Origin of the sequence: Thermus thalpophilus (assembly GCF_022760915.1) — a bacterium.
Lineage (GTDB): Bacteria > Deinococcota > Deinococci > Deinococcales > Thermaceae > Thermus > Thermus thalpophilus.
On the sequence record NZ_JAKTNS010000012.1, the window covers coordinates 1 to 53761 of the forward strand.

Annotated in this window: 57 protein-coding genes and 1 tRNA gene (1 of these 58 cut by a window edge); 28 read left to right on the forward strand and 30 right to left on the reverse strand. The window is 68.2% G+C overall.

All coding sequences use genetic code 11. The features are described from left to right. Window positions 1–220 precede the first annotated feature (220 nt). From purB to purF, 7 genes are read left to right on the forward strand one after another with little or no spacing between them, the layout of a single operon-like run. Window positions 221–1531 carry an adenylosuccinate lyase gene (gene purB, locus L0D17_RS05770; RefSeq protein ID WP_243094406.1) on the forward strand — a complete coding sequence of 437 codons (1311 nt, stop codon included), beginning with the start codon at window positions 221–223 and terminating at the stop codon, window positions 1529–1531. A 36-nt stretch (window positions 1532–1567) separates the two neighbouring features. Next, the gene (gene purC, locus L0D17_RS05775) at window positions 1568–2263 is read left to right on the forward strand and encodes a phosphoribosylaminoimidazolesuccinocarboxamide synthase (RefSeq protein WP_243094407.1); all 696 of its coding nucleotides are present in this window, start codon (window positions 1568–1570) and stop codon (window positions 2261–2263) included. Continuing rightward, on the forward strand, window positions 2264–2515 hold the full coding sequence (purS, locus tag L0D17_RS05780; protein WP_039458269.1) for a phosphoribosylformylglycinamidine synthase subunit PurS: 252 nt from the start codon (window positions 2264–2266) through the stop codon (window positions 2513–2515). Further along, a complete protein-coding gene (gene purQ / locus L0D17_RS05785) occupies window positions 2512–3204 on the forward strand; it encodes a phosphoribosylformylglycinamidine synthase subunit PurQ (protein WP_039458265.1) in 693 nt (230 codons plus the stop codon). The genes purS and purQ overlap by 4 nt, the downstream gene beginning before the upstream one ends. After that, window positions 3201–3914 carry an HAD family hydrolase gene (locus tag L0D17_RS05790; RefSeq protein WP_243094408.1) on the forward strand — a complete coding sequence of 238 codons (714 nt, stop codon included), beginning with the start codon at window positions 3201–3203 and terminating at the stop codon, window positions 3912–3914. Before purQ ends, L0D17_RS05790 begins: the two co-directional genes overlap by 4 nt. Beyond that, on the forward strand, window positions 3914–6091 hold the full coding sequence (gene purL / locus L0D17_RS05795) for a phosphoribosylformylglycinamidine synthase subunit PurL (RefSeq protein WP_243094409.1): 2178 nt from the start codon (window positions 3914–3916) through the stop codon (window positions 6089–6091). The genes L0D17_RS05790 and purL overlap by 1 nt, the downstream gene beginning before the upstream one ends. Continuing rightward, a complete protein-coding gene (gene purF / locus L0D17_RS05800) occupies window positions 6084–7475 on the forward strand; it encodes an amidophosphoribosyltransferase (protein WP_243094410.1) in 1392 nt (463 codons plus the stop codon). Before purL ends, purF begins: the two co-directional genes overlap by 8 nt. Here purF and L0D17_RS05805 read toward each other — a convergent pair. Continuing rightward, on the reverse strand, window positions 7472–7732 hold the full coding sequence (locus tag L0D17_RS05805; protein WP_039458257.1) for a hypothetical protein: 261 nt from the start codon (window positions 7730–7732) through the stop codon (window positions 7472–7474). The genes purF and L0D17_RS05805 overlap by 4 nt on opposite strands. Before the next feature lie 40 nt (window positions 7733–7772). On the opposite strand from L0D17_RS05805, the gene glyA reads away from it, so the two are divergent. The 3 genes from glyA to L0D17_RS05820 are packed head-to-tail and all read left to right on the forward strand — an operon-like array spanning window position 7773 to window position 10077. Then, window positions 7773–8996 carry a serine hydroxymethyltransferase gene (glyA, locus tag L0D17_RS05810; RefSeq protein WP_243094411.1) on the forward strand — a complete coding sequence of 408 codons (1224 nt, stop codon included), beginning with the start codon at window positions 7773–7775 and terminating at the stop codon, window positions 8994–8996. Window positions 8997–8998: 2 nt separating this feature from the next. Beyond that, the gene (locus L0D17_RS05815) at window positions 8999–9667 is read left to right on the forward strand and encodes a PIG-L deacetylase family protein (RefSeq protein WP_243094449.1); all 669 of its coding nucleotides are present in this window, start codon (window positions 8999–9001) and stop codon (window positions 9665–9667) included. Next, the gene (locus tag L0D17_RS05820; protein WP_039458252.1) at window positions 9658–10077 is read left to right on the forward strand and encodes an archease; all 420 of its coding nucleotides are present in this window, start codon (window positions 9658–9660) and stop codon (window positions 10075–10077) included. Before L0D17_RS05815 ends, L0D17_RS05820 begins: the two co-directional genes overlap by 10 nt. Here L0D17_RS05820 and plsX read toward each other — a convergent pair. The 4 genes from plsX to folK are packed head-to-tail and all read right to left on the reverse strand — an operon-like array spanning window position 10066 to window position 12329. Next, complete coding sequence (gene plsX, locus L0D17_RS05825; RefSeq protein WP_243094412.1) at window positions 10066–11046, reverse strand: phosphate acyltransferase PlsX; 981 nt, start codon at window positions 11044–11046, stop codon at window positions 10066–10068. The two genes, L0D17_RS05820 and plsX, sit on opposite strands and share 12 nt — an antisense overlap. Next, window positions 11043–11372: a thioredoxin gene (gene trxA / locus L0D17_RS05830; RefSeq protein ID WP_039458248.1), complete on the reverse strand. Its 330-nt coding sequence runs from the start codon at window positions 11370–11372 to the stop codon at window positions 11043–11045. Before trxA ends, plsX begins: the two co-directional genes overlap by 4 nt. 60 nt (window positions 11373–11432) lie before the next feature. After that, window positions 11433–11810, reverse strand: a complete 378-nt coding sequence (locus tag L0D17_RS05835; protein ID WP_039458246.1) for a S1 RNA-binding domain-containing protein — start codon at window positions 11808–11810, stop codon at window positions 11433–11435. Window positions 11811–11849: 39 nt separating this feature from the next. After that, a complete protein-coding gene (gene folK / locus L0D17_RS05840) occupies window positions 11850–12329 on the reverse strand; it encodes a 2-amino-4-hydroxy-6-hydroxymethyldihydropteridine diphosphokinase (RefSeq protein ID WP_039458244.1) in 480 nt (159 codons plus the stop codon). Window positions 12330–12470: 141 nt separating this feature from the next. Between folK and lysJ the strand changes: the two genes are divergently transcribed. The 8 genes from lysJ (at window position 12471) to L0D17_RS05880 (ending at window position 18225) form a co-directional block, all read left to right on the forward strand. Beyond that, a complete protein-coding gene (gene lysJ / locus L0D17_RS05845) occupies window positions 12471–13652 on the forward strand; it encodes a [LysW]-aminoadipate semialdehyde transaminase LysJ (RefSeq protein ID WP_243094413.1) in 1182 nt (393 codons plus the stop codon). Continuing rightward, window positions 13649–14719 carry a [LysW]-lysine hydrolase gene (locus tag L0D17_RS05850; RefSeq protein ID WP_243094414.1) on the forward strand — a complete coding sequence of 357 codons (1071 nt, stop codon included), beginning with the start codon at window positions 13649–13651 and terminating at the stop codon, window positions 14717–14719. The genes lysJ and L0D17_RS05850 overlap by 4 nt, the downstream gene beginning before the upstream one ends. A 22-nt stretch (window positions 14720–14741) precedes the next feature. Continuing rightward, on the forward strand, window positions 14742–16361 hold the full coding sequence (locus L0D17_RS05855; protein ID WP_243094415.1) for a GGDEF domain-containing protein: 1620 nt from the start codon (window positions 14742–14744) through the stop codon (window positions 16359–16361). 37 nt (window positions 16362–16398) lie between these two features. After that, window positions 16399–16475: transfer RNA gene (locus L0D17_RS05860), tRNA-Met, on the forward strand. Between the two features lie 50 nt (window positions 16476–16525). Continuing rightward, a complete protein-coding gene (locus L0D17_RS05865) occupies window positions 16526–16762 on the forward strand; it encodes a 4a-hydroxytetrahydrobiopterin dehydratase (protein ID WP_039455458.1) in 237 nt (78 codons plus the stop codon). A 9-nt stretch (window positions 16763–16771) separates the two neighbouring features. Next, window positions 16772–17149 (forward strand): acyl-CoA thioesterase, encoded by a 378-nt coding sequence (locus L0D17_RS05870; protein WP_243094416.1) that lies wholly within the window; start codon window positions 16772–16774, stop codon window positions 17147–17149. Beyond that, window positions 17133–17438: a DCC1-like thiol-disulfide oxidoreductase family protein gene (locus L0D17_RS05875; RefSeq protein ID WP_243094417.1), complete on the forward strand. Its 306-nt coding sequence runs from the start codon at window positions 17133–17135 to the stop codon at window positions 17436–17438. The genes L0D17_RS05870 and L0D17_RS05875 overlap by 17 nt, the downstream gene beginning before the upstream one ends. Continuing rightward, window positions 17431–18225 (forward strand): DNA-formamidopyrimidine glycosylase, encoded by a 795-nt coding sequence (locus tag L0D17_RS05880; RefSeq protein WP_243094418.1) that lies wholly within the window; start codon window positions 17431–17433, stop codon window positions 18223–18225. Before L0D17_RS05875 ends, L0D17_RS05880 begins: the two co-directional genes overlap by 8 nt. On the opposite strand, the gene L0D17_RS05885 is transcribed toward L0D17_RS05880, so the two are convergent. From L0D17_RS05885 to L0D17_RS05940, 12 genes are all read right to left on the reverse strand, one after another. Next, window positions 18222–18701 carry a flavin reductase family protein gene (locus tag L0D17_RS05885; RefSeq protein ID WP_039455452.1) on the reverse strand — a complete coding sequence of 160 codons (480 nt, stop codon included), beginning with the start codon at window positions 18699–18701 and terminating at the stop codon, window positions 18222–18224. The two genes, L0D17_RS05880 and L0D17_RS05885, sit on opposite strands and share 4 nt — an antisense overlap. Window positions 18702–18710: 9 nt before the next feature. After that, window positions 18711–19496 carry an inositol monophosphatase family protein gene (locus L0D17_RS05890; protein ID WP_243094419.1) on the reverse strand — a complete coding sequence of 262 codons (786 nt, stop codon included), beginning with the start codon at window positions 19494–19496 and terminating at the stop codon, window positions 18711–18713. Continuing rightward, a complete protein-coding gene (locus L0D17_RS05895) occupies window positions 19493–20104 on the reverse strand; it encodes a phosphoribosylanthranilate isomerase (protein WP_243094450.1) in 612 nt (203 codons plus the stop codon). Before L0D17_RS05895 ends, L0D17_RS05890 begins: the two co-directional genes overlap by 4 nt. 6 nt (window positions 20105–20110) lie before the next feature. Further along, entirely contained in the window at window positions 20111–25399 is a 5289-nt protein-coding gene (locus L0D17_RS05900; protein WP_243094420.1) for an LAGLIDADG family homing endonuclease, read from the reverse strand. Window positions 25400–25513: 114 nt separating this feature from the next. Further along, window positions 25514–26152, reverse strand: coding sequence for a S4 domain-containing protein (locus tag L0D17_RS05905; protein ID WP_243094421.1), 639 nt, complete (start codon window positions 26150–26152; stop codon window positions 25514–25516). Continuing rightward, window positions 26149–26574, reverse strand: coding sequence for a 3-hydroxyacyl-ACP dehydratase FabZ (gene fabZ, locus L0D17_RS05910; RefSeq protein WP_243094451.1), 426 nt, complete (start codon window positions 26572–26574; stop codon window positions 26149–26151). The genes L0D17_RS05905 and fabZ overlap by 4 nt, the downstream gene beginning before the upstream one ends. 5 nt (window positions 26575–26579) lie before the next feature. After that, window positions 26580–27611, reverse strand: coding sequence for a rod shape-determining protein (gene mreB / locus L0D17_RS05915; protein WP_243094422.1), 1032 nt, complete (start codon window positions 27609–27611; stop codon window positions 26580–26582). 16 nt (window positions 27612–27627) lie between these two features. After that, the gene (gene rny, locus L0D17_RS05920) at window positions 27628–29352 is read right to left on the reverse strand and encodes a ribonuclease Y (protein ID WP_243094423.1); all 1725 of its coding nucleotides are present in this window, start codon (window positions 29350–29352) and stop codon (window positions 27628–27630) included. Continuing rightward, a complete protein-coding gene (gene recA / locus L0D17_RS05925) occupies window positions 29349–30371 on the reverse strand; it encodes a recombinase RecA (RefSeq protein ID WP_039455440.1) in 1023 nt (340 codons plus the stop codon). The genes rny and recA overlap by 4 nt, the downstream gene beginning before the upstream one ends. Next, entirely contained in the window at window positions 30322–30915 is a 594-nt protein-coding gene (gene thpR / locus L0D17_RS05930; protein ID WP_243094424.1) for an RNA 2',3'-cyclic phosphodiesterase, read from the reverse strand. Before thpR ends, recA begins: the two co-directional genes overlap by 50 nt. Continuing rightward, entirely contained in the window at window positions 30912–32096 is a 1185-nt protein-coding gene (locus L0D17_RS05935; protein ID WP_243094425.1) for a CinA family nicotinamide mononucleotide deamidase-related protein, read from the reverse strand. The genes thpR and L0D17_RS05935 overlap by 4 nt, the downstream gene beginning before the upstream one ends. Continuing rightward, window positions 32069–32845, reverse strand: a complete 777-nt coding sequence (locus L0D17_RS05940) for a YgfZ/GcvT domain-containing protein (RefSeq protein ID WP_243094426.1) — start codon at window positions 32843–32845, stop codon at window positions 32069–32071. The genes L0D17_RS05935 and L0D17_RS05940 overlap by 28 nt, the downstream gene beginning before the upstream one ends. Window positions 32846–32883: 38 nt before the next feature. On the opposite strand from L0D17_RS05940, the gene L0D17_RS05945 reads away from it, so the two are divergent. Both L0D17_RS05945 and L0D17_RS05950 read left to right on the forward strand, forming a co-directional pair. Then, on the forward strand, window positions 32884–33933 hold the full coding sequence (locus L0D17_RS05945; RefSeq protein WP_243094427.1) for an MFS transporter: 1050 nt from the start codon (window positions 32884–32886) through the stop codon (window positions 33931–33933). Continuing rightward, entirely contained in the window at window positions 33926–34552 is a 627-nt protein-coding gene (locus L0D17_RS05950; RefSeq protein WP_243094428.1) for an HAD family hydrolase, read from the forward strand. The genes L0D17_RS05945 and L0D17_RS05950 overlap by 8 nt, the downstream gene beginning before the upstream one ends. Here the strand turns inward: L0D17_RS05950 and L0D17_RS05955 are convergent. Together L0D17_RS05955 and L0D17_RS05960 are read right to left on the reverse strand one after the other, a co-directional pair. Beyond that, complete coding sequence (locus L0D17_RS05955) at window positions 34538–35623, reverse strand: enolase C-terminal domain-like protein (RefSeq protein WP_039455430.1); 1086 nt, start codon at window positions 35621–35623, stop codon at window positions 34538–34540. The genes L0D17_RS05950 and L0D17_RS05955 overlap by 15 nt on opposite strands. A 5-nt stretch (window positions 35624–35628) precedes the next feature. Continuing rightward, window positions 35629–36348 carry a DEAD/DEAH box helicase family protein gene (locus tag L0D17_RS05960; RefSeq protein ID WP_039455428.1) on the reverse strand — a complete coding sequence of 240 codons (720 nt, stop codon included), beginning with the start codon at window positions 36346–36348 and terminating at the stop codon, window positions 35629–35631. A 32-nt stretch (window positions 36349–36380) separates the two neighbouring features. Here L0D17_RS05960 and L0D17_RS05965 point away from each other — a divergent pair, with 32 nt between their 5' ends. Continuing rightward, window positions 36381–36875 (forward strand): hypothetical protein, encoded by a 495-nt coding sequence (locus tag L0D17_RS05965; protein ID WP_039455426.1) that lies wholly within the window; start codon window positions 36381–36383, stop codon window positions 36873–36875. Between the two features lies 1 nt (window position 36876). Continuing rightward, window positions 36877–37713, forward strand: coding sequence for a carbohydrate ABC transporter permease (locus L0D17_RS05970; protein ID WP_039455425.1), 837 nt, complete (start codon window positions 36877–36879; stop codon window positions 37711–37713). Here the strand turns inward: L0D17_RS05970 and mltG are convergent. Genes mltG through L0D17_RS05995 form a run of 5 tightly spaced genes read right to left on the reverse strand, consistent with a single transcriptional unit; the run spans window position 37698 to window position 42822 of the window. Next, window positions 37698–38711 carry an endolytic transglycosylase MltG gene (gene mltG / locus L0D17_RS05975; RefSeq protein ID WP_243094429.1) on the reverse strand — a complete coding sequence of 338 codons (1014 nt, stop codon included), beginning with the start codon at window positions 38709–38711 and terminating at the stop codon, window positions 37698–37700. The genes L0D17_RS05970 and mltG overlap by 16 nt on opposite strands. Next, window positions 38695–39102 (reverse strand): Holliday junction resolvase RuvX, encoded by a 408-nt coding sequence (gene ruvX / locus L0D17_RS05980; protein WP_039455419.1) that lies wholly within the window; start codon window positions 39100–39102, stop codon window positions 38695–38697. Before ruvX ends, mltG begins: the two co-directional genes overlap by 17 nt. Next, window positions 39083–39769: a hypothetical protein gene (locus L0D17_RS05985; RefSeq protein ID WP_243094430.1), complete on the reverse strand. Its 687-nt coding sequence runs from the start codon at window positions 39767–39769 to the stop codon at window positions 39083–39085. The genes ruvX and L0D17_RS05985 overlap by 20 nt, the downstream gene beginning before the upstream one ends. An 18-nt stretch (window positions 39770–39787) precedes the next feature. Beyond that, entirely contained in the window at window positions 39788–42430 is a 2643-nt protein-coding gene (gene alaS, locus L0D17_RS05990; RefSeq protein ID WP_243094431.1) for an alanine--tRNA ligase, read from the reverse strand. Between the two features lie 8 nt (window positions 42431–42438). Next, window positions 42439–42822: a M67 family metallopeptidase gene (locus L0D17_RS05995; protein WP_039455413.1), complete on the reverse strand. Its 384-nt coding sequence runs from the start codon at window positions 42820–42822 to the stop codon at window positions 42439–42441. A gap of 47 nt (window positions 42823–42869) precedes the next feature. Here L0D17_RS05995 and L0D17_RS06000 point away from each other — a divergent pair, with 47 nt between their 5' ends. From L0D17_RS06000 to L0D17_RS06025, 6 genes are read left to right on the forward strand one after another with little or no spacing between them, the layout of a single operon-like run. Beyond that, complete coding sequence (locus L0D17_RS06000; protein WP_243094432.1) at window positions 42870–44849, forward strand: elongation factor G; 1980 nt, start codon at window positions 42870–42872, stop codon at window positions 44847–44849. Continuing rightward, window positions 44849–45742 (forward strand): AAA family ATPase, encoded by an 894-nt coding sequence (locus L0D17_RS06005; RefSeq protein WP_243094433.1) that lies wholly within the window; start codon window positions 44849–44851, stop codon window positions 45740–45742. The genes L0D17_RS06000 and L0D17_RS06005 overlap by 1 nt, the downstream gene beginning before the upstream one ends. After that, window positions 45739–48132 carry a phosphoenolpyruvate synthase gene (gene ppsA / locus L0D17_RS06010; RefSeq protein WP_243094434.1) on the forward strand — a complete coding sequence of 798 codons (2394 nt, stop codon included), beginning with the start codon at window positions 45739–45741 and terminating at the stop codon, window positions 48130–48132. Before L0D17_RS06005 ends, ppsA begins: the two co-directional genes overlap by 4 nt. An 8-nt stretch (window positions 48133–48140) precedes the next feature. Next, window positions 48141–48758 carry a PAQR family membrane homeostasis protein TrhA gene (trhA, locus tag L0D17_RS06015; RefSeq protein WP_039455485.1) on the forward strand — a complete coding sequence of 206 codons (618 nt, stop codon included), beginning with the start codon at window positions 48141–48143 and terminating at the stop codon, window positions 48756–48758. Between the two features lie 33 nt (window positions 48759–48791). Further along, on the forward strand, window positions 48792–49466 hold the full coding sequence (locus L0D17_RS06020) for a response regulator transcription factor (RefSeq protein WP_039455403.1): 675 nt from the start codon (window positions 48792–48794) through the stop codon (window positions 49464–49466). A 9-nt stretch (window positions 49467–49475) separates the two neighbouring features. Continuing rightward, the gene (locus tag L0D17_RS06025) at window positions 49476–50882 is read left to right on the forward strand and encodes a sensor histidine kinase (protein WP_243094435.1); all 1407 of its coding nucleotides are present in this window, start codon (window positions 49476–49478) and stop codon (window positions 50880–50882) included. Here L0D17_RS06025 and L0D17_RS06030 read toward each other — a convergent pair. The 6 genes from L0D17_RS06030 to hemA form a co-directional block, all read right to left on the reverse strand. Then, window positions 50836–51213: a DUF2089 domain-containing protein gene (locus L0D17_RS06030; protein WP_243094436.1), complete on the reverse strand. Its 378-nt coding sequence runs from the start codon at window positions 51211–51213 to the stop codon at window positions 50836–50838. The genes L0D17_RS06025 and L0D17_RS06030 overlap by 47 nt on opposite strands. Beyond that, window positions 51207–51476 (reverse strand): hypothetical protein, encoded by a 270-nt coding sequence (locus tag L0D17_RS06035; protein WP_243094437.1) that lies wholly within the window; start codon window positions 51474–51476, stop codon window positions 51207–51209. Before L0D17_RS06035 ends, L0D17_RS06030 begins: the two co-directional genes overlap by 7 nt. Next, a complete protein-coding gene (locus L0D17_RS06040) occupies window positions 51473–51841 on the reverse strand; it encodes an SHOCT-like domain-containing protein (protein ID WP_039455398.1) in 369 nt (122 codons plus the stop codon). The genes L0D17_RS06035 and L0D17_RS06040 overlap by 4 nt, the downstream gene beginning before the upstream one ends. A 14-nt stretch (window positions 51842–51855) precedes the next feature. Next, a complete protein-coding gene (locus L0D17_RS06045; protein WP_243094438.1) occupies window positions 51856–52089 on the reverse strand; it encodes a hypothetical protein in 234 nt (77 codons plus the stop codon). Between the two features lie 64 nt (window positions 52090–52153). Continuing rightward, window positions 52154–52906 (reverse strand): cytochrome c biogenesis protein CcsA, encoded by a 753-nt coding sequence (gene ccsA, locus L0D17_RS06050; RefSeq protein ID WP_243094439.1) that lies wholly within the window; start codon window positions 52904–52906, stop codon window positions 52154–52156. Further along, window positions 52903–53761: the 3' portion of a glutamyl-tRNA reductase gene (gene hemA / locus L0D17_RS06055; protein WP_039455393.1), read on the reverse strand. The gene runs 257 nt beyond the window's last position; the window shows 859 of its 1116 coding nt (coding positions 258–1116); its start codon lies off the right edge, out of view — the gene reads right to left on this strand; it ends in the stop codon at window positions 52903–52905. Before hemA ends, ccsA begins: the two co-directional genes overlap by 4 nt.

Sequence of the window (53761 nt, forward strand, 5' to 3'; positions counted from 1 at the left end):
CACGCCGCCAGCGTTCACCCTGAGCCAGGATCAAACTCTCCACAAAAAAGACGCCGTAGAGGCGTTTTGGTTTGCTTGGTGTGCCCTATTCCCGCGCTTTCAAGATCCCCCGCCGGTTCAACCGGCGCAACATTGAATCTACCAGCTCCCCCCGTTCCTGTCAAGCACCCTCCTCGGCCAGGGGTAGCGGGAGACGAGGGCCAGCGGGTAGCCTTTAGCCATGGTCCCCCGCTACCAGACCCCGGAGATGGCGGTCCTTTGGTCCGAGGAAAACCGCTACCGCATGTGGGCCTTGGTGGAGGCCTACGCCCTCGAGGCCTGGGAGGCCCTGGGCCAGGTGCCGAGGGGCCTCGCCGCCAGGCTCCTCCGAACCCTGGAGGAAAAACCCCTCACCGAGGGCTTCGCCCGGCGGGTGGCGGAGATAGAGGAAACCACCCGCCACGACCTGGTGGCCTTCACCCGGGCCCTCGCTGAGTGGACCGGGGACGAGGAGGTGGGGCGCTACCTCCACCTGGGCCTCACCAGCTCGGACATCGTGGACACGGCGCAAAACGCTCTTTTGGTGCGGGCCTTGGACCTAATCCAGGAGGAGCTTAAGGGGGTGCAGGAGGCCCTCAAGGCCCTCGCCCTCCGCCACAAGCACACCCCCGCCATCGCCCGCACCCACGGGGTCCACGCCGAGCCCACGAGCTTCGGCCTCCGCTTCCTCTCCTTCTTCGCCGCCTTCCAAAGGGACGAGGAAAGGCTTAAGCGGGCGAGGGAGACCATCGGGGTCGCCATGCTCTCGGGCTCCGTGGGCAACTACGCCCACGTCCCCCCCGAGGTGGAGGCCCACGTGGCCCGGCGCCTGGGCCTCCGCCCCGAGCCCATTTCCACCCAGGTCGTCCCCCGGGACCGGCACGCCGAGGTCATGGCGGCCCTCGCCATCCTGGGGGGGAACATAGAGCGGGTGGCCGTGGAGCTACGCCACCTCCAGCGCACGGAGGTCCTCGAGGCCCAGGAGCCCTTCCACGAAGGGCAGACGGGGAGCTCCTCCATGCCCCACAAGAAGAACCCCGTGGGCCTGGAGAACCTCACCGGGGTGGCGAGGCTCCTTAGGGGTTACCTCCAGCCCACCCTGGAGGACATCGCCCTCTGGCACGAGCGGGACATCTCCCACTCCTCGGTGGAGCGCGTCATCCTCCCCGACGCCACCACCGCCCTCCACTACGCCCTAAGGCGGCTTAGGGGCATCCTCGAGGGCCTGAAGGTCTTTGAGGAAAACCTAAAGCGCAACCTGGACCTCACCCGGGGCCTCGTCTACTCCCAGCAGGTCCTAAACGCCCTCATCGCCGAGGGCCTCCCCCGGGAAAAGGCCTACGCCCTGGTGCAGCGGAACGCCCTCAAGAGTTGGGAGGAGGGGCGAAGCTTCCTGGAGCTTCTGGAAGCCGAACCGGAAAACCCCATCAAGGGGGAAAGGCTAAGGGCCCTCTTTGACCCCCAGGCCTTCCTCCGCCACGTGGACGCCATCTACGCCCGCTTTGGGCTTTAGAATGAGGGAAAGGGCCGCTTGGCCACAAGGAGGGGCATGGAGAAGCTTTACGAGGGCAAGGCCAAGATCCTCTACCCGGAAGGGGAGGACACCCTAAGGGTCTACTTCAAGGACGAGGCCACCGCCTTTAATGCGCAAAAGCGGGGGGTTATCCCCAGCAAGGGGGTGGTGAACAACAAGGTCTCCGCCGCCCTTTTTCGCCTCCTGGAGGCGAAGGGCGTCAAGACCCACTTCCTGGAGGAGGTCTCCGAACGGGAGATGCGGGTGAAGCGGGTGAGGATCCTCCCCCTGGAGGTGATCCTCCGCTATAAGGCAGCGGGGAGCTTCGCCAAGCGCTATGGGCTTAAGGAAGGGACACCCCTCAAGGCGCCCTTGTTGGAGTTTTCCCTGAAGAGCGATGCCTTGGGGGACCCCCTCATCTGCGAGGAAGCCATCATGGCCCTCGGCCTGGCCGCGCCGGAGGCGCTAAGGGAGGTCAAGGCCACCACCTTGCGGGTGGGGGAGATCCTGAAGGACTTCTTCGCGCAAAGGGGCTTGGAACTGGTGGACTTCAAGCTGGAGTTCGGGGAGAAAGACGGGGAAATCCTCCTCGCCGACGAGATCAGCCCCGACACCATGCGCCTTTGGGACATGGCCACGGGCGAACCCATGGACAAGGACCGCTTCCGCAAGGACCTGGGGGGCGTGGAGGAGGCCTACCAGGAGGTCCTAAGGCGGGTTTTGGGAGGCTAGATGCCCAGGTACCAGGCCACGCTCCTCATTGAGCTCAAAGACGGCATCCTGGACCCCCAGGGCCGGGCGGTGGAGGGGGTCTTGAGGGACCTCGGCCACCCGGTGGAGTCCGTGCGGGTGGGAAAGGTTTTGGAAATCGTCTTCTCGGCGGAAAACTTGCTCCAGGCCGAGGAAAAGGCCAAGGCCCTAGGAAGCCTCCTCGCCAACCCGGTGATGGAGGTCTACACCCTGGAGGCCCTCAAGGAACTATGAGGTGGGCCATCGTCCGCTTCCCCGGCTCCAACTGCGACGAAGACGCCCGCTTCGCCTTCGCCAAGGCGGGCATACGGGCGGAGTTCGTCTGGCACACGGAGCGGGACCTAAAGGGCTTTGACGGGGTCTTCCTCCCGGGGGGGTTCAGCTACGGGGACTACCTGAGGGCCGGGGCCCTCGCCGCCAAGAGCCCGGTGATGGAAGCGGTGCGCCGCTTCGCCCGGGAAGGGCGCTTCGTCATCGGGGTCTGCAACGGCTTCCAGGTCCTCACGGAGGCGGGGATCCTCCCCGGGGCCCTCCTCGCCAACCTCAACCTCCACTTCACCTGCAAGGAGGTGGGGGTGCGGGTGGAAAGGGCCGACCTCCCCTTCACCCGGCTTTACCAACGGGGCCAGGTTCTCCGCCTGCCCATCGCCCACGCCGAGGGGCGCTACTACGCCGACCCCGAAACCCTAGGGCGGCTAGAGGGAGAGGGGCAGGTGGTCTTCCGCTACGCCCCCTTGGCGGGGGAAGAGGACTTCAACCCCAACGGGAGCCTGAACGACATCGCCGGCATCGTGAACGAGAAGGGCAACGTCCTGGGCATGATGCCCCACCCTGAGCGGGCCGTGGACCCCATTTTGGGAGGGGAGGATGGGCTTCCCCTCTTCCTGGGGCTTTTACAGGTTCAACGGGAGGCTAGACCATGAAACCCAAGGCCATCACCTTTGACTTCTGGGGCACCCTCTTCACCGAGGGGGAGGCGTTTTTGGAAAAGGTCATGCCCGCCCGGTACGAGATCCTCCTGGACGCCCTTTCCGAAGCGGGCCACCCCGCGGAGGAAAGCGAGGTGCGGGAGGCCTACCGGCAGGCGGCCTTGGCCTTTGAGGAGGCCTGGAAGGCGGGGGAGCACCTGTCCGTGTACGACCGGGTGGCCCGCATCTTCGCCCTCCTGGGCGCCCCCCACGACCCCGGGCTCATCGCCCTCACCGCCAGGAGGCTGGAGGAAACCTCCCTTCTGGCCGACCTCAAGCCCCTGCCGGGGGTGGAGGCGCTAAGGGCCCTGGCCGGGAAGTACCCCTTGGCCATCGTTTCCGACACGGGCATGACCCCGGGCCGCCTCCTCCGGGAGCACCTGCGCAGGCAAGGCTTGGACGTCTTCCAGGCCTATAGCTTCTCCGACGAGACCGGCTTCGTGAAGCCCAAGCCCGAGGCCTTCCTGGCGGCCCTCGAGGCCCTGGGGGTGGCCCCCGAGGAGGCCCTCCACGTGGGGGACCTGCCCCACACGGACATCAAGGGAGCCTTCGGCGCCGGCTATCCCTGGGCGGTGCAGTACGTGGGCCTGAGGGAGGTGAACGGGGAGGTGAAGCCCACGGCCAAGGTGAAGGACCACCGCGAGCTCCTCCCCCTCCTAGAGTGATGGAAGCCTTGGCCAAGGAGTTGGGCATCCCGGAAGGGGAGTACCGGGAGATCCAAAGGCGGCTTGGGCGGGAGCCCAACCGGGTGGAACTCCTCCTCTTCAAGGTGATGTGGAGCGAGCACTGCGCCTACAAGAACTCCCGCCCCCTCCTCAAGGAGCTCCCCAAGGAGGGGGAAGCGGTGCTCCAGGGCCCGGGGGAAAACGCCGGGGTGGTGCGCCTGGGGGAAGGGTGGGCGGTGGCCTTCAAGATAGAAAGCCACAACCACCCCTCCGCCGTGGAGCCCTTCCAAGGGGCGGCCACGGGGGTCGGGGGGATCCTCCGGGACATCATGAGCATGGGAGCCCGCCCCATCGCCCTCCTGGACTCCCTCCGCTTCGGGCCGCCCGAGGAGGCGAGAAGCCGCTACCTCCTCAAGGGGGTGGTCTCGGGCATCGCCTTTTACGGCAACGCCATCGGGGTGCCCACGGTGGGCGGGGACCTTTACTTCCACGAGGGCTACCGGGAAAACCCCCTGGTGAACGCCATGTGCCTCGGCCTCCTAAGGGAGGAGCACCTGAAGCGAAGCCGGGCCTCTTTGGGCCGCCCCATCTACTACGCCGGGGCCAAGACGGGCCGGGACGGGATCGGCGGGGCGGCCTTCGCGAGCCGGGAGCTCAAGGAGGAGAAGGCCGAGGACCGGCCCGCGGTCCAGGTGGGGGACCCCTTCCTGGGCAAGCTCCTCATGGAGGCCACCCTCGAGGCCATAGAGCTGGACCTGGTGGAAGGCGTCCAGGACATGGGGGCGGCGGGGCTCACCAGTAGCCTCTCGGAGCTCGCCCACAAGTCGGGCCTCGGGGTGGAGCTCCACCTGGACCTCGTCCCCACCCGGGAGGAGGGGATGACCCCGGAGGAGCTCCTTCTCTCGGAAAGCCAGGAGCGGATGGTCCTCGTTCCCAAGGAGGGGAAGGAAAAGGCCCTGGAGGAGGTCTTCGGAAGGTGGGGCCTAGACTGCGTACCCGTGGCCAGGACCATCCCGGAAAGGGTCTTCCGGGTCCTCTTTAGGGGCGAGGTGGTGGCGGAGGTGCCCACGGAGGCCTTGGCCGAAGCCCCCACCTACGTGCGGGTGGGGCGGGAGGACCCCGAGGTGCGGAGGCTTAGGGAAACCCCCATCCCCCCCTTAGAGGCCGACCCCCAGGAGGTCCTAAGGAGGCTCCTCGCCTCCCCCAACCTGGCGAGCCGGGAGGCGGTCTACGAGCGGTACGACCACCAGGTGGGGACCCGCACCGCCCTCCTCCCCGGCAAAGGGGACGCCGCGGTCCTCTGGATCAAGGGCACCCGCCTCGGCGTCGCCGCCAAGGTGGACCAAAACCCCCGCTATAGCCGCCTCCACCCCCGCCTTGGGGCCATGCACGCCCTGGCGGAGGCCTGCCGGAACGTCAGCGTGGTGGGGGCGAAGCCCCTCGCCTACACCGACGGCCTCAACCTGGGAAGCCCGGAGACCCCGGAGGGCTACCACGAGCTCGCCGAGACCATCGCCGGGCTCAAGGAGGCGAGCGAGGCCTTGGGCGTCCCCGTGGTCTCGGGGAACGTCTCCCTCTACAACGAAAGCGGGGGCAAGCGCATCCCCCCCACGGCCATGGTGGGGGTGGTGGGGGTCCTGGAGGTGGACAAGCGGGCGGAGATGGGCTTTAGGCGCCCGGGGGAGGTCCTCCTCCTCATCGGGGAGGAACGGGGGGAGCTTGGGGCGAGCGAGGTCCTCTACCTCCTCACGGGAAAGGAGTTCGGCCACCCCCCAAGGCTTGACCTCAGGCGGGAAAAGGCGGTGCAGGAGGCGATCCGGGACCTCATCCAAAGGGGCCTCACCCGAACGGCCCACGACGTGGCGGAAGGGGGGCTTCTTCTGGCCCTCGCCGAGATGACCTTCCCCTACGGGGTGGGGGCCACGGTGGAGGTGCGGGAGGAGGGCCTCGAGGCCCTCTTCGGCGAGGCCCCAAGCCGCGTCCTCTTCACCGTGGAGAAGACCCGCCTCCAGGAGGCCACCCTCCTCCTGGAGGAGCGGGGCCTCCCCTACCGGGTCCTGGGGGAGACGGGGGGGAAGAGCCTCACGGTCCTCACCCCGGGGGGTGTCCTAGAGTGGAGCCTGGAGGAACTGCTTTCCGCCTGGAAAGCGCCCCTCAGGGAGGTGCTGGATGGATAAGCCCCAGGAGGAGTGCGGCATCCTCGGGCTTTGGAGCGAAGGCCCCGTGGACGTGGCGGGGCTTCTCCACCTCGGCCTCCTCGCCCTGCAGCACAGGGGCCAGGAGGCGGCGGGGATGGCGGTCACGGACGGCAAAGCGTTCCTGGTGGAAAAGGACCTGGGCCTCGTGAACCAGGTCTTCACCGAGGAGCGCCTGGGGAAACTCCGCCTTCCGGAGGCCCGCCTGGGCATCGCCCACACCCGCTACTCCACCACGGGCTCCAACCTGCGCTTCAACGCCCAGCCCCTGACCGCCCGCACCGCCCACGGGGTGCTGGCCATCGTTCACAACGGCAACTTCACCAACGCCAAGCCCCTGCGCGACCGCCTCCTCCGGGAGGGGGCCACCTTCCAAAGCACCTCGGACACCGAGGTGATGCTCCTCCTCCTGGCCCGCCTTTCCCACCTCTCCCTCCCCGAGGCCGCCCTCGAGGCCATGCGGCGCCTGGAGGGGGGGTATTCCATCCTCCTCATGGACCGCAAGACCCTCCTCGCCCTCCGCGACCCCCACGGGGTGCGGCCCCTCGCCATCGGCCTAGCCCCTTGGGGCTACGCCTTCGCCTCCGAACCCCCGGCCCTGGAGCTTTTAGGGGCGAGGTACCTGCGGGACGTGCGCCCTGGGGAGGTGGTTTGGGTGGAAGAAGGGGAGTTCAAAAGCCTCCAAGCCCTTCCCCCCGACCCCACCCCTTGCGCCTTTGAGTGGATTTACTTCGCCCGGCCCGACAGCCTCCTGGACGGCACCGAGGCCTACGCCGCCCGGGTGCGGATGGGGGAGGAGCTTTTCCGGGAAGCCCCGGCGGAGGCGGACCTCGTGGTGCCCGTGCCCGACTCCGGCATGGGGGCCGCCATCGGCTACGCCCGGGCCAGCGGCCTCCCCCTGGAGTACGGCCTCTACAAGAACCCCTACGCCGGCCGCACCTTCATCCAGCCCACCCAGGAGCTCCGCGACCTGAAAACCCGCCTCAAGCTCTCCCCCACCTCGGCGGTGAGGGGCAAGCGGGTGGTCCTCATTGACGACTCCATCGTGCGGGGCACCACCAGCCGCCACATCGTGGCCCTCCTCAAGGAGGCGGGGGCCAAGGAGGTCCACTTCCGCGTCAGTAGCCCCCCCATCCGCTTCCCCTGCTACTACGGCATTGACACCGCCGCCCGCAAGGAGCTCATCGCCGCCCAGAAGAGTGTGGAGGAGATCAGGGCCTATATCGGGGCCGACTCCTTGGCCTTCCTCTCGGAGGAGGGGGTCAGGCGGGCCATCGGGGGCCCCGTGTGCCTGGCCTGCTTCAACGGCCGCTACCCCGCGGGCGTCCCCGAGGAGGGGGAAAAGCTCGCCCTGGAGCTCCTCTAGCGCCGCCCCAGGAAAAGCCCCAAGACGAGCCCCAGGACAAGGCCCAGGGCCAAGAAGGCGAAGGCGAAAGCCCCGGTGGAGGCCAGGTGCCAGCCGAAAAACCAGTAGCTACAAACGGCGTAGCGCTCCACCTGCACCCGCACCAGCTCGGGCAGGTCGCGGCTCGTGGTGAAGTTGATGAGGAGGGTGGCGAGGAGCAGAACAGCGAGGGCCAGCAGGGCCCCCCACTTCAAAATGGTGAAGGCGTTCCCTTTCATGGCCTTAGCTTAGCAGCCCCCGAAGACCTATAATCGCCCTATGGTAAGCGCCAGCGTCCGCGACGAGGCCATCTTCCAGCTCATCGCCCTGGAGGAAAAGCGGCAGCGGGAAGGGCTAGAGCTCATCGCCAGCGAGAACTTCGTCTCCAAGCAGGTGCGGGAGGCGGTGGGAAGCGTCCTCACCAACAAGTACGCCGAGGGCTACCCAAACGCCCGGTACTACGGGGGGTGCGAGGTCATTGACCAGGTGGAGTCCTTGGCCATAGAGCGGGCCAAGGCCCTCTTCGGGGCCGCCTGGGCCAACGTCCAGCCCCACTCCGGCTCCCAGGCCAACATGGCGGTCTACATGGCCCTCATGGAGCCTGGGGACACCCTCATGGGCATGGACCTGGCCGCCGGGGGGCACCTGACCCACGGGGCCAAGGTCAACTTCTCCGGGAAGCTTTACAAGGTGGTCTCCTACGGGGTGCGGCCCGACACCGAGCTCATAGACCTGGAGGAGGTGCGGAGGATCGCCCGGGAGCACCGCCCCAAGGTGATCGTGGCCGGGGCCAGCGCCTACCCCCGCTTCTGGGACTTTAAGGCCTTCCGGGAGATCGCCGACGAGGTGGGGGCCTACCTCGTGGTGGACATGGCCCACTTCGCCGGGCTCGTGGCCGCGGGCCTCCACCCGAACCCCCTGCCCTACGCCCACGTGGTGACGAGCACCACCCACAAAACCCTCCGGGGCCCGAGGGGCGGCCTCATCCTCTCCCAGGACCCCGAACTGGGCAAGAGGATTGACAAGCTCATCTTCCCCGGGATCCAGGGAGGGCCTTTGGAGCACGTGATCGCCGGGAAGGCCGTGGCCTTCTTTGAGGCCCTACAGCCCGAGTTCAAGGAGTACAGCCGCCTGGTGGTGGAAAACGCCAAGCGCCTGGCGGAGGAGCTTGCCCGCCGGGGCTACCGCATCGTCACCGGGGGGACGGACAACCACCTCTTCCTCGTGGACCTGCGCCCCAAGGGCCTCACCGGGAAGGAGGCGGAGGAGAGGCTGGACGCCGTGGGGATCACGGTGAACAAGAACGCCATCCCTTTTGACCCGAAGCCCCCCCGGGTCACCTCGGGGATCCGCGTCGGCACCCCGGCCATCACCACCCGGGGCTTCACCCCCGAGGAGATGCCCCGGGTGGCGGACCTCATTGACCGAGCCCTCACGGAAGGCCCCTCGGAAGCCCTTAGGGAAGAGGTGCGCGCCTTGGCCCTCGCCCACCCCATGCCCTGATGCTGGACCTCCTGGTGGTGGTCCCCCACCCCGACGACGAGGGCTTCGGGGCCGGGGGGGCGCTCCTTTTGGCCAAGGCCGCGGGCCTAAGGACGGGCATCCTCACCCTGACCCGGGGGGAGGCGGGGAGGACCCTGGGCCTTTGCCCCCCGGAGGAGTTAGGAAGGGTGCGATCGGAAGAACTCCGGCGGGCGGCGGAGGTCCTGCGGGTGGACTTCCTCGAGGTCCTCTCCTTCCCTAACGGCCTCCCCCGGGAAGCGGAAGGGGGGGAAAGGGGCAAGGCCACGGGGGAAGGCCTCCTGGAACACCCCGAGGCGGAAGAGGCCATCCGAAAGCGCCTCCTCGCCCTAAGACCCCGCTCCGTGATCACCTTCCCCCCGGACGGCCTGAACGGCCACCCCGACCACGTGGCCACAAGCCGCTACGCCCAAGGGGCGGCGGCGGGCCTCGCCCAGGTGGTCTACATGGTGCGCCCGGAAGGCCCCTACCCCGTAACCCACCGCCTGCGCCTGCCCGAGTGGGCCCTCAAGGAGAAGCTCAGGGCCCTCGCCCAGCACAAGACCCAGGCCCTCTCGGTCCTCTCCTTCCTGGAGCGCCACCCGGAGCGGCTTTGGACCGAGACCTTCCACGTGGTGGGAAGGGAGGGCTTGGTGGAGGGGCCATGGTGGTGAGGCTATTGGACCACACCGCCGACATCGGCTTTGAGGTGGAGGCGGAAAGCCTCGAGGGCCTCTTCCAAGCCGCCCTAAAAGGGCTTTTGGCGGTAATGTTCCAAAACCCCCCGGAAGGGGGAAAGAAAGGGCGGCGCCTCACCCTGTGGGCCGAGGACCTGGACACCCTCTTGGTGCGCTACCTAAACGAGCTCATCTACCTGATCCAGACCAAGGGCTTCGTGCCGGGCAAGGCCAAGGTGAGCATCCGGGAGGAGGAAGGGGGCTACCGCCTGGAAGCCCACCTCCGAGGCGAGCCCTTCCAGGAGGCCTTTGGCTTCCAGGGGGAGGTGAAGAGCACCACCTTCCACGGCCTGTACGTGGGCCAGGAAGGGGGGAGGTGGCGGGCCCGGGTGATCCTAGACGTGTAGAGCGGCCAGGGCCTCCCGCACCCGCGCAAGAAGCCCCGCCTCCACCAAGGCCTTGGCCCGGAGGAGGGCGTTTTTCACCGCCAAGGCGTCCGCCGAGCCGTGGCCGACGAAGACCGCCCCCTCCACCCCCAAAAGGGGCATGGCCCCGTACTGGGAGGGGTCCACCCGGGCCTTCACCCGGCGCAAGGCCCCCCGGGCCAACAGGGCCCCCAGCCTGGCCCAGGGGCTAGAGGCGAAGGCCTCCTTGATCCAGGTGAAAAGGGCCTTGGCCTCCCCCTCCGCCAGCTTCAGGGCCACGTTCCCGGTGAAGCCGTCCGTGACCACCACCTCCGCGGTGCCGAGGAAGATGTCCCGCCCCTCCACGTTGCCGAAAAAGCGCTCCCCCAAGGCCGCCCGTAGGAGGGGGTAGGCCTCGAGGACCAAGGCGTTTCCCTTCCCCTCCTCCTCCCCGATGGAAAGGAGGCCCACCTTGGGATGGGCCACCCCGCTGGCCTCGGCGTAGGCCAGGCCCATGGCGGCGAACTGGACCAAAAAGGGGGGGCGGCAGTCGGCGTTGGCCCCCCCGTCCAGCAAGAAGGTGCGCCCCTTTAGGCTCGGGAACTCCACGAGGAGGGCGGGCCGCTCCACCCCCCGGACCCGGCCCAAAACGAACAGGGCGGCGGCCATGGTGGCCCCGGTGTGCCCCATGGAAACCACCGCCTCCACCTCCTTCCGCTTGAGGAGTTCCATGGCCACCCAGATGGAGCTTTCCCGGCGCTTGCGCACCTCGGTGGCGTGCTCCTCCATAGGGATCCAGTCGGGGGCGTGGTGGATGGGAAGCCTTCCCCCAAAACGGGCCAAGGTCGCCTTAAGCCGCTCTTCCTCCCCCACCAAAAGGACCTCCACCCCCTCCCGGGCCGCCAAGAGGGCCCCCTGGACCGTTACTTCCGGGGCCCGATCCCCCCCCATGGCGTCCAGGGCGATCTTCATGCCTGGGGCAGGTGCTTCTCAATCTTGGCCTGGAAGTTGCGCTTGGGCTGCGCCCCCACCAGGACCTCCACGGGTTGGCCGTTTTTGAAGAGGATCACCGTGGGGATGCTCATCACGCGAAAGCGCATGGCGGTTTTGGGGTTTTCGTCCACGTCCAGCTTGGCCACCACCAGCTTCCCCTCGTACTCCTGGGCCAACTCCTCCAGGATGGGGGCGATCATGCGGCAAGGCGCGCACCACTCCGCCCAGAAATCCACCAGGACCAAGGGGTGGCCGCCCAAGAGCTCATCAAAGTTCTGGTCGGTAACCTCCAGGGGCTTCGCCATACCCCCCTACTCTACGGCAAAGCCCCGGAGGGATAAACCCCCCGGGGTCCCTTTTGGGCGCTAACGCTTCCTGCGGCCGCCCTTCTTGCCCTTGCCACCGCCAAACCCCCCGGTGCCCCGGAGGAAGCTCTTGAGCTTGTTCTCAAACTCCGGGGACTGCTTGGGGAGCCGCCGGGGCCGGGGCGGGGGCGCCCCCTCGGGGGCCGGGGTCAGGTCCTTGATGGAAAGGTCCAGCCGGCCCTTGGCGTCCCGACCCTTCACCATCACCTGGACGATGTCCCCCTCGTTGAGGAAGTCCCGGACGTTCTTCACGAACTCGTGAGCGATCTGGGAGATGTGCACCAGGCCCTGCTCCCCGCCCGGAAGCTCCACAAAGGCGCCGAAATCCGTCACCCGCACCACGCGGCCTTCCACGATGCTTCCCGCTTCTATCTCCACTTTCCTTCTCCTCGCGCGGTCCTGCCCGCGATGCCCCCACTATAGCACAAGGGGCGAAACCCCGGAGGCGTCCAAGGCCGCCAAGAGCTCGGCGAAGCCGAGGCCCAAGGCGGGGTGCCGCCCCTCGGGGAGGAGGTCCAAAAGGGGCACCAGCACGAAGGCCCGCTCGTGGAGCCTGGGGTGGGGCACCTGAAGCCCCTCCTCCTCCAGGACCAGGTCCCCGTAGAGGAGGAGGTCCAGGTCAATGGTCCTCGGGCCCCAGCGCTCCTTGCGCTCCCGGCCCAAGGCCCTCTCCACCCCCAAGAGGGCCTCGAGGAGCTCCCTTGGGCCCAAGCCCGTCTCCACCTCCGCCACCAGGTTGAGGTAAGGGGGTTGGGGCGGGCCAAGGGGAGCGGTTTCGTACACGGGGGAAAGGCGGCGGAGATGGGTCTTGGGGAGGCGGGAAAGGAGGGAGGAGGCGGCCAAGAGATAGGCCGCCCGATCCCCCAGGTTGGAGCCCAGGCCCACGTAGGCCAGCACGCCCCCAGTCTATCCCGTTGACACCGGGGGGCCCGCCTCCTACCCTGAAGGGGAGATGGCCGTCCGGGGCAAAACCTAAACCGGCCTGGGAAGCCTGGCTTCCCGGGCCCGTCCCGGGGGTTTTTCTTTGCGGGGGTGCGTATGGTGAAAGAGGACTGGCAGGCGCTTCTGGAGGCGGAGCTCACCCTGGACACCGGGGTCTACACCAAGCACGCCCTCCTCCTCGTCCGCGGCCAAGGAGCCCGGGTGTGGGACGCCGAGGGCAACGAGTACATAGACTGCGTGGGGGGCTACGGGGTGGCCAACCTCGGCCACAGCAACCCCGAGGTGGTGGAGGCGGTGAAGCGGCAGGCGGAAACCCTTTTGAGCATGCCCCAGACCCTCCCCACCCCCATGCGGGGGGAGTTCTACCGCACCTTGGTCTCCCTTCTGCCCCCCGAGCTCAACCGGGTGTTCCCGGTGAACTCGGGCACCGAGGCCAACGAGGCGGCCCTCAAGTTCGCCCGGGCCCACACCGGGCGGAAGAAGTTCGTGGCCGCCATGCGGGGGTTTTCCGGCCGGACCATGGGCAGCCTCTCCGTCACCTGGGAGCCCAAGTACCGGGAGCCCTTCCTGCCCTTGGTGGAGCCCGTGGCCTTCATCCCCTACAACGACGTGGAGGCTCTAAGAAAGGCGGTGGACGAGGAAACGGCGGCGGTGATCCTGGAGCCCGTGCAGGGAGAAGGGGGGGTGCGCCCGGCCACGCCGGAGTTCCTCCAAGCCGCGCGGGAAATCACCCGGGACAAGGGCGCCCTCCTCATCCTGGACGAGATCCAAACCGGCATGGGCCGCACGGGTAAGCGCTTCGCCTTTGAGCACTACGGCGTGGTGCCCGATATCCTCACCCTGGCCAAGGCCATCGGGGGCGGGGTGCCCTTGGGCGTGGCGGTGATGCGGGAGGAGGTGGCGAAGAGCATGCCCAAGGGCGGGCACGGCACCACCTTCGGCGGCAACCCCCTGGCCATGGCCGCCGGGGTGGCCGCCCTCCGCTACCTGGAGCGCACGCGGCTTTGGGAGCGGGCGGCGGAGCTCGGGCCCTGGTTTATGGAACGGCTCAGGGAAATCCCCTCCCCCAAGATCCGGGAGGTGCGGGGGATGGGCCTCATGGTGGGTCTTGAGCTCAAGGAAAAGGTGGCCCCCTACATTGAGCGCCTGGAAAAGGAGCACCGCATCCTCACCCTGCAGGCGGGGCCCACGGTGATCCGCTTCCTGCCGCCCCTCGTCATTGAGAAGGAGGACCTGGAAAGGGTGGTGGAGGCGGTTCGGGCAGTGCTTTTGGCATGATGCGCTTAGACCCCGTGGAGTTCCTCAAGGGGGCCCTGGAGATTCCCTCCCCTTCGGGCGAAGAGCGCTTGGTGGCCGAGTACCTGGCGGAGGGGATGGAAAAGCTTGGGCTAAGGGGGTTTGTGGACGAGGCGGACAACGCCCGGGGCCAGGTGGGGGAAGGCCCCCTCCAGGTGGTCCTCCTGGGGCACATTGACACCGTGCCCGGCCTCGTGCCCGTGCGCCTGGAAGGGAATAAGCTCTTCGGCCGGGGGGCGGTGGACGCCAAGGGGCCCTTCGTGGCCATGGTCTTCGCCGCGGCGGGGCTTTCCGAGGAGGCCAGAAAGCGCCTCACCGTGCACCTGGTGGGGGCCACGGAGGAGGAGGCCCCAAGCTCCAAGGGCGCCCGCTTCGTGGCCCCCCGCTTAAAGCCGGACTACGCCATCATCGGGGAGCCCTCGGGGTGGGAGGGGATCACCCTGGGCTACAAGGGCCGGCTTCTGGTGAAGGCCCGGCGGGAAAAGGACAACTTCCACTCCGCCCACCACGAGCCCAACGCCGCCGAGGAGCTCATCAGCTACTTCGTGGCCATCAAGGCCTGGGCAGAGGCCATGAACGTGGGCCAGCGCCCCTTTGACCAGGTGCAGTACACCCTGCGGGACTTCAAGATCCACCCCGCCGAGCTCAAGCAGGTGGCGGAGATGTTCTTTGACTTGCGCCTGCCCCCCAGGCTCCCCCCGGAGGAGGCCATCCGCCACCTGAGCGCCTACGCCCCCCCTACCCTGGAGCTGGAGTTCTTCGGGCGGGAGGTGCCCTACCTGGGCCCCAAGGACACCCCCCTGACCCGGGCCCTGCGCCAGGGCATCCGCAAGGCGGGGGGGAGACCCGTCTTCAAGCTCAAGACCGGCACCAGCGACATGAACGTCCTGGCCCCCCACTGGAAGGTGCCCATGGTGGCCTACGGCCCGGGGGACTCCACCTTGGACCACACCCCTTACGAGCACGTGGAGGTCCCCGAGTTCCTGAAAGGGATTGAGGTCCTGCGGGAGGCCCTCGAGGCCCTGGCCAAACTCCCCCCAGGCCCTTAGGGGCCTAGGCTAAACTGGGTTCGTGGTTCCGTATTGGCTTGGGCTTCTCGCCCTTCTCCTATTCCTCGGCCTATTCCCCCCCACCGCCCCCTTTAGCGATCGCTTCCTCACCCCCTCCCTCGCCCTCGCCCTGGGGAGCTACCTGGTGGCCCGGCGGGCTCTCCTCTTCGGCCTCGGCCTCCTCTTCTTTGGCCTGGGGGATTTGGGCTGGACTTTGGGGGATCTTCTGGGCTCCGGGAAGCGCTCCTTGGCGGCCCTCCTTTTTGAGTTCCCCTATATCTTCGGGTATCTGGCCTTCACCCTGGCCCTCCTGAAGGTGCCGGGGAAGCCGCCCCGGCTTTCCCTTTTCCTCTTGCCCCTGGTCCTCCTGGGCCTTTTCACCCTCTTCCAAAAAGAGCTGGGCGTGGACCGGCTTTACACCGGATGGGACACGCTCCTCCTTCTCCTCCTCCTGCCCCGGCTGGAACCCCTCTTCCAGGAGCGCTTCCTAGGCGGCAGGGCCCTTTGGGGCGTGGGTTTCCTCCTGGTGCTGGTGGCGGACCTGGCCTACGCCTACCTGGAAGCGGAAGGGGGCTATCCCACGGGCCACCCGGTGCACCTCCTCTGGCCCACGGGCTATGCGCTCCTGGCCTTGGGGGTGCTGGAGGAAGAGGGGGAAAAGGCCGCCTTCGCCCGCCACGCCCTGGCCTTCACCGGGCTTTTCCTCATGCCCGTCCTCCTCTCGGAGCCCACCCCTTGGCCGGTGCGGGCCTTCGCCCTCTACGGGGGGCTTGTGGGCGCTTTGGGCCTCCTTTACGCCCACTACCTGGAGTGGCGGCGCACCGAGGCCCAAAGCCAACGCTGGAGCCAGTTCCTGGAGGAGCTCGCCCGGCTTTCCCCCGGCGTGACCCAGACCCTAAGCCCCGAGGCCGCCCTCCTGGGGGCCTTGGGGGCGGCCCAGGTGCTCTTGCCCCAGGCGGTGGGCCTGGAGGTGCGAAGCCGCCGGGGCCGGGTGGGGGAGCGCACCCCCCACGCCCTGGCCATCCCCATGAACGGGGATAGCGCCTACCTCTACCTCACCGAGCCGCCCAAGGTGGCCATCCCACCCAGCTTCCTTTCCCTTTTGGGGGAGCGGCTCCGCCAGGTGCTCAGGCAGGTGGAGTGGGGGACCCTGGCCCTCACCGACCCCCTCACGGGGCTTTTGAACCGAAGGGGCCTCGAGGCGGAGCTTCCCAAGCTGGTGGCCCTGGCCCGGCGCTACGGCGCCCCGGTGAGCGCCGTGATGCTGGACATAGACCGCTTCAAGCGGGTGAACGACACCTTCGGCCACCCCGTGGGGGACGAGGTGCTAAGGCTTTTGGGCCGCATCCTCCAGGCCAGCGTGCGCAAGGAGGACCTGGCGGTGCGCTACGGGGGCGAGGAGTTCTTGCTCCTCCTCTACGGGGCCGACCGGCAGGCGGCCAAGGAGGTAGTGGAGCGCATCCGCGCCCGCTTCCGCGCGGAGCGGGTGGAGCCCATCCCCTACCCCCTGACCCTCTCCGCCGGCATCGCCGGGGGGGAGGTGCCGGAAGGGGAGGCCCAGGTGGAGGAGTGGCTTCTAAAAGCGGACTACGCCCTCCTGCGGGCCAAGGAAGCGGGGCGGGACCGCGTGACCCTGGCTTGACAAAGGTGCCATCCTTCACTATAGTTAAGGATGGCGACGCGGGGTGGAGCAGCCTGGTAGCTCGTCGGGCTCATAACCCGAAGGTCGCGGGTTCAAATCCCGCCCCCGCAACCAGAAGGCCCCCGGGCACAATGGCCCGGGGGGTTTCGCTTTACCCTTAGGGCATGGACTGGGAGGTGCGGGAAAACCCCAAGCGGCTCGCCAAGGTCTTCCGCTTCAAGGACTTCCGGGAGGCCCTGGCCTTCGCCAACCGGGTGGGGGAGCTGGCCGAGGCCAAGGGGCACCACCCCCGCCTCACCGTGGAGTGGGGCAAGGTGGAGGTGGAGTGGTGGACCCATAGTGCCGGGGGCATCACGGCGAAGGACGAGGAGATGGCCCGCCTCACGGATGCGCTCCTGTAGGCTAAGGGCATGGAGGCGCGGACCCTCGAGCTCGTCTTCCCCGAGCACACCAACCCCCTAGGAGCGGCCTTTGGCGGCTTCGTCCTGGGCCTCATGGACAAGGTGGGCTCCTACGCCGCCGCCCGTTACGCCAAGAAGCCCGTGGTCACCGTGGCGGTGGGGAGCGTGGAGTTCAAGGTCCCCATCCGCACCGGGGACCTCCTGGAGGTGGTGGCCCGGGTGGTGCGGGTGGGGCGCACCTCCTTGACCGTGGAGGTGGAGGTCTACAAGGAGCGCTTCGGCCAGGAGAACGGCCGAATCCTGGCCACCAAGGGCACCCTCACCTACGTGGCGGTGAACGAGAAGGGGGAGCCCGTCCCCGTGGAGGCCCATGCGGGTGCTGATTGACGCCCGGTGCCCCTACTGCCGGGCCTTGGGCGGGGTGCTCAAGGCCCTGGACCTGGGGCAAAGCCTCCGGGTGGAACCCCTCCAGGAGGTCCGGGACCTGGACCAAGAGGCCCTCCTCCGGGAGCTCCACGTCCTGGAGGGGCAAAGGGTTTACCGCGGCTACGGCGCCCTCCTCCACCTGGCCCGCCGCCTGCCCCTCCTTTGGCCGCTCCTCCCCGTCCTCTACCTCCTAGGCCCTGTGGGAAGGCCCCTTTACCGCCTCCTGGCGGCGCGGAGGCCCCGTGCCTGAGCTTCCCGAGGTGGAGACCACCCGGGGGCGCCTCCTCCCCCTGGTCCTGGGCAGGCGGGTCCTGGCGGTGCGCCACCAGGACCCGGGGCGCTACCGCCGCGTGGAGGAGGCGGTGGGGAGGCGGGTGGAGGGGATCGGCCGCCGGGGGAAGTTCCTCCTCTTCGCCCTCTCCGGGGGTTTGGAGATGGTGGTGCACCTGGGGATGACCGGGGGGTTCCGCCTCGAGCCCACCCCCCACACCCGCCTCACCTGGGAGCTGGAGGGGCTACGCCTCCACTTCCACGACCCCCGGCGCTTCGGCCGCATCCTGGTGGTGCGGGAAGGGGACTACCGGGAAATCCCCCTCCTAAACCGCCTCGGCCCCGAGCCTCTATCCGAGGCCTTCACCCTTACCGGCTTCCTCCAGGGCCTCGCCCAAAGCCCAAAGCCCCTCAAGGCCCTCCTCCTGGACCAGACCCTGGCGGCGGGGGTGGGGAACATCTACGCCGACGAGGCCCTCTTCCGCGCCCGGCTGAGCCCCTTCCGGCGGGCCTCCTCCTTAAGCGCCGCCGAGGGGGAGAGGCTCTATCGGGCGCTGAGGGAGGTCCTGGCCGAGGCGGTGGCCCTAGGGGGAAGCACGCTTTCCGACCAGAGCTACCGGCAGCCCGACGGCCTCCCCGGGGGCTTCCAGGAGCGCCACGCCGTCTACGGGCGGGAAGGCCTCCCCTGCCCCGCCTGCGGCGGGCCCATCCGGCGGGGGATGGTGGGGGGCAGGAGCACCCACTTCTGCCCCCGCTGCCAGGCCTAGCCCCCGTAGAACCAGCCCGTGTCCCACATGACCAGGGGCTTGGCCTCGTACCGCACCCCGGCCTCCACCACCTCCGCCACCACCAGGCTGTGGTCCCCCCCGGGGTAGAGGTGGCGCACCTCCGCCTCGAGCCAGTAGGGAAGCTCCGTGAGGAGGGGCAGGCCGAAGGTGGGGGAGGGGACGAAGGGGTGGCCGTTTAGGGTCTCCCCCTCCCTTTGCGTGGGCTTGAAGAAGTCCTGGGCGATGGCCTTCTGGTCCGCGGCCAGGGTCATGAGGGCGAGCCTCCCCGTGCGCTCTATGAGGGCGTGGAGGCGGCTATCCCGCTTCACCCCCAGGGCGACGAGGGGCGGGGTGAAGGAGGCCTGGGTCACCCAGTTCACCGTGCCGGCGGCGTACTCCTCCCCATCCTTGGCGGTGAGGATGTAAAGCCCGTAGGTGAAGCTCCTTAAGACCTTCTTCTTGGCCTCGAGGTCCATGCCCCCATTCTAATCTTCCCGGAGCACCCTTAGCAAAGCCTCGTGGATGCGCCCGTTGGTGGCCACGATGTAGCGGTGGCCCAGGTGGTAGGGCCTCCCCTCCAGGTCCGTCACCCTTCCCCCCGCCTCCTCCACCAAGAGCCACCCCGCCGCCACGTCCCAGGGGTTGAGCTTCACTTCCCAAAAGCCCTCCAGGCGCCCCGCGGCCACGTAGGCCAGGTCTAGGGCCGCTGCCCCCGGCCGCCGCACCAAAAGCCCCCGCCGGAGGGCCCGGGCGAAGTAGGTGAGGTTTTCGGGGTCCTTGGCCACGTCATAGGGGAAGCCCGTGGCGAGGAGGCTTCCCAAAAGCTCCGCCCGCTCCGTGACCCGGATGGGCCGCCCGTCCAGGTAGGCCCCCCCACCCCTTAGGGCGTAGAAGGTTTCCCCCCGGGCCGTGTCCCGCACCACCCCCACCTGGATGACCCCCTCCACCTCGAGGGCCAGGGAAACCCCGTAGAAGGGGAAGCCGTGGGCGTAGTTCACCGTGCCGTCCAGGGGGTCCACGATGAAGCGGAGGGCCTTCCCGCCCTCCCCTCCCCCCTCCTCCCCCAAGAACCCCGCCTCGGGGAAGCGGGAAAGGAGGAGGTTCTTGATGGCCTCCTCCGCCTCCCGGTCCGCCTGGGTCACCAGGTCCGTGGGGCCGGACTTGGTCCCCTGGGTGAAGCCCTTGGCCAAGTAGTAGGCGTGGATGCCTTGGGCCAGGGTCGCCGCCTGCAGGAGGGCCTCTAGATAGGGGTAAAAGGGATGGCCCTTCACGCCCCCATCATAAAGGGCCGCACCTGGGCGAAGAGGGCTTTGAGCCGCTCTGGGCTCTTCACCCCCGGCGCCTCCTCCACCCCGCTCGCCAGGTCTATGGCGTAGGGGCGGAGGGCCAGGGCTTGGGGAGCGTTTTCCGGGGTGATTCCCCCGGCCAGGATCACCCGCTTCCCCGTGGCCAGGAGGGGCTCGGCCCAAGCCCGGGGGTAGGCCTCCCCGCTTCCGGGCCGGGGGCTATCCAGGAGGAGGGCCCAGGCGGGGTACTCGGCCCAGGCGGCATCGGCGGGGCCTTGCAGGGAAAACGCCTTGATCACGGGATAAAAGCGCCCCACCGCCAAGGCCCACTCCGGGGGCTCCCTCCCGTGGAGCTGGGCCACCTGAAGCCCCGCCGCCTCCATGAGGCGGAGCACCTCCTCCGGGGCCTGGTCCCGGAAGACCCCCACCCGGACCACGAAGGGGCCCAAGGCTTTGGCCATCTCCCGAGCCTGCTCCGGGGAGACCTGCCGCTTGGAGCCCGGGGCCAAGACGAAGCCCAGGGCGTGGGCCCCGAGCGCCTCGGCCAGGAGGGCGTCCTCGAGGCGGGTGAGGCCGCAGATCTTCACCCGCACCATGCCCTAGCCGCACTTGGAGTAGCCGCAGGCCTGGCACTTGTAGCAACCTTCCTCCCGCACCAGGGCCTTCTCCCCACAGACCGGGCAAGGAAGGGCCCCGGGCAGGGCCAGGCCCCCTCCGGAAAGGCTCGGCAAGGGCTCCTCCGCCCCCACCATTCCCTTGAAGGCTTGGGGGATGGTTTCCAGAGCCACGGCGATGAGGTCGGCCTTGCTGGAGACGAGCCGGCCCTGGTAGGTGCCGTAAAGCCCCCCGTTGATGCCCCGGAGGGTGCGGACGATGGCCTCGGGGGGAACCCCGTACTGCAGGGCGATGGACACCACCCGGCCCAGGGCTTCGCTGTCGGCGTTGGCCTCGTCCCCCGCCTTGCCCGAGGTGAGGATCACCTCAATGGGCCTGTCCCCCAGGAGGTTCACCGTGACGAGGAAGCTCCGCTTGGTCCCTTCCGGGGAAAGGAGCTTGACCATGTCCGTGAAGCCCATGAGGCGGCCCGGGCGCTCGTAGACGGGGCCCCCTTCCCCCCGTTTGGCCTCCTGCCCTTGCGGCGCTTCGGCGGGTGCCTCCCGCCTCTCTTCCTTCACCTCCTTGTCCTCCTTCTTCACCGTGAGCACCTGGAACTCCCGGGAGCCATCCCGGTAGACGGTGATCCCCTTGCACCCCGTGCGGTAGGCCTCCGTGTAGGCCGCCTCCACGTCGGCCACCGTGGCCTCGTGGGGCAGGTTAATGGTGTTGTGGGAGATGATGCCGTTCACCACATAGCGGTGGACGTCTTCCACCTCTATGTCGTACATCTCCACCTCGCCCGCATCCTCCACCGCCACCACCCGGAAGGCCAGCACCTCCGTGGGCCAACCCAGCCGGTCCGCGGTGCGGTTGTACACGTGGGATACCCCCCTATCCCGCACCGATTTCAGGTTATTGTAGCCGGGGTGGTGTACCCCCACCCGGGTGGCCGCCAGAACCTCCTCGGGCACGAAAACCCTGTACTGCTTGTCCACCCGGGGAATGCGCTTGTGGCTTTCTATGGGCTCCACCAGCTCTTGAAGAGGGCCAGAAACCACCACCGAGTGGACGAAGTACGTCTCCCTAGGCGCCCTCACCTTCTTGCGGCCTTGGTACACCAAGGGCAGCCCGAAGCTGCGGGCCACCTCGGCAGCCTCGTAAGCAAGCCGGCGGCTCCTGCCCTCGTAAAGGATGAGGCCCTGGTCCTGGCGGGCGTACCCGTCCAAGGTCAACCCCCGGAGGAAGGCCAGCTTCTCCTCGGGGCTCCCCTGGAGGATCTGGGAGGGTACCCGCTTCTCCTTAGCTCCCTTGCCGATCAAGGCTTCCACATAGCGGGCCAAGCGCCTAGAAAGTAGGTAAACGTTACGCACCCCCGTGCGCTTGTCCAGGGTGGCCTTGGGCTCCGCGCCGAAGAGTTTGTAGGCCACATTCCGGAAAGCCGCCTCCACCTCTGGGCTCTTGGTGGCGATGCCCACAAAACCCGTGCGCTCCACCGTGGCCCCATCCGCCGCCAACATGCCCAGGAAAAGGGCCAACTCCGGGCTCATGCATTCCGGCAGAGGGAGGGCCTTGGCGTTGGTACGGCGGGGAAAGTCCAAGGGGATAGGAGCGCCCCCTGGGCCATGGGAAGGCACCAACTTCCCCAGCACGAGATCCCCCGGCTTCAGGTCCCGCATAAGGCGCCAACCTTCCGGAGTAAGGACGCGGTGGCTTTCCCAAGCCCCCACCAGCTCGGCGCCGTTGTCCAGGCGCACCCGAACCCCCCGCTTCTTCCCAGCAAAGTAGTGGGCGGTGATGCGGTAGCCTTCAGCCGTGTAAAGGCCCTCCACGGGAACAAAGGTGTCCTCGGGGTGAGGTGGGGCGATCTCTTCCACGGGGATAAGCCCACGAGAGGTAGGTATCAAGGTGCCCTTGGCAAGGCATTTGGAGAGGGAGTTCCCGGCGTACCCCTCGGCGTCAAAGGCCCGCTGCACCACCCCCTGCATGCGCACGTGGTCCAGGGGGTGGATGTCGTGGGCGCACAGGAAGACCTTGCGGATGGGCTCGGGCACGAAGGGGAGGTTCTGCACCGAGCCGTGCCCGTCCTTCTGGATCTCCTCAACGATCTTGTCCCAGTCCCACTTGCCGTCCTTCTCGTAGCCGGGGGCGGGCGGGAAGGCCTCCATGAGCTCCACGAAGAGGGGGTGGAGGAGGGGCTTGTACTCCCCGCCGATCCTGCGCCAGACGAAGGGGCTGAAGACGGGCTCAATCCCGCTACTGACCCCCATGAGCATGCTGGTGGTGCCCGTGGGGGCCACGGTGAGGACGGCCACGTTGCGCCGGGGCTTGATGCCCAGGGCCTCAAAGTACTCCCGGTGCTCTTGGTAGAGGGGGAAGGGCCCCCGCTCCTCGGCCAAGTCCTCCGAGGCCCTTATGGCCTCCTCCCGCATGGCGGAGAGGATCTCGTAGACCTTCTGCCGGGCCGCTTGGGAGTTGTAGGGAAGGCCCAAGCGGATGAGCATGTCGGCGAGGCCCATGACCCCAAGCCCGAGCCTGCGGAGCCTCTTGGCCGCCTCCTCGTTGTCTTTGAGGGCGAAGCGGTTCACGTCCAGGACGTTGTCCAGGAAGCGGATGGCGGTGCGCACGTCCTCCCTGAAGGCCTCCATCTGGAACTCCCCGTCCTTCACGTAAGCGGCGAGGTTCAGGGCGCCGAGGTCGCAGGGCTCGCCCACGGTGAGGGGGATTTCCCCGCAGTTGTGGCAGACCAAGCCGTTGGCGATGAGGCTATGGGTCACGGGCTCGGTGAGGTCGTACACGGGGGCTTCCCCCAGGGCCTCGAGGCGCTCCACCACCGCCACAAACGGCTTGCGGTAGCTCCCTCGAGGGCGGTCCTGGAGGTAGGCGCAAAGCCTCGCCTGCTTCTCCTCCTGCAAGAAGCCCACCACCTCGGCGAAGCGGTCCCGGCCTCTACCCCCAAGGATAAGCTCGTACTGCTCCGCCACAGGGTATTCCTTCAGTCCACCCCGCCCATCAGGCAAGGAGGTTTTACCCGCAGCACGGCGCCGGTAAATCTTGCCGAAGATGCCGAGGTTGAGGAGAAGGAGCTGCACATCCTGCAGCAACGCCAGGCTGGAGGAGGCCAATCGCACCGTGGCGTCCTTCTTGCCCGGGTTCAGCTGTACCGAGCCATCGGCGCTAAAGAGCCCCTGGAGGAAGCCCACCACCGCTTCCCGGGGAGCCCGGAAAAGGCTTTCAGGGACCCGCCTCTCCGTGGCCTTGGCCACCTTGACCCCAAGCGCCTGGAAGAACTCGGCGGGGATGCGCTTAAAGTGCAGGTGGTAGGTGTTGGAGGAGGTTTCCTGGAGGGTCCCTCCGCCCAACCAATCCCGAAGAAGGTCTACAAGCCAACCAAGCGCCTGGAAATCCTCCCGGGAGAAGTAAAAGCCCACCCCGTCTTCCCGCAGGTAGCCATCCCCCACAAGCCACCCCAAAGCCACGCCCAGCTCCCGGCTCCACTGGGTGGGAAGGTTGGCGTACTGTGCCCGCACATCGGCCCTTCCCGCCCCGCCCCGGCTCCCGGCGGTGGCCACCCGCTCCCGAACCACCGCCAAGGCGGGGGCTGGGAGGGCCACCTCCTTGGGGAAAAGGCCCTCCCCGCTTTGGACCAGGATCCGATCCCCTGGACGGAGACTCCCCACCTCCTGGTAGCCCAGAGGGGTAAGGACCGGGTGGTCGGGGGTAAGGGTGAGCTCCAGCCCCTCCCGCGTCCTCAGGCGGACCACCGGTTTCACCCCGGTGAAGAAGGCCTTGGCCGCCCGGCGCACCGTGGTGCCTTCGTGGGGCATGGGCCGGCCCACACCCCCAAACGGAGCGCGGTTGTCCGTGACCAGGAAAAAGCCTTCCGGCTTCTGCGCCAGTTCGGCGATGGGAACCAGGCCGTACTCCGTGGGCACCCGGGTAGAACCCACGAAACAGGGGTTGGTGGAACGTATCTGGTAGCGCTCCCCCAACCCCTTCAGGGCCGAAAGGGCGTTGACCCGGTCCACGAAGATGAGCCCCGGCTCCCCCGTGGCCCAGGCGTGCCAGGCGATCTCGTGCCAAAGCCAGCGGGCGGGTACCTTCCCCTCGTAAAGGGGGATGGCCTTGGCCCCGTCCTCCCGCTCGGGGAGCTCGGGCACCTTCCCGGTGTAGGGGCCCTCCAGGGGATAAGGGTAGTACTTGCCGGGGACCTCAATGGGGGTCACGGGCCAAAGGGCGTCCTGCTCCAAGGCCCGCATGAAGGCGTCGCTTACCAGGACGGAGATGTTGAAGGTGGAGATGTCCCCTTCCGCCTTCTCCCGGTCCAGGTCCTTGGCGGTGAGGAAGTCCAGGAGGTCGGGGTGCTCAATGGACAGGGTGGCCATGCCCGCGCCGCGGCGGGTGCCCCCCTGCCGCACCACCCGGAGCACGGGGGCGTAGACGTAGCGCAAGGTGGCCACGGGGCCCGCCTCCTCCGCCCCCAAGGCCGCCCACTCCAGGAAGTTGTCAAAGATCTCAAAGAGGAAGCTCACAGGGCCCGAGCTCGTTCCCCCGCTTCCCCGGATGGGGGCGCCCTCGGGCCGAAGGAGGGAGAAGTCCACGTGGGGCACAAGCCCCCGCCGGGCAAGGTCCGCCGCCTCCTTGGCGGCCTCCACGATGCCCCCCATGTCGTCGGGCACCCGGATGACGTCCCCCGGGGGCTCCTGGACCAGGGCCACCCCGTAGCGCTCCGCCAAGGCCTTTAGCTCAGGGGAAACCTCCCCGTAGACCACCCGGGCGAAGTTCTTCAGGGCGATCTCCTCCTTGGGGCCATCGGGGTTGATGGGGGGGCGCATGAGGCCGCGGATGAAGTCCTCCACGTCGGGGTGGCCTGCGGAAAGGTAGGCCACCCCCTGCACCGCCCGGCGCTTCCTCGTGCCCCGGGAGCGGTAGGGGTCCAGGTTCACCCCGTTCCCCCCGCCCACCTTGGTGACCAAGGCGAGCTTCTTGGCCACCTCCATGATGCCCGCGAAGCTTTCGGGGGGGTTTTCCGTGGCCCCTTGCACGAAGCAGTTGAGGAGGTTGCCGTGGGCGGTGCCGGCCCCGGCCAGGATGCGCCCGCCGGGGGAGAAGCGCTTGCTGCTCATGAGCTCAAAGAACTTCTCCTCCCAATAAGCCCGCTCCTCGGGCTTTTCCGGCTTGGCGATCTCCCGGGCCACCCGGCGGAACATGCCCAGAATATCCCCGTCCCCGGGCTGGAGATACTGGCGCTTGGCGATGGCTTGGGCGTGTTCGTCAAAGAAATAGCGCTCCATAACCCCTCCTAAATCCCCCCATATCTTGGGGCTTACGGCCTGAATGCTACTACTCCTTGAGTCTTCGTGGCAAGTGGGGGGGCTCACACTTCCCCCCCACCCAAACGAGGACGCCTAACCCTTCTCCACCTCCACCCGCACCTTGAAGTTGCCCCGGCGGGTGGAGCCCAAGACCTCCAGGAGCCTAAGGCTTCCTAGGCCCTCCGCCAGAAGGGTGTCCCCGGGACGCACCTCGTCCTTGGGGGAGGCCACCTTACCCCTTAGGCGCACCTTGCCCGCCTTCACCCCCTGGACGAAGTAGCTCCGGGAAACCCCGAAGCCCTTGGCCCCGAGAGCGTCCACCCTTAGGGAAGGCACCACCAAGGTGCGCGCCCCCTTGCTGGCCTTGAAGGCGGCCTCGGGGGCGGGGTGCAAGGCGTAGCCCGCCTCCAGGAGGGCCTTTTTCCCCTCGGGCAGGAGGGCCACCAAGTACCCTTCCTCCCAGGCCTCCACGTCCCCCATGGCCTCCCCCAGGTCCGGGGGCTCCTTCTCCAGGAAGTAGACCTCCACCGGGTCCGAAACGCCGGGCACCTCGGGGGGGTAGAGGACGGCCACCTTCCGCTCCGCCAGGGGAAAGCCGCCGAAGAAGGCCACCTTGAGCCCCTCCGCCTTCGCCTGGGCCTCCAGGAGGGCCTGGTCCTCCAGGTCCAAGAAGGCCGTGCGCACCACCCGCCCGCCCCGGGCCCGCTTGAGGTAGGCGGAAAGGTCCATCACCCCTCCCGCACGGCGAAGCTCAAGGTGGCGCTCGCCCGCTCCTCCCCTTCCACCAAAGCCTTCACCGCCACCTTGCCCAGGCCCCGGCGGAACAGGAGGAGCTCCCCTTCCAGGATGAGGGCGTCCCCCGGCACCACGGGCTTTTTAAAGCGGGCCTCCTCCACCCCCACCAGGAAGACGAGCCCCCCGGGCTTGAAGCCGGGCTGGCGGGCGATGGTGCCCACCGCCGCCTGGGCCATGGCCTCGAGGAGAAGCACCCCCGGCATGATGGGGTAGCCGGGGAAGTGCCCCTGGAAGTGAGGCTCGTTGAAGGTCACGTTCTTCAGGGCGCGGAAGCGCTTTTCGTCCGCCTCCAACACCCGGTCCACCAGGAGGAAGGGGTAGCGGTGGGGGAGGAGCTTGAGGATCTCCTGGATGTCCAACGGCCTCACCTCCTGAGGACGTCGTCGGAAGAGAGGATGGTGTCCTCGAGGACGTGGAGCATCTCCAAGGCCTTCCCCGTGCCCAAGGCCACGGCCTCAATGGGGTTTTCCGCCACCACCACCGGCACCCCCGTGGCCTCCTGCAAGGCCACGTCCAGGTTCTTGAGGAGCGCCCCGCCCCCAGTGAGGAGGATGCCCCGCTCGTAGATGTCCGAGGCCAGCTCGGGGGGCGTGGTCTCCAACACCCCCTTCACCCCCTGGAAGATCTTCTCCAAGGGCTCCTTGAGGGCCTCGGCCACGTCCTCCGCCGGGATCTCCGCGGTGCGGGGAAGGCCCGTGATGAGGTCACGGCCCCGAACCTCCGCCACCTCCCTCTCCTCTCCGGGCAGGAGCTTGGCCCGGCCGAGCTGGATCTTGAGCTCCTCGGCGGTGCGCTCGCCGATGAGGAGGTTGTACTTCTGGCGAATGTGGCGGATGATGGCCTGGTCCATCTCGTTCCCGGCGATGCGGAGGCTTTCCGAGCGGACAATCCCCCCCAAGGAGATGACGGCGATGTCGGTGGAGCCGCCCCCGATGTCCACCACCATGCTCCCCGTGGGCTCGGCCACGTTGATGCCCGCCCCGATGGCCGCCGCCAAGGGCTCCTCAATGAGGTAGACCTTCTGCGCCAAGGCGGAGACCGCCTGGACCACCGCCCGCCGCTCCACGTCCGTGACCCCAGAAGGTACCCCCACCATGACCCGGGGCTTGAAGAAGCGGCTCATGGGGGAAAGCACCTTCTGCAGGAAGAGAAGGAGCATCCTCTCCGTGAGGGCGTAGTCGGCGATCACCCCGTCCTTTAGGGGGCGCACGGCCACGATGTTGCCGGGGGTGCGCCCAAGCATGCGGTAGGCCTCCGCCCCCACCGCCTTCACTTCCCGCTTCCCTTGCACCACGGCGATCACCGAGGGCTCGCGGAGGACGATCCCCTTCCCCCGCACGTAGATGAGGACGCTGGCCGTCCCCAGGTCAATCCCGATGTCCTCGCCCCGAAGCATATCGCCCTATTCTAGCTCACCTGGCGTACTCCACCGCCCGGCTTTCCCGCACCACGGTCACCTGGACCTGCCCTGGGTAGTTCATCTCCCGCTCAATGCGGCTGGCGATCTCCCGGGCCAGGAGCACCGCCTTGGCGTCGGTGATCCTGTCCGGCTTGACGATGACCCGCACCTCCCTTCCCGCCTGCACGGCGAAGGCGGTCTCCACCCCGGGGAAGGAGAGGGCGATGCGCTCCAGGGCCTCGAGACGCTGGAGGTACTCCTCCAGGCTTTCCCGCCGGGCCCCCGGCCTGGCGGCGGAGAGGGCGTCGGCGGCGGCTACCAAGACGGCGTAGGTGGTTTCGGCGTTCTCCGGGTCGTGGTGGTGGGCGATGGCGTCAAGGACCTCCTTGGGCTCCCCGAAGCGCCGGGCCAGGGCGATGCCGATCTCCACGTGGCTCCCTTCCACCTCCCGGTCCACGCTCTTGCCGATGTCGTGGAGAAGCCCCGCCCGCTTGGCCAAGGCGGCGTCCAGGCCGAGCTCCGCCGCCATGATCCCCGCCAGGTGGGCCACCTGCACGGAGTGCTTGAGGACGTTTTGGCCGTAGCTGGAGCGGAAGTGGAGCCTGCCCAAAAGCTGGATGAGGCCGGGCTTGAGCCCCACCACCCCGGCCTCGAGGGCCGCCTCCTCCCCCCTTTCGTAGATGAAGGTCTTCATCTCCTGCTTGGCCTTCTCCACCACCTCCTCAATGCGGCTTGGGTGGATGCGCCCGTCCTTTAAGAGCTCCTCCAGGGCCATGCGGGCGATCTCCCGCCGCACGGGGTTGAAGGAGGAGAGGAGGACCGCCTCCGGGGTGTCGTCAATGATGAGGTCCACCCCCGTGAGGGCCTCAAAGGTGCGGATGTTCCGCCCCTCCCGGCCGATGATCCGGCCCTTCATGGCGTCGGAGGGGATGGGGACCACGGAAACCGCGAGCTGGGCGGCGGTTTCCGAGGCCTGGCGCTGCATGGCCTGGGCCAGGATCTTCTGCGCCTCCCGCCGGGCCTCGAGGCGGACCTTCTCCAAAGCGGCCCTCACCCTTTGGGCCTTTTCCTCCTCCAGCTCCTGGTCCAGCTTTTCCAGGATGAGCCTGCGCGCCTCCTCGGGGGAAAGGCCCGCCACCTGGTAAAGCCTTTTCTCTATTTCCTTCTCCCGCTCGGAAAGCCCCGCCTCCTTGGCCTTGAGGGCCGCTTCCTTTTGCGAGAGGGCCTCCTCCAGGGCGTCCAGCTTCAGGGCCCGGGCGTCCAAGGCCTCGCCCCGCTTGGAAAGCCTCTCCGCCTCCCGGCGAAGCTCCTCCCTTTCCTCCTTGAGGCGCTCCCGTTCCGCCTTGAGCTCCTCCTGCAAGGAGCGGAGCCGCTCCCTTTCCGCCTTGAGCTCCTCCCGCTCGGCCTTGAGGCGCTCCTCCGCCTCGGCGAAGCGCTTTTTCGCCTCCAGCTCATGCGCCTCCGTCCGGCGCTGGAGCTCGGCCTCCAGCTCCGCCTTCAGGGCCTTGGCCCGGGCCTCCGCCTCCTCCCTTAGGGCCTTGGCCTCGTGCCGGGCCGCCTCGAGGATCTCCTTGGCCTCCTTGCGGGCGGCCTCCAAGGCCACCTTCGCCTCCTCCCTGGCGGCGTCCAGGACCGCCTTCGCCTCCTCCCCCGCGCGATCCTCGCCCTTGCGCCTTAGGAAGAGGGCCGCGGAGAGGAGGAGGACCAGGGCCAAGAGCACCAGGTCCAGAAGGCTCATTCCTCCCCCTCTTCGCTGGCGGCCAAGACCACCTGGTCGGCCCGCTCCAGGACCTTGGCCCGGATCTCCTCCAGGAGCTCGGGCCGCTCCTTCAGGAAGTCCGCCGCCTTCTCCTTCCCCTGGCCCAGGCGGTGCTCCCCGTAGGAGAACCAGCTCCCCGCCTTCTCAATCACCCCGGCGGCCACGGCCACGTTCACCAGGTCCATGACCGGGTCAAAGCCCCTGCCGAAGTAGATCTCCAGCTCCGCCTCGCGGAAGGGCGGGGCCAGCTTGTTCTTCACCACCTTCACCTTCACCTTGATGCCCACCGCCTCGCTCCCCACCTTGATGGGCTGGCCGCTTTTGCGCACGTCCAGGCGCACGCTGGCGTAGAACTTGAGGGCCCGTCCCCCGGGGGTGGTTTCGGGGTTGCCGTACATCACCCCCACCTTCTCCCGCACCTGGTTGATGAAGATGGCGGCGGTGTTGCTCTTGGCCAGGACGGCGGTGAGCTTGCGCAGGGCCTGGCTCATGAGCCGGGCCTGGAGGCCCACGTGGGCGTCCCCCATGTCCCCCTCGATCTCCGCCTTGGGCACCAAGGCGGCCACGGAGTCCACCACGATCACGTCCACCGCCCCGGAGCGGGCGAGGAGCTCCACGATCTCCAGGGCCTGCTCCCCGGTGTCCGGCTGGGAGACCAGGAGATCTTCCACCTTCACCCCAAGCCGCGCGGCGTAGAGGGGGTCTAGGGCGTGCTCCGCGTCCACGAAGGCGGCCACACCCCCCTGCTTCTGCGCCTGGGCGATAATGGTGAGGGCCAAGGTGGTCTTGCCGCCGGACTCGGGGCCGTAGATCTCCACCACCCGGCCCCGGGGGATGCCCCCGATGCCCAAGGCCAGGTCCAGGCCCAAGGAGCCCGTGGGGATCACGTCCACCTGCTGCTTGGGCATCTCCCCAAGCCGCATCACCGCCCCCTTGCCGAACTCTTTTTCAATGGTCTTTAGGGCGTTCTCCAGCGCTTTCCTCTTGTTCTCGTCCATGCTCACCTCGCAGGGGAAATTTTTCCAAAATGGTGTAGACGGGCCCTTTGGGCCTGAGCTCCGAGCGCACCAGGGCGAACTCCGTCACCGGCCACTCCAGGCCGAAGACCACCGGGGGCACCCTGGGGGCAGGGGCCTTGCGCCGGGCCAGGGTGATGTGGGGCTTGAAGGGCTTGTCCCCCCCCGCCCTCAGGGCCTCCTCCCCCAAGGCCTCCGCCACCCCCGCCCTAAGGGCCTCCGCCAGGAGGGAAAACCCTTCCCCTTCCGCCTTGGCGAACCAGACCCGGGGGGTTCCCTCGTTGGGGAAGTAGCCCGTGCCCCGGATGCGGGCGGGGAAGGGGGCCTGCCGGCGCCCCAGGCGGTGGCCCAGGGCCACGAGGTCCTCCAGCTCCTCCTCCGGCCTTTCCCCCAGGAAGAGGAGGGTGAGGTGGAGCTGGTGGGGCGCCACCTCCTTCCAGCCCTTATAGCGGGACACCTTCCCCTGGGCCTCCACCAGGGCCCGCCGCACGTCCTCAGGGAGAAAAACCGCGTAGAAAAGCCTCATGTCACCAGAAGGGCCAAGGCGGCGTACACGCTCCTTAACCGCACCGCCTCCCGGTCCCCGGGAAAGCGGTAGCGCCTGGCCTCCGTCCCCGTGGGCCCCGCCAGGGCCACGTAAACCGTGCCCACGGGCTCGCCCTCGAGGGGCTCGGGCCCCGCCACCCCCGTGGTGGCCAGGGCGTAGGTGGCACCGAAAAGGGATCTTGCGGCTTCCGCCATGGCCTTGGCCGTCTCGGCGGAAACCGTTTTGGCGAGGAGCTCCTCGGGCACACCGAAGCGGGCCTTGGCCCCTACGGAATAGGATACCACGCCCCCCAGGTAGAAGCGGCTCGCCCCCGGCACCCGGGTGATCTCCGCCCCCAAAAGCCCCCCGGTGAGGCTTTCCATGGTGGCCAGGGTGGCCCCTTCCAGCTCCATCCGCCTCTTTACCGCCTCGGCCAGGGTCAAGTCCCCTTCGCCCCAGATCTCCCGGAGAAGTTTTTTCTTAATCCTTTCCGAAAGCTCCGCCACCCGGTCCTCCCGGCCCCGCACCACCACCTCCACCCCCTGGAGCTTGGGGTAGGTGCCCACCTCCACCTCCTCTTCCCGAACAAAGAGCTCCCCCAGCCGCTCCACGATCTCCGACTCCCCGATGCCCCAGGTCTTGAAGACCCGCTCGGCGTAGGGCCTTTGGGGAAGGGCGAGCCGGGGAAGCACCTCTTGCCACATGGGCCGCCACTCGGGGGGAGGCCCCGGGAGGAGGACGAGGTCCTTGCCCTCCTTGCGCACCCACCAGCCGGGTGCGGTGCCCACGGGGTTTTTGAGCCAGGTGGCGGAGGGGATCTTCAGGGCCTGCTTGCGGTTGGCCTCGGGCATGGCCCGCCCCCGGGCGCGGAAGAGGGCCTCAATCTCCGCCAAGACCTCCTCGTCCAGGCCTAGGGGCTCCCCCAGGGCCAAGGCCACCGCCTCCCGGGTCACGTCGTCCGGGGTGGGGCCGAGCCCCCCGGAGAGCACCACAAGCCGCGCCCGCTCCCAGGCGGCCCGCACCTCCCGGGCCAAGGGCTCGGGCTCGTCCGCCACCCTGAGGGTCCTTTCCACCTTCAGGGCGAAGGGCTTGAGGCTCCTTGCGATCTCCGCCGTGTTGGTGTCCAGGGTCTCCCCGTAAAGGAGCTCCGTGCCTACCCCGATGATCTCTGCCCGCTCCACGTCGCCTCCTCAAAGGGAAGGGGGACGAGGCGGTACCGCCCCCCGCCCCCTTCCACCTCGGCCCCGAAGGGCACCTCCTGCCGCACCACCCCGAGGCCCAAGGGGCCAAAGGGGGTGGCCTCGAGGCGCTTGAGCTCTCCTACCCGCTTCCCCGCCCAGGAGAGCTCCGCCGGCGCCTCCCCCGAGGCCAGGGCCCTTAGGCCCACCAGGCGGTAGGGCACCGCCTTGCCCTCGGTGCGGGCCATGATCTCCTGGCCCACGTAGCACCCCTTGCCGTAGTCCACCAGGGAGAGGAGGCCCACGCTCTGGGGTAGCTCCCCCCGGATATCGGAGAGGAGGGGAAGGCCCTTGAACAGGGTGTAAAGGGGGTAAAGCGCCAGGGGCCAAGCGCCCTCGGCGCTTTCCCCAATGGCCTCCCGCCCGTCGGCGTGGACCAAGCGGTAAAGGGGAAGCGCCAAAAGCTCCACCTGGTCAAAGACAATGTAGCGCTTGAGCCGTTGCGAAAGGCCCTCGAGGCTACCCCAAGGCGCAAGGAGGTAGCCCTCCGCGTGGGGGAACAGGGTCGCCGCCTCCTCTATCTGCCCCTTGTGGTTGAGGAAAAGGGCCCCCATGGGCCCGGAAAGCCGCCTCAGGTCGCGGGTGCACTGCCCCTGGAGGAAGGAAAAGGCGTCCGGCCCCCGCACCAAAAGCACGCCCGGGAAGGCGAAGAAGCCTTCCCCCGAAAGGGCCTTGGCCAAGAGGGCCTCCATGCCTTCCATTATTGACCAAAGGGTCAGGAAGGGGGAGAATGGCGGACGTGCGCTTTTTCTGGGGCTCCTTCCTCGCCCTTTTCCTGGTGGGGGTCATCGTGGCCCTGCCGGGGGCGGCCTTGCCCCTCTGGCGGGCCCGGTACGGGGTGGGCGAAGAGGTTTCCCTCTTCTTCACCGCCCTCCTCGTGGGCCTCCTCCTGGGGGTGCGCCTGGCGCAAGGGGAAAGGCGCCACCCCCTTTTCCCGGGAGCCCTCCTCCTGGTGGGGCTCGCCCTTTTCGGCGTGGCCTTCGCCCCGGGCTTTCCCTGGGTGGTGGCCCTGGCCTTCTTCCTGGGCCTCGGGGAAGGGACGATGAACGTCCACGGCAATAGCCTCGTGGGGGAGCTCTTCCCAGAAAGGCGGGTGGAGCTTTTAAACCGGGTGAACGTGGCCTTCGGCCTAGGAGCGGTGGCGACCCCCTTCGCCCTTACCTTCCTGCCCTATGGCCTCTTCCTCGCCCTGGCGGGGCTCCTCGCCCTCTTCGCCGCCCTTTTGGTCTGGGAGGCCCCCAAGGTGGCCCGCGCCTCCGGGGAGGCCTCAGGAAGGCTTTGGCCCTTCCTCCTGGCCGTGGCCCTGTACACCGGGCTAGAGGGCTCCTTGGCCACCTGGAACCGGGTCTGGTTGGAGGCCTTAGGCCACCCCACCGCCCTGGGTGGCTTGCTCCTTTCCCTCTACTGGTTCTTTTTGGCCCTGGGAAGGCTCGCCCTGGCGAAGCGGGTGGCGCAAAGGCCCCTTTTTTCCCTCCAAGCCCTCCTCCTGGGGGTGATGGGGCTTCTCGCCCTCAACCTCCTCCCCCCCACCGCCCTCCTCTTTCCCCTGACGGGCTTCCTCCTCGGGCCCCTCTTCTCCACCCTCTTCGCCCTGGTGCAGGCCCGCTTTGGGCACAAGGCCCTGGGGGGGCTCATGTACGCCGGGGCGGCGGGGAGCACCCTGATCCCCGCCCTCTTCGCCCTTTTGCCCCAAGGAGGGATTCCCCTCGGGCTTTTGGCCCTGGCGGGGGCGATTTTCCTCCTCCTTCAGGGCTTGGCGCGGAGGGAAGCCCATGCCTAAGGCCCTCCTCTTTGACCTGGACGGCACCTTGGCGGACACCGACCCCCTTCACCTTTTGGCCTGGCAGGAGGCGCTTAGGCCCTTTGGCCTCGCCGTGGACCCTGCTTTTTACCGCGAGCGCATCTCCGGCCGGCTCAACCCGGAGATCGTGGAAGATCTCCTGGGCTTAAAAGGAGAAGAGGCGCAGAGGCTCATCGCGGCCAAGGAGGCCCGCTTCCGGGAGCTCGCCCAGGGGCTAAAGCCCACCCCCGGGCTCCACGAGCTCCTGAAAAGGGCCGAGGAAAAAGGCCTCACCTGGGGCGTGGTCACCAACGCTCCCCGGGAAAACGCCCACCACGTGTTAAAGGCCCTCGGGCTAAGCCCGCCCCTCCTGGTCCTCGCCGAGGAGGTGGGCCGGGGCAAGCCCGACCCCCTGCCCTACCGGGTGGCCCTAGGGCGCCTGGGGGTGGCCCCGGAGGAAGCCCTCGCCTTTGAGGACTCCCCTTCCGGGGTAAAAAGCGCCGCAGGGGCTGGCATCCCCACCTACGCCCTCCTCACGGGGCATGGGGCGGAAAGCCTCCTGGAGGCGGGGGCCAAGGGGGTGCTCCGGGACTTCCAGGAGGCGCTAGACCTCCTTTAGGGCGTACCGGGCGAAGGCCGCCTCGTCAAAGCGGCCTTCCACCAGGTCATCCCAGTAGAGCCACCCCTCCCGGAAGGCGGGGAAGGGGAAGAAGCCGCCCTCCGCCTTCAGGTGGAAGGCGAGCTCGGAGGGCTCTGTCACCCCCTGTTGGAAGGCGAGGAGGGCGGACTGGTAGGCGCCAAAGGAGCTTTGCGCCTGGCTTCCCACCATGGCCCGCTTGCCCTTCTCCCGGGCTAAGGCCAGCATCTCCAGGGTCCAGGTGATGCCGGTGCGGGCGGGCTTGAGGTTGAGGACGTCAAAGGTGTCCAAGAGGAGTTCCCGCCGCAGGTCCCTCGGGGTCATGGCGGAATCGTCGGCGATGAGGGGGAGGATCTTCCTTTCCCTAAGGCGCCTCCTCGCCTCCACCTCCTCCCGGGGCAAGGGCTCTTCCACGTAGAGGAGGCCGAGCTCCTTCCAGGCGGCGAGGTAGCGCTCCGCCTCCCCCGGGGCGAGGGCCTCGTTGGCGTCGGCGTAGAGGTCCACGTCGGGGAAGGCCTCCTTGAGGCGGGTGAGAAGCGCCGTGTCCCCCTTTAGGTCCCGCCCCACCTTCACCTTGAAGACCCTAACCCCCGCCCCGTAGGCCATGCGGGCGTCCTCCAGGACCTCCTCCTCTTTTCCCAGGCCCAGGATGTAGGCCACCCGCACCCGGTGCTTGGCGGGCTTCAGGACCTGGTGGAGCTCCTCCCCCTCGCTCCGGGCCCAGGCCTCCCAGATGGCGGTGTCCAAGGCCCCTTTCAGGCCGTAGTTGAAGGGAAAGGCTTCCAAGACGGCCCGGATGGCCTCCTGGTCGTCCGCCTCGAGGCCCTTAAGCCGAGGCCAGAGGTAGCGAAGCCCGGCCTCCACGCTTCCCAAGGTCTCCCCGTAGATGGTGGGCCTTATGGCCACCTCCGCCCGGCCCAGGGAGCCATCGGAAAGCTCCACCTCCAAAAGGGCGTGCTCCAAAGCCCCTAGCTCCGAGGCCTTGCCCCAGCGCAAGGGGGCCTTTAGGGGGATGCGGAACGGGATGAGGCGGAAGTCCTTCAGGGTCGGCATGAGGCTCATTCTAAAAGGCCCTGGTCCCGGAGGAAGGCCCGCACCGCCCGCGCCTCCTCCTCGGGGGAGAGGGCCTCGGTGTCCAGGAGGAGGGCCCGGGGGTGGCCTTTTAAGAGGCGCAAGGGGCCCTCGGGGTCATAGTTCTTCTTCTCCTCGGCCACGATCTTCAGCTTGGCCAAGACCTCCTCCGGGGGGGCAAGGGCCAAGGCCTCCTCCAGCTCCCCTGGGGCGAGCACCCCTCGGGCAAGCTCCCTAAGCGCTTGGAGCTCCCCTTCCGCTAGGGCCACCCGGTCAAAGGCGTCCTGGCGGGAAAGAAGGCGCTTGAGCCGGGTGGCCTCCCGGGCGTGGAGGAGGACGAAGCGGGCGTGGGGCAGGTGCTCCAGGGCGAAGGCCACCTCCTTTTCTCCCCGCAGGCCGTCAAAGAGGAGGGGGCCCTTGGCCTCCACGTACCCCCGGGCCAGGACCTCCGCCACCCCCCCGGGGAACTCCTCCCGGAAAAGCCGGGTGTAGCGGAAGCGCTCCTCCCGGGGAAGGGGGGGCTTGGCCCCGTAGCGGGGGAGGATGTGGCGGTCCACGAGTTCCCGGCGGTCGGGAAGCCGGGGAAGCGCCAAGGCCTCCACCAGGGTGCTCTTCCCCACCCCGGTGAGGCCCACCAGGACCAGAAGGGGCACCTCCTTGGCGGGAAGGTAGCCTTCTTGAGGCTCCAGGGAAAAGGCCGCCTGCATGGGCCCATGCTACCTGGTAGGATGGGGGGGATATGAAGCGGCTTTTGGCTTTGCTCTTCCTCCTGGGCTTGGCCTTGGCCCAGGCCCCGGCCTACCCAGAAAACACCCTAGGCGTGGGCTACGCCCCGGACAAGGGAGCCTACCTGCAAGGAAGCCTCCTCCTCCCCTTTAGCCCCTTGGGGATTGACACTGGGCTAGACGCCGAGGCCCTCCTCTCGCCAAGCCCCGAGGTCTACGCCCTCCTCAAGGCCAACCTCTTCCCTGGGCTCGTGCTTGGGGACTTCTATACCTCCCTTGGCCTTGGGCTTGACCTGCGCTACCCGTTGGGGGCCCACGTGGGCCCGGTGGCGAGCCTGGAGCTTCCCGGCGGGGCCCTTTCCGGCACCTTGGGCCTCGGGTACCAGACGGGAAGCGGGCTGCACCTGGCCTGGGGCCTGGGGCTCCGGCTTTACCTGGAGCCCCTTGCCCTCGAGGCCGCCACCTCAGACCGCTTCCCCTTCCGCCTAAGCCTCCTCTACCTCTTCTAGCGTGCGCCGCCTGCCCTTAGTCCTCTTCTCCCTCCCCGCCCTCCTCACCCTGGGGGTCTTCGTCCTCTACCCCTTTTTGGACGTGATCCGCTTCTCCACCTGGGAGTGGTCGGGGCTTTCCGAGCCCAAGCCCGTGGGGCTTAAAAACTACCAGGACCTCCTGAAGGACCCCGCCTTCTGGAATAGCCTCTGGGTAACCCTTAAGTTCATGCTCCTCGCCCTGCCCCTTTTCGTGGGGCTTTCCCTAGCCCTGGCGGTGGCCCTGGAGGGGATGCCTTACGAGCGCTTCGCCAAGAGCCTCCTCTTCCTACCCGGCCTCGTCACCCTGGGCGGGGCCACCCTGAGTTGGTACACCCTCTTCACCCCGGAATACGGGGCCCTGGCCCAGTTCCTCCCCATCCCCCCCTGGGACCGGGAGGGGTTCTGGGCCCTGGTCATGGTGGTCCTCTTCACCCTCTGGCGGCACCTGGGCTACGGGGTCCTGGTGGCCTCGGCAAGGCTCAAGGCCATCCCCAAAACCCTCCTGGAAGCCGCCTACGTGGACGGGGCGGGGCCCTGGGAGGCCTTCCGCCACGTGGTCCTTCCCCTCATGCGCCCGGCGGTGGCCTTCTTGGTGGTGGTGGGGACCATCCTCTCCCTCCAGTCCTACGCCGCCGTCTTCCTCCTCACCCGGGGCGGGCCCTACGGGGCCACCCGGGTCCTGGGCTACTACCTCTACGAGGCGGGGTTTGAGAACTTCCGCTTAGGCTACGCCGCCGCCGTCACCGTGGTCATCCTCCTCCTCACCCTGCTCTTCGCCTACGCCCAGCTAAGGCTCCTCCGCTACGGGGAGGAGTAGCGGTGGCGGGCGAGGTCCCGAAGGTGCCCGGCGAAGTCGGTGTTGAGGAAAAGCTTCCCTCGGGCGTGGAAGAAGTAAAGGTAGGGGCGGCCCTGGGCGTCCTGGCGGATGGGGTTTAGGACAGCGAGGAGGGCCGCTCGCCCCGGGTTGCCGATGGGGCCTGGGGGAAGGCCCTTGTAGCGGTAGGTGTTGTAGGGGGAGTCCACGGCGAAATCCCCCGCGGGGCGGGAAAGCTCGGGGAGGCGCTTGCCCAGGGCGTAGGCCACGGTGGGGTCGGCCTGGAGGGGCATCCCCCGTTCCAGGCGGTTGAGGAAGACCCCGGCGATGTAGGGCATCTCCGCCTCGCTCCCCGCCTCCGCCTGCACGATGGAGGCCAGGGTCACCCAGGCGTGGACGGAAAGGTCCTGTTCGGCCAGCAGGGCCCGCACCGGGGGGGTGAGCTCCGCCTCAAAGCGGCGGAGCAGGGCCCGCACCACCTCCTCCGGGGTGGCGAGGAGGTCAAAGGTGTAGGTGGCGGGGAAGAGGTAGCCCTCCAGGGTCCTCCCCTCCACGTAAGGGGGCTTGAGGGGCCCGGGGTTTTCCACGAGGCGGAGGAAACCCTCCCCATCCAACCCCGCTTGGGAGAGCCTCTGGGCGTAATCCTTGGCCCTTTGCCCCTCGGGGAAGGTGAGGGTGAGGGTCAGGGGCTTCTCCCCCCCGGTGAGGGCGCGGGCCAGGCGGAAGGCCCCTTCCCCCTTAAGGCGGTAAACTCCCGGCACCAAGCGCCTTTCCCGCCCGGAAAAGCGCAAATAGGCGGAAAAGAGGTAGCCCGAGCGCAAGAGCCCCGCCTCCTCCAAAATCCGCGCCACCTCCGCCCCCTTGGCCCCCCGGGGGATGCGCACCACCGCCTCCTTCCCCGTGGGCCCCAAGAGCCAAAGGGCGTAGGCCAGGAGGAGGGCGAAGGTGAGAAAAAGGGCCAAAACCCCCCGCCAGAGCCACTTCCTAGAGCCTTCGGGCAAGGTAGTCCTCCAGCAAGACCACGGCCGCCAGCTCGTCCAGCTTCCCCTTCTCCCGGCGCAGGCGCTTGGGGGCGTGTTGGAGCCGCCTTTGGGCGAGCTTGGTGGTGAAGCGCTCGTCCCAAAGCTCCACCTCCACCCCCCGCGCCCTTAAGGCCTCCACCAGGGGAAGGACCCGCTTGGCCTGGGCGCTTTCCTTGAGGTCAGTGCGCAAGGGTAGGCCCACCAAAAGCTTCCCTAAGCCCTCCCGCCGCACGAAGTCCAGGATGGCCTCGAGGTCCGCCTCGAGGCCCCTCCGCACCAGGTACCCCCGGCCGAAGGCGAAGGGGCTTCCCTCCTCCCCCACCGCCAGGCCGATGCGGGCCTCCCCCACGTCAAGCGCGCCCACCCGCATAGGCTGACCGGTCCGCCAGGACCACCCCAAGGTAGAGGAGGGCCACCCCGAGGGCCCGCCCGAGCTCCTCCAGGCCCACCACCCCCAACCGGTTGAGGGTGCTGGTGGAGGCCAGGACCAAGGCGGCCACGAAGATGAGGGCCGTGCCTTGGGCCCGCAAGGGGTTTCGCCGCCAGAAGAGGAGGGTGGTGTACAGGGCCACCCCAGCCAGGAGCAGGGTGCCCAGGAGGTTAAAGGGGATGGTCCAAAGCCGGGGGGAAGTAAGGCTTGGCTCGGGAAAGGCCTTCCCCGAGGGGGCGTGGGGGGTGGGGAGGGCGCTTAGGTCCAAGGGGGCCGAGAGGACCAAGTGGAGCCCGTAAAGGATGAAGGGGCTCAGGAGAAGGAGGAGGCCCCGGGCCGCCCGGGGGTTGAGGAGGGCCAGGCTCCCCAGGCCCAGGAAGGTCACCCCGTGCATGGCCCCGGCCAGGTACCAAAGGCGGTACAGCGCAGGGGTCCAGGCCCCCAGGAGGCGGGCCAGAAGCTCGGCGGAAACCCCCAGGGCGAAAAGCAGCAGGCCGAGGCTGTAGAGGGCGTTGTGGAGGGAGGGGCGCTTGCGGTAACGCCCCCAGGTGAGGGCGAAAAGGCCCCAGGAAAGAGCCACGGCCAAGGCGCTCAGGAGTTCGGCCATGGGCTTATCCTAACCCCTTTAGGGGAGGAGTTCGGGCAAGGCTTCCTTGGCCCGCGCGGGGTCCAGCCCCGCCCCCTGGGCCAAGGCCCCCTTGCCGCCCCCCCGGCCCCCCGCCCTTTCCGTGAGGGCGCGGAAGAGGCTTCCCGCCTCGAGGCCCCGCTCCTGGGCCCGCTTGGAAAGCTTTAGGGCCGCACGCCCCCCGGAGAGGACCAGGGCGAGGTCGGCCCCCCGCTCCACCAGCTCATCCGCCGCCTGGCGCAGGGCCTCCCCGTCCAGCCCCGACATCTCCACCACGGCGTAGCGGAGGCCGCCCTTTTCCAAAAGGGCCACCTCCTTCTTGAGCTCCACCTGCACCAGCCGCGCCTTAAGGCTTTCCACCTCCCTTTCCTTGGCCTTAAGCTCGGCGAAGAGCTTCTCCAGCCGCTCCTCCAGGGCGCTTTCCCCGGCGGAAAGCCTCTCGGCGAGGGCCTTCAGGCGGTTTAGGGCGCCCCGGGCGAAGCGGATGGCCGCCTCCCCCGCCACCGCCTCCACCCGGCGCACCCCGGCGGAAACCGCCTCCTCCTTGGCGATGAGGAAGGCCCCGATCTCCCCGGTGCGGCGCACGTGGGTGCCACCGCAGAGCTCCTTGGACTCCAGGCCCGGCAAGGGACTCCCCTCCACCCGCACCACCCGGACCACCTCCCCGTACTTCTCCCCGAAGAGGGCCATGGCCCCCTCCTTCCGGGCCTCCTCCAGGGGCATGTAGCGCCAGGTGACGGGGAAGTCCGCCATGATCCAGCGGTTGACGAGGAGCTCTATGCGCGCAAGCTCCTCCGGGGCCAAGGGCTCGGGGTGGGTGAAGTCAAAACGGAGCCGGTCCGGGGCCACCAGGCTTCCCGCCTGGCGAACGTGGGGGCCGAGGACGGCCCTAAGGGCGGCGTGGAGGAGGTGGGTGGCGGTGTGGTGGCGCTCGGTGTCGCGCCTTTTGGGGTCCACCACCGCCCGCACCCTCTCCCCCACCCTAAGGATGCCCTCCTCCACCTTGGCCTTGTGGAGGAAGATGCCCCTGTCCGTCTTCTGGGTGGTCTCCACCCAGGCCCTACCCCCGGGCCACTCCAACAGGCCGAAGTCCCCGATCTGCCCGCCCCCTTCGGCGTAGAAGGGGGTCTTGTCCAGGACCACCTGGACCTCGGTCCCGGGGCCCGCCTCCTCGAGGCTCTGGTCCCCGGCGAGGAGGGCCAAGACCTCGGCCTCGGCCTCGAGGGTGCCGTAGCCCAAAAACTCCGTGGCCCCCCGCTCGGCGTAAAGCTCCTCCAGGACCTGGGCGCTTTTCTTGAAGATCTCCCGCTCAAAGGCCATGGCGGCCCGGGAGCGCTCCTGCTGCTCCTCCAGGGCCCGCTGGAAGCCCTCGGTGTCCACGCCATAGCCCCGCTCGGCGGCGATCTCCACCGTGAGGTCCAACGGGAAGCCGTAGGTGTCGTAAAGGCGGAAGGCCTCCTCCCCAGGAAGCGCCTCCCCCGGCTTGAGCCCGGAGAGGAGGAGGTCTAGGCGCTTCAAGCCCCCTTCCAGGGTTTCCAGGAAGCGCTCCTCCTCGAGGCGGACCTGCTTCTCCACCGAGGGGAGGTTTTCCCGCATCTCCGGGTAGAAGTCGCCCAAAAGCTCCGCCACCAAGGGGGCGAGCTTGTACAGGAAGGGCTCGGAAAGCCCGAGCAGGTAGCCGTGCCGCAGGGCCCGGCGGAGGAGGCGGCGGATCACGTAGCCCCGCCCCGTGTTGGAGAAGGTCACCCCGTCGGCCAAGGCGGCGACCACGGCCCGCACGTGGTCGGCGATGACCCGGTGGCTCACGCTCCTTTTCCCCTCGTAGGGCCTGCCGCTCCACAGGGCCACCCGCTCAATGAGGGGGAAGAAGGTGTCGGTGCGGTAGAAGTCCTCCACGTCCTGGAGGATGGCCGCCACCCGGTAAAGGCCCATGCCCGTGTCTATGTTCTTCTGGGGCAGGGGCTTGAGGATGCCGGGGCCGGGGATGGGGCCTTGGCGGTCGTACTGGGTGAAGACCAGGTTCCAGATCTCCACGAAGCGGTCCCCGCTTCCCGTGTTGGGCCCCGTCTCGTCCGGGGTGCCGAAGGCCGGACCCCGGTCGTAGAAGATCTCCGAGCAGGGGCCGCTGGGCCCGTTGGGCCCGTGGGTGATGGCCCCGCCCGGCCAGTAGTTCTCGTCCTCGCCGAAGCGGCCGATCCTTTCCTCGGGCACCCCCACCAGGTCGCGCCAGATGGCGTAGGCCTCGTCGTCGTCCTCGTACACCGTGACCCAAAGGCGGTTCGGGTCCAGCTTGAGGTGCTCCGTGAGGAACTCCCAGGCCCAGAGGATGGCCTCCTTTTTGAAGTAATCCCCGAAGGAGAAGTTCCCCAGCATCTCAAAGTAGGTGTTGTGCCGAGAGGTGCGGCCCACGTTCTCAATGTCCCCCACCCGGAGGCACTCCTGGCAGGTGGTGATCCTGCGCCACTCCTTGCCCCCGAAGATGGGCCTGGCTCCCAGGAAGTAGGGCTTTAGGGGGGCCATGCCCGCGGAGGTGAAGAGGAGGGAGGGGTCGTTCTCGGGGATGAGGCTAAAGGAAGGCAGGCGCAAATGGCCCTTGCCCTCAAAGAAAGATAGGTACTTCTCGCGGATCTCCGCCGTGCGCATGCCTTTGATTATAGGACCGCCAAGGCCACCTCCTCGCCCTCGGGCAGGAGGAAGGCCCTAACCCCGTCGGTGCCGAAGATGACGTAGGGCACCCGCCAGCGGGCCTCCCGGACGTCCGTGGGGCTCGGGAAGGCGGGGCCATGGGGGTGGGAGTGGTAGATGGCCAGGAGGCTCAGGCCCTGGCCCTCCAGCGCCTTCAGGGCCTTCAGGAGGGCTAAAGGCTCCGCCAGGTAGGCCGTGAGGGGGTGGGGATGGGCGTTGGGGAGGGGGATGACCCTCTCCACCTCCCGCCTGCCCGCCCAAAGCCCCACCCCTTCCCGGGGGGCCTCCCGCAGGAGGTGGGCCCGGGTTTCCTCCAGAAGCCTTCTGGGCACGTAGAGAACTTGGGACAATCGCCCCCTCCTTGGCCCTATACTATGGGCACCAAGAAGGAGGGACCATGATCCGTACCCTTGCCCTGGTGGGCCACGCGGGAAGCGGCAAGACCACGCTAACGGAAGCGCTCCTCTACCACACGGGGGCCAAGGAGCGGATGGGCCGGGTGGAGGAGGGCACCACCACCACGGACTACACCCCCGAGGCCAAGCTCCACCGCACCACGGTGCGCACCGGGGTGGCCCCCTTGCGCTACAAGGACCACCGCATCTTCCTCCTGGACGCCCCCGGCTACGGGGACTTCGTGGGGGAGATCCGGGGGGCCTTGGAGGCGGCGGACGCCGCCTTGGTGGCGGTGTCCGCGGAAAGCGGGGTCCAGGTGGGGACGGAAAGGGCCTGGACCGTGGCCGAGCGCCTGGGCCTGCCCCGGATGGTGGTGGTGACCAAACTGGACAAGGGCGGGGACTACTACGCCCTTCTGGAGGACCTCCGGGCCACCCTGGGCCCCATCCTCCCCATTGACCTGCCCCTTTACGAGGGGGGGCGTTGGGTGGGGCTTATAGACGTCTTCCACGGCAAGGCCTACCGCCTCGAGGGGAGCAAGGAGGTGGAGGTGCCCCTGCCCGAGGCGGAGAAGGCCCGGGCGGAGCGCTTCCGCCAGGAGGTCCTGGAGGCCATCGTGGAAACGGACGAGGGCCTTTTGGAGAAGTACCTGGAAGGGGAGGAGGTCACGGGGGAGGCCCTGGAAAAGGCCTTCCACGAGGCGGTGCGGCGGGGGCTCCTTTACCCCGTGGCCCTGGCCTCGGGGGAGACGGGCATCGGCGTCCTCCCCCTTCTGGACCTGATCCTGGAGGCCTTCCCTTCCCCCGAGGAGCGCTTCGGGGAAGGCCCCCCTTTGGCCAAGGTCTTCAAGGTGCAGGTGGACCCCTTCATGGGCCAGGTGGCCTACGTCCGCCTCTACCGGGGAAGGCTCAAGCCCGGGGACACCCTGCAAAGCGAGGCGGGGACGGTGCGCCTCCCCCACCTCTACGTGCCCATGGGCAAGGACCTTTTGGAGGTGGAAGAGGCGGAGGCGGGGTACATCCTGGGCCTGCCCAAGGCGGACACCCTCCACCGGGGCATGATCCTTTGGCAAGGGGAAAAGCCCGAAAGCGAGGCCGTGCCCTTCGCCCGCCTGCCCGAACCCAACGTCCCCGTGGCCCTTTACCCCAAGGGGCGCACGGACGAGGCCAAGCTGGGGGAGGCCTTAAGGAAGCTTTTGGAAGAGGACCCAAGCCTCAAGTTGGAAAGGCAGGAGGAAACCGGGGAGTTCCTCTTATGGGGGCATGGGGAGCTCCACCTCACCACCGCCAAGGAGCGCCTGGCCGACTACGGGGTGGAGGTGGAGTTCTCCGTGCCCAAGGTGCCCTACCGGGAAACCATCCGCAAGGTGGCGGAGGGGCAGGGCAAGTACAAGAAGCAGACGGGCGGGCACGGCCAGTACGGGGACGTGTGGCTCAGGTTGGAGCCCGCCCCCGAGTACAGCTTTGAGTGGCGCATCACCGGGGGGGTCATCCCCAGCAAGTACCAGGAGGCCATTGAGGAGGGGATCCTCGAGGCCGCCAAAAAGGGGGTCCTGGCGGGCTACCCGGTGATGGGCTTCAAGGCCATCGTCTATAACGGCTCCTACCACGAGGTGGACTCCTCCGACCTGGCCTTCCAGATCGCCGCCAGTCTGGCCTTCAAAAAGGTGATGGCGGAGGCGAGCCCGGTCCTCTTGGAGCCCATCTACCAGATCAAGGTCCTAGCCCCCCAGGAGCGCGTCGGGGACATCCTCTCCGACCTCCAGGCCCGTAGGGGCCGCATCCTGGGCATGGAGCAGGAGGGGGCCTTGAGCGCCGTGCGGGCCGAGGTGCCCTTGGCCGAGGTGCTGGAGTACTACAAGACCCTGCCGGGCCTCACCGGGGGGGCCGGGGCCTACACCCTGGAGTTCAGCCACTACGCCGAGGTACCCCCGCACCTGGCGCAAAAGATCGTCCAGGAGCGCCGGGCCCAGGAGGGGTAGTGGAGGCGCTTTTCCGCCTCAAGGAGGCCCTGAACCAAACCCTCTTCGGCCAGGAGGAGGCCATCGAGGCCCTGTTGGCCACCCTCCTGGCCCGGGGGCACGCCCTATTGGAAGGGACGCCGGGCCTGGGCAAAACCCTCCTGGCGGAAGCCTTCGCCAAGGGAAGCGGCCTCTCCTACAAGCGCATCCAGTTCACCCCGGACCTCCTCCCCCAGGACCTCACGGGGAGCGAGATCTTCCGCGAGGGGGGCTTCGTCTTCGTCAAAGGCCCCCTCTTCGCCCAGGTGGTGCTGGCGGACGAGATCAACCGGGCCCCGCCCAAGGTGCAGTCGGCCCTCCTCGAGGCCATGCAGGAGCGGGCCGTGACGGCAGGGGGGGTGCGCCACCCCTTGCCCGAACCCTTCTTCGTCATCGCCACGCAAAACCCCCTGGAGCTGGAGGGCACCTACCCTCTGCCCGAGGCCCAGCTGGACCGCTTCACCGCCAAAATCCCCTTCCGCCCCCCCAGGCGGGAGGTGTGGCTCCGGATCCTCACCGAGGAGCCCAAGCTCCCCGAGCCCCAGGCGGTGGACCTCCTCCAGGGGCAAAAGGAGGCCAGGGAGGTGCGGGTGGCCAAGGCGGCCCTAGAGACCATCACCCACGTGGCCTTCCTGACCCAGGAGGACAAGCGGCTCCGCATGGGGCTTTCCCCCCGGGGGGCCAAGGCCTGGCTGGCCTTGGCCAAGGCCCTGGCCTACCTGCGGGGGAAACCCTTGGTAGACTGGAAAGAACTCAAAGACGCCGCCTACCTAGCCCTTCCCCACCGCCTCTTCCTCACGGAGGAGGCCCTCTACGAGGGGGAAACGGCGGAAGGGGTGATGCGGGAGGTTTTGCGGAAGGGAGGAGTGCCATGAGGTGGGTGCGGTTTTTCCACGAGGTGGGCCTGGAGGACGTCCCCTTGGTGGGGGGCAAGAACGCCTCCTTGGGGGAGATGATCCGGGAGCTTTCCCCCTTGGGGGTGAAGGTCCCCGGCGGCTTCGCCACCACCAGCGAGGCCTACTGGTACTTTTTGGAAACAAACGGCCTGAAGCAGGCTATCGCCCAGGAGCTCACAGGCCTGGACGTGGAAGACCCCAAGGCCCTTCAAGGGGCAAGCCGCCGCCTCCGGAACCTGATCCTCAAAGGGGAATACCCCCCGGACCTTCGGGAGGAGATCCTTTCCGCCTACCGCCAGCTTTCCCAGGAGGCGGGGGAGGAGGAGATCCCCGTGGCGGTGCGCTCCAGCGCCACCGCCGAGGACCTGCCCACGGCCAGCTTCGCCGGGCAGCAGGAAAGCTACCTTTACGTCCAGGGGGAGGAGGACCTCCTCCAGCACGTGAAGCAGGCCATGGCCAGCCTCTTCACCGCCCGGGCCATCAGCTACCGGGCCCACATGGGCTTTGACCACCTGAAGGTGGCCCTCTCCGTGGGGGTGCAGCGCATGGTGCGGGCGGACACCGCCACGAGCGGGGTCATCTTCACCCTGGACCCGGACACGGGCCACCGGGGCTTCGTCTACCTCACCGCCATCTGGGGCCTGGGGGAGAACATCGTCCAGGGGCGGGTGGTCCCGGACGGCTACTACGTGCACAAGGAGGCCCTGAAGGCGGGGTACAAGGCCCTCGTGTACAAGCGCCTGGGGACCAAGGAGCTCACCCTGGTCTTTGATCCCAAGGAAGGCCGCCTGAAAAACCGCCCCACGCCCCCCTACCTGCGCAACCAGTTCGCCCTGAAGGACGAGGAGGCCCTGCGACTGGCCGACTGGTCCTTGAAGATTGAGGAGCACTACTCCAAGAAGCGGGGCGCCCCCACCCCCATGGACATTGAGTGGGCCAAGGACGGGCCCACGGGGGAGCTCTTCATCCTCCAGGCCCGCCCCGAGACCGTGCACGCGCAAAAGAGCCCGGTGCTTCGGGTTTATCGGCTCCTGGCACGGGGGGAGGTGGTGGCGGAAGGCCTGGCGGTGGGGGAGGCCATCGCCACCGGGCGGGCCCGCATCCTCAAGGACCCCAAGGAGATGGACCGCTTCCAGGAGGGTGAGGTCCTGGTCACGGAAACCACCAACCCCGACTGGGAGCCCATCATGAAGAAGGCGGCGGCCATCGTCACGGAAAGGGGCGGGCGCACCTCCCACGCCGCCATCGTGGCCCGGGAGCTGGGGGTGCCGGCGGTGGTGGGGGCGGTGGGGGCCACGCGGGCCATCCCCGAGGGGGAAGCGGTCACCGTCTCCTGCGCCGAAGGGGAGGTGGGCCGGGTCTACCGCGGGGCCTTGCCCTTTGAGGTGGAGGAGATCCGCCCCGAGGCCCTCCCCAGGACCAAGACCCGGATCCTGGTCAACGTGGGCACCCCGGAGGAGGCCCTGAAGGCGAGCCTCCTCCCCACGGACGGCGTGGGGCTCGCCCGCATGGAGTTCGTCTTCGCCAGCCACGTGCGCGTCCACCCCCTGGCCCTCACCCGCTTTGAGACCCTGCCCCTTGGCGTGCAGCGGGAGGTGGAGGCCCTCACCGAGGCCTACGGCGACAAGAGGGCCTACTTCGTGGACCGCTTGAGCCAGGGCGTCGGCCTCATCGCCGCCGCCTTCTACCCCAGGCCCGTGATCCTCCGCTTTTCCGACTTCAAGACCAACGAGTACGCCCGCCTGGTGGGGGGGCACCTCTTTGAACCCAAGGAGGAAAACCCCATGCTGGGCTGGCGGGGGGCGAGCCGCTACTACCACCCCGACTACAAGGAGGGCTTCCTCCTGGAGGTGGCCGCGGTGAGGCGGGTGCGGGAGGAGATGGGCCTGAAGAACCTCCACGTGATGGTGCCCTTCTGCCGCACCCCGGAGGAGGGGGCGAAGGTTTTGGAGGTCATGGCGGAAGGGGGCCTGAGGCGGGGGGAGGAGGGGCTTTTGGTCTACGTGATGGCGGAGATCCCTTCCAACGTCCTCGAGGCCGAAGCCTTCGCCGAGCTCTTTGACGGCTTCTCCATCGGCAGCAACGACCTTACGCAACTAGCCTTAGGCCTGGACCGGGACTCGGAAAGGGTGGCCCACCTCTTTGACGAGCGGCGGGAAACGGTGAAGGCCCTCTGCGCCCTCCTCATAGAAAAGGCCCACGCCCGGGGCAAGACGGTGAGCATCTGCGGCCAGGCCCCTTCCGACTACCCCGAGTTCGCCGCCTTCCTGGTGGAGCGGGGGATTGACTCCCTAAGCCTCAACCCGGACGCCCTCCTGCGCACGGTGAGAAAGGTGGCGGAGGTGGAACGCGCCTTGGGCTTGGGGTAAGCTTGGGCATGGTCCGCGAGCCCTTCAACGCCCTAAGCCACGCCTTGGGCGTGCCGTTTGCCCTTTTGGGTAGCCTCCTTCTCCTCTTCCTGGCCCCCAAGGAGGCCTGGGGCGGCATCCTCCTCTTCGGCCTCACCATGGCCCTGATGTTCGGCGCAAGCGCCCTCTACCACGCCCTAAAGGTGGAGGAAAGGGCGCTAACCTGGCTCAGACGGCTGGACCACGCCGCCATCTTCCTCTTCATCGCCGGGAGCTACACCCCCTTTTTGCTTGCGGGCTTGCGGGAAGGCCCCAAAACCTTCGCCCTGGGCCTCGTCTGGGGGCTCGCCCTCTTGGGCGTGGCCTTCCGCCTCTTCTTCCTCAAGGCCCCCCGCTGGCTTTACACCCTGGCCTACCTGGGCCTGGGGTGGCTTTCCGTCCTTTTCTTACCCCGCCTTGACCTTCCCCTTTCCACCTTCGCCCTCATGGCCCTGTCGGGGGCCCTCTACACCCTGGGGGCCTTGGTCTACGGGCTCAAGCGCCCCAACCCCTGGCCGCACCGGGTGGGCTTCCACGGGCTTTGGCACCTCCTGGTGCTTTTGGGAAGCCTCTTCATGTACCTGGCGGTCCTCAGCCTCTACACCTAGCTTTCTCATGAGAAAGTGTGTATCCTGGGGGGTATGGAACCCCCTCTGATCCTCATCGTGGAGGACGAGAAGGATATCGCCCGCTTCATAGAACTGGAGCTCCAAGCGGAGGGCTACCGCACCGAGGTGGCCCACGACGGCATCACCGGCCTTTCCCGCTTCCGCGAGGTGAACCCCAACCTGGTGATCCTGGACCTGATGCTCCCCGTGATGGACGGGATAGAGGTGGCCAAGCGCATCCGCAAGACCTCCAACGTGCCCATCCTCATCCTCACCGCCAAGGACCGGGTGGAGGACAAGGTGGAGGGCCTGGACGCCGGGGCGGACGACTACCTGGTGAAGCCCTTCTCCATAGAGGAGCTCCTGGCCCGGGTGCGGGCCCACCTGCGCCGGGTAAGCCCGGCCATCACCGGGGAGATTCGGGTGGCGGACCTCATCATCAACGTGGAGGGGCGGGAGGTCTTCCGCGCCGGGCGGCGCATTGAGCTTTCCAACAAGGAGTTTGAGCTACTGGAACTCCTGGCCAAGAACCCGGGCAAGGTCTTCAGCCGCTACGAGATAGAGGAAAAGGTCTGGCCTGGTTACCAGGGCGGGAGCAACGTGGTGGACGTCTACATCGGCTACCTGCGCAAGAAGCTGGAGGCGGGTGGGGAGCGCCGCCTCATCCACACGGTGCGGGGCGTGGGGTACGTCCTAAGGGAGGACTAGCCCCCCTCCATGACCCTGCGCACCCGCATCACCCTTTTGACCGCCGGCCTCCTCTTCGTCACCCTCTTGGTGTTGGGGTTCGCCCTGGAGGGGGTTTTGCGGAGCTTCCTCTACCGCAACCTCCGGGCCGAGCTTTTGGAGGCCAGCAACCAGGTGGTGCGCCTTTTGAACCTCGGGGGGCAGACCCTTTTGGAAGCGGGCCTCCCTGCCGGCCTTTACGCCGAGCTCCAGCTCCTGCCCGAGGAAGACCCCGCCTTCTTGGCCCGGGAGGGGGGGATCAGCCTGCAAAAAAGCCCGGCCCTGGGAAGTGGGCGCCTCCTCCTCAAGGAGGCGGACTACCGCACCCTCCTGGCCGAGGGCGAGGTCTGGGCCCGGGTGGAGCTTCCCCGGGAAGGGAAGCCCCTGGCCCTTCTGGTCTACGCCAGGCGGGTGGAGGTGAACGTGGCCGGCACGGTGTGGAAGGGCCTCCTCCTGGTGGGCCGGCCCACGGAGGGAATAGAGGCCACCCTCACCCAGTTCGCCCGCATCTACGCCGGCACCGCCTTGGCCGTCCTCCTCCTGGCGGTGCTCTTGGCCCGGGCTTTGGTGGCCCGGGCCCTTTCCCCCTTGGAGTGGCTGGCCCAGCGGGCCGAGGCCATGCCCGAGCGCCCCGAGCCCCTGCCCGAGCCCGAAGGGGAGGACGAGGTGGCGGCTTTGGTCCGGGCCCTTAACGGGATGCTTTCCCGCATGCAGAAGGCCTTTGAGGCCCAGACCCGCTTTCTCCAAGACGCCTCCCACGAGCTCAGGACCCCCATCACCGCCATCCTGGGCCACGTGGGCTACCTCCTCCGCCGCACCCCCCTGAGTGACGTTCAGCGGGAAAGCCTGGAAACGGTGAGGCGGGAGGCCGAGCGCATGGGCAAGCTGGTCTCGGACCTACTAGAGCTTTCCCAAAGCGGGAGCTGGCGCATAGAGCCCATCCCCGTGCGGGTTTTGGACCTCCTGGAGGAGGTGCGGGAGGAGTTCAAGCGGAGCTTTGAGGGGGAAATCCTGGTGGAGGCTCCCCCGGAGGTGTACGTGCGGGGGGACCCGGATAGGCTCCACCAGGTCCTGGCCAACCTGGTGGCCAACAGCCTCAAGGCCGGGGCCCGGCACGTGTGGCTCAGGGCCTTTGATCTGGGGAAGAAGGTGGTGGTGCGGGTGGAGGACGACGGGGAAGGCATCCCCGAGGAGCACCTCCCCCACCTCTTTGAGCGCTTTTACCGGGTGGACAAGGCCCGGGACCGGGAGCGGGGGGGCTCGGGGCTAGGGCTGGCCATCGTGAAGGCCATCCTCGAGGCCCACGGGGGGGAGGTCTGGGTGGAAAGCGAGGTGGGAAAGGGCACCGCCTTCAGCTTTTCCCTCCCCGCAAGCGCGCCACCGCCTCCTCCACGCTGATCTCCCCCTTGCGCAAGGCCTCCAGGACCTGGAGGCGCGGCTCCTCCGTGCCCTCCGGCTCCGCCTCGTAGCCCAAAGCCCGCAGGAGGGCGTCCAGCCGGGCCCGCACCGTGGGGTAGGAAACCCCGAGGAGGCGCTCCACCTCCTTGAGGTTCCCCCGGACCCTCACGAAAAGCCGCAGGAAGTCCAGGTGCTCCTTGGGCAAGAGGGCGAACTCGTTTAGGGCGAAGCGGCCCGAAACCTCGGTACCGCAGGCGGGGCAGAAAAGGACCTTCACCGCCAAGGGGTTTTCGCAAGCCGGGCAACGCACGGGAAGCGGTCGCATCACCATAGTCCCACCTTTAGCTTGACCCCTTCCGCCTCCACCTCCAAGAAGACCAAGGGCGGAAGCGCCCGAAAGGCGAAGACCGCCCCAAGGGGGAGAAAAGGGCGGGGGCGTTGGCCGCGGAGGGCCCGCGTCTTTTCCAGCCAAAGGACCGCAAGGAGAAGCCCCTCCAGGAGGAAAAGGGGGCAGACAAGCCCCACGGGCACCCTCCCCACCCACACCCCCAGGTAGAGGAAACGGGGGCACAAGGGGATCAGGCGGCCCTTCAAACCACCTCCACCAGGATGCGCACGGGCTTGCCCTCGTCCTCCGCCTCCACCTCCACCAGCTTCCCCTCCGGCACCCCCTGGCCCACCGCCGCCAGGAGCTCCTTCAGGTTCACCCCTTGGCGTCCCAGGGTGAGCTGGGCCTCCTCGGGCAGGAACTTCTCCAGAAGCTCCGCCAAGGCCAAGGGAAGGTTGACGTGCACCTTCACCGGCTTGCCCTGGTCGTGCCCGTCCACCCGCACCCGCAAAAGCCGGGCTGGGGAGGAGGCCTTGGGCCGCTCCCCCAGGGCTTCCAGAAGGGCCAAGGCCTCCTCCACCCCGATCTCCCCCGCCCTCACCATCTCCAAAACCCTCCGCTTCTCCTCCATCACGCCTCCTTGGTTCAAAGCGCCAGGTCGCCCAACCGCACCCACGCCTCCAATCGCGCCACGGCCTCGAGGCCGATGGCACCTTCCCTAAGCAAGACGCGCCGCTTAGCCTCCACGGGCCACCCCCCACCGCACCTCGGGCGCCAGGACCTCGGCCAGGCGCCAAAGGGCCCCCGGCGCAGGGGAAGGAGAAGCCTTTCCCGCTCCGCTTCCCCAAGGCGCTCCCGGCCCCAGTGCCCAAGCCCCATGCGCACCTCCTGGCTAAAAGGTTAAACCAGACGTTTACAGATTGTCAAGTCTTGCTTGCGATATTTAAAAGGGGAGCCTCGAGGGGTGGCGGGACCCCAGGAAGGGCGCCCCCAAAAAGGCGAAGAGGAAAAGAGCGTAGGCCAGAAGGAGAAGCGCGGCCCGGGCCCGGCCCCCAAGCCGCTCCTCCAGGAGGAAGTAAAGGGTGAAAAGGAGCCAGCCCAAAAAGGCGGAAACCTCCTTGGGGTCCAGGCTCAAAGGACTTCCGAAGTAGCTGAAGGCCCAGGCCATGCCGCTTCCCAGGCCCAAGGTGGCCGCCCAGTAGCCCACCCTCAGGTACCCCCGCTCAAGCCGCCTAAGGCTCCAAAGGGGCGGGGCCCCCAAGGCTCGCTCCGGGTGCGCCCGCAGGCGCAGGTCCTGAAGCGCACACAGGACCCCCGCCCCTACCCCCACCGCCAAGGCCAGATAGGCCACCAAAAAAGCCCCAGCGTGAAAGAGGGTGAGGGGAAGGGGAAGCTCCCCCTTGGGGTGGGGCAGGGCCTTGAGGGCGAAGAGGCCCAGGACCAAGGAGAGGGCCAGGAGGTAGCGGCGCAAAGGGGTGAGCCTAGGGCGGAGGGCGAGGGACTCGCCCCGCAGGGCCAAAAGGCCCCCAAGGATCAAGGCGGGCTGGGCCGGACCCGAGAAGAGCCCCTTGGCGAAGGCGTCGGCCAGGGCGGCCCCCAGGTAGAGCCAGGCCCCAAGCCCAATCCCCCGGGGCCAGAACCACCCCAAGGCCAGAAAGGCCACCCCCAGAAAGGCCAGGGCGCTCGCCAAGGTCATGGCCGGGCCTGGGCCTTGAGGGCCAGGATCAAGGGGTGGGCCCGGCGGCCCGCCTCCTTGTGCCAGGTGAGGGGGTCGGCCTGGGGCAGTTCCGCGGACACTTCCCTAAGAAGCCTCTCCTCCAAGGCCCGGATGGCCTCCCGCACCCGGTGGCCGGCGTACCACTCCAGATAGTCGCCCAAGGCCTTTTCCACGAGGGCCTCCACCTTGGGCACCTCCCCTAGGCGGGCTTGGCGGTTTTTCTCCACCACCTTTTCCAGGTCGTCCAGGTTGTAGAGGTAGGCGTGGGGAAGGCGCCCCACCCGGGGGTCAATGTTCCGGGGCAGGGCGATGTCTATGAGGAAAAGGGGCTTGGCCCGCCGAGGCAGGTCCTGGGGGCGCACCAGGTAGTGGGGGGCGGCGGCGGAGGCCACCACCAAGTCCACCCCCGCCAGGACCTGGGGCAGGGCTTCCAGGGTAAAAGCCTCCCCACCCAGGCGCTCCGCCAAGGCCTTGGCCCTTTCCGCCGTGCGGTTCACCACCAAGACCCGCCCCACCCCGTGGGCGCGGAGGTGGGTGAGGAAGAGCTCCGCCATCTCCCCCGCCCCCAGGACCGCCACGGAAAGCCCCATGAGGTCGCCAAAAACGGCCAGGGCCAGGTCCAAGGCGGCGTAGGCCACGCTCACCGCCCCAGCCCCGATGGCGGTTTCGCTCCGGGCCCGCTTGCCCACGGCGATGGCGGACTGGAAGGCCTTTTCCAGAAGGCTTTCCGTGGCCCCGTGCCGCCGCGCCAGGAAAAGGGCCTCCCGCACCTGGCCCAGGATCTGCGCCTCCCCCACCACCAAGGAGTCCAACCCCGCGGCCACGCGGAAGAGG

Excerpts from the sequence above, each read along its gene's own strand:
- purB (WP_243094406.1), top strand. The coding sequence starts at position 221 with ATGGTCCCCCGCTACCAGACCCCGGAGATGGCGGTCCTTTGGTCCGAG.
- purC (WP_243094407.1), top strand. The coding sequence starts at position 1,568 with ATGGAGAAGCTTTACGAGGGCAAGGCCAAGATCCTCTACCCGGAAGGG.
- purS (WP_039458269.1), top strand. The coding sequence starts at position 2,264 with ATGCCCAGGTACCAGGCCACGCTCCTCATTGAGCTCAAAGACGGCATC.
- purQ (WP_039458265.1), top strand. The coding sequence starts at position 2,512 with ATGAGGTGGGCCATCGTCCGCTTCCCCGGCTCCAACTGCGACGAAGAC.
- L0D17_RS05790 (WP_243094408.1), top strand. The coding sequence starts at position 3,201 with ATGAAACCCAAGGCCATCACCTTTGACTTCTGGGGCACCCTCTTCACC.
- purL (WP_243094409.1), top strand. The coding sequence starts at position 3,914 with ATGGAAGCCTTGGCCAAGGAGTTGGGCATCCCGGAAGGGGAGTACCGG.
- purF (WP_243094410.1), top strand. The coding sequence starts at position 6,084 with ATGGATAAGCCCCAGGAGGAGTGCGGCATCCTCGGGCTTTGGAGCGAA.
- L0D17_RS05805 (WP_039458257.1), bottom strand. The coding sequence starts at position 7,732 with ATGAAAGGGAACGCCTTCACCATTTTGAAGTGGGGGGCCCTGCTGGCC.
- glyA (WP_243094411.1), top strand. The coding sequence starts at position 7,773 with ATGGTAAGCGCCAGCGTCCGCGACGAGGCCATCTTCCAGCTCATCGCC.
- L0D17_RS05820 (WP_039458252.1), top strand. The coding sequence starts at position 9,658 with ATGGTGGTGAGGCTATTGGACCACACCGCCGACATCGGCTTTGAGGTG.
- plsX (WP_243094412.1), bottom strand. The coding sequence starts at position 11,046 with ATGAAGATCGCCCTGGACGCCATGGGGGGGGATCGGGCCCCGGAAGTA.
- trxA (WP_039458248.1), bottom strand. The coding sequence starts at position 11,372 with ATGGCGAAGCCCCTGGAGGTTACCGACCAGAACTTTGATGAGCTCTTG.
- lysJ (WP_243094413.1), top strand. The coding sequence starts at position 12,471 with ATGGTGAAAGAGGACTGGCAGGCGCTTCTGGAGGCGGAGCTCACCCTG.
- L0D17_RS05850 (WP_243094414.1), top strand. The coding sequence starts at position 13,649 with ATGATGCGCTTAGACCCCGTGGAGTTCCTCAAGGGGGCCCTGGAGATT.
- L0D17_RS05865 (WP_039455458.1), top strand. The coding sequence starts at position 16,526 with ATGGACTGGGAGGTGCGGGAAAACCCCAAGCGGCTCGCCAAGGTCTTC.
- L0D17_RS05870 (WP_243094416.1), top strand. The coding sequence starts at position 16,772 with ATGGAGGCGCGGACCCTCGAGCTCGTCTTCCCCGAGCACACCAACCCC.
- L0D17_RS05875 (WP_243094417.1), top strand. The coding sequence starts at position 17,133 with ATGCGGGTGCTGATTGACGCCCGGTGCCCCTACTGCCGGGCCTTGGGC.
- L0D17_RS05885 (WP_039455452.1), bottom strand. The coding sequence starts at position 18,701 with ATGGACCTCGAGGCCAAGAAGAAGGTCTTAAGGAGCTTCACCTACGGG.
- L0D17_RS05900 (WP_243094420.1), bottom strand. The coding sequence starts at position 25,399 with ATGGAGCGCTATTTCTTTGACGAACACGCCCAAGCCATCGCCAAGCGC.
- mreB (WP_243094422.1), bottom strand. The coding sequence starts at position 27,611 with ATGCTTCGGGGCGAGGACATCGGGATTGACCTGGGGACGGCCAGCGTC.
- rny (WP_243094423.1), bottom strand. The coding sequence starts at position 29,352 with ATGAGCCTTCTGGACCTGGTGCTCTTGGCCCTGGTCCTCCTCCTCTCC.
- recA (WP_039455440.1), bottom strand. The coding sequence starts at position 30,371 with ATGGACGAGAACAAGAGGAAAGCGCTGGAGAACGCCCTAAAGACCATT.
- thpR (WP_243094424.1), bottom strand. The coding sequence starts at position 30,915 with ATGAGGCTTTTCTACGCGGTTTTTCTCCCTGAGGACGTGCGGCGGGCC.
- L0D17_RS05940 (WP_243094426.1), bottom strand. The coding sequence starts at position 32,845 with ATGGAGGCCCTCTTGGCCAAGGCCCTTTCGGGGGAAGGCTTCTTCGCC.
- L0D17_RS05945 (WP_243094427.1), top strand. The coding sequence starts at position 32,884 with ATGGCGGACGTGCGCTTTTTCTGGGGCTCCTTCCTCGCCCTTTTCCTG.
- L0D17_RS05950 (WP_243094428.1), top strand. The coding sequence starts at position 33,926 with ATGCCTAAGGCCCTCCTCTTTGACCTGGACGGCACCTTGGCGGACACC.
- L0D17_RS05955 (WP_039455430.1), bottom strand. The coding sequence starts at position 35,623 with ATGCCGACCCTGAAGGACTTCCGCCTCATCCCGTTCCGCATCCCCCTA.
- L0D17_RS05960 (WP_039455428.1), bottom strand. The coding sequence starts at position 36,348 with ATGCAGGCGGCCTTTTCCCTGGAGCCTCAAGAAGGCTACCTTCCCGCC.
- L0D17_RS05965 (WP_039455426.1), top strand. The coding sequence starts at position 36,381 with ATGAAGCGGCTTTTGGCTTTGCTCTTCCTCCTGGGCTTGGCCTTGGCC.
- ruvX (WP_039455419.1), bottom strand. The coding sequence starts at position 39,102 with ATGCGGGTGGGCGCGCTTGACGTGGGGGAGGCCCGCATCGGCCTGGCG.
- L0D17_RS05985 (WP_243094430.1), bottom strand. The coding sequence starts at position 39,769 with ATGGCCGAACTCCTGAGCGCCTTGGCCGTGGCTCTTTCCTGGGGCCTT.
- alaS (WP_243094431.1), bottom strand. The coding sequence starts at position 42,430 with ATGCGCACGGCGGAGATCCGCGAGAAGTACCTATCTTTCTTTGAGGGC.
- L0D17_RS06000 (WP_243094432.1), top strand. The coding sequence starts at position 42,870 with ATGATCCGTACCCTTGCCCTGGTGGGCCACGCGGGAAGCGGCAAGACC.
- ppsA (WP_243094434.1), top strand. The coding sequence starts at position 45,739 with ATGAGGTGGGTGCGGTTTTTCCACGAGGTGGGCCTGGAGGACGTCCCC.
- trhA (WP_039455485.1), top strand. The coding sequence starts at position 48,141 with ATGGTCCGCGAGCCCTTCAACGCCCTAAGCCACGCCTTGGGCGTGCCG.
- L0D17_RS06020 (WP_039455403.1), top strand. The coding sequence starts at position 48,792 with ATGGAACCCCCTCTGATCCTCATCGTGGAGGACGAGAAGGATATCGCC.
- L0D17_RS06025 (WP_243094435.1), top strand. The coding sequence starts at position 49,476 with ATGACCCTGCGCACCCGCATCACCCTTTTGACCGCCGGCCTCCTCTTC.
- L0D17_RS06030 (WP_243094436.1), bottom strand. The coding sequence starts at position 51,213 with ATGGTGATGCGACCGCTTCCCGTGCGTTGCCCGGCTTGCGAAAACCCC.
- L0D17_RS06040 (WP_039455398.1), bottom strand. The coding sequence starts at position 51,841 with ATGGAGGAGAAGCGGAGGGTTTTGGAGATGGTGAGGGCGGGGGAGATC.
- L0D17_RS06045 (WP_243094438.1), bottom strand. The coding sequence starts at position 52,089 with ATGGGGCTTGGGCACTGGGGCCGGGAGCGCCTTGGGGAAGCGGAGCGG.
- ccsA (WP_243094439.1), bottom strand. The coding sequence starts at position 52,906 with ATGACCTTGGCGAGCGCCCTGGCCTTTCTGGGGGTGGCCTTTCTGGCC.